The organism is Asaia astilbis JCM 15831, from assembly GCF_000613845.1.
GTDB classification, from domain to species: Bacteria; Pseudomonadota; Alphaproteobacteria; order Acetobacterales; family Acetobacteraceae; genus Asaia; species Asaia astilbis.
On record NZ_BAJT01000020.1, the window covers coordinates 1 to 57,671 of the forward strand.

At 59.3% G+C, this 57,671-nt stretch carries 43 protein-coding genes, 4 tRNA genes, 13 pseudogenes and 1 riboswitch (1 of these 61 running past the window's edge); of the genes and pseudogenes, 16 read left to right on the forward strand and 44 right to left on the reverse strand.

The annotated features are described in order from the left end of the window. Positions 1 to 114: 114 nt before the first annotated feature. The 7 genes and pseudogenes from JCM15831_RS23040 to JCM15831_RS23710 form a co-directional block, all read right to left on the reverse strand. Positions 115 to 762, reverse strand: coding sequence for a PD-(D/E)XK nuclease family protein (locus JCM15831_RS23040; protein ID WP_232228216.1), 648 nt, complete (start codon positions 760 to 762; stop codon positions 115 to 117). A gap of 252 nt (positions 763 to 1,014) precedes the next feature. Further along, a pseudogene (locus tag JCM15831_RS23045) lies at positions 1,015 to 1,800 on the reverse strand (3'-5' exonuclease); the annotation flags it as partial. Beyond that, positions 1,689 to 3,629, reverse strand: a complete 1,941-nt coding sequence (locus JCM15831_RS23050; protein ID WP_232228207.1) for a UvrD-helicase domain-containing protein — start codon at positions 3,627 to 3,629, stop codon at positions 1,689 to 1,691. The gene JCM15831_RS23050 and the pseudogene JCM15831_RS23045, both read right to left, overlap by 112 nt. After that, positions 3,626 to 6,606 (reverse strand): annotated as a pseudogene (gene addB, locus JCM15831_RS19190) (double-strand break repair protein AddB). The gene JCM15831_RS23050 and the pseudogene addB overlap by 4 nt, the downstream one beginning before the upstream one ends. Next, complete coding sequence (tsaE, locus tag JCM15831_RS13440) at positions 6,603 to 7,037, reverse strand: tRNA (adenosine(37)-N6)-threonylcarbamoyltransferase complex ATPase subunit type 1 TsaE (RefSeq protein ID WP_025824660.1); 435 nt, start codon at positions 7,035 to 7,037, stop codon at positions 6,603 to 6,605. Before tsaE ends, addB begins: the two are co-directional and overlap by 4 nt. Further along, positions 6,958 to 7,749: a trimeric intracellular cation channel family protein gene (locus tag JCM15831_RS19195; protein ID WP_232228208.1), complete on the reverse strand. Its 792-nt coding sequence runs from the start codon at positions 7,747 to 7,749 to the stop codon at positions 6,958 to 6,960. The genes tsaE and JCM15831_RS19195 overlap by 80 nt, the downstream gene beginning before the upstream one ends. Then, positions 7,746 to 8,710: pseudogene (locus JCM15831_RS23710) on the reverse strand (threonine aldolase family protein). The gene JCM15831_RS19195 and the pseudogene JCM15831_RS23710 overlap by 4 nt, the downstream one beginning before the upstream one ends. A 110-nt stretch (positions 8,711 to 8,820) precedes the next feature. Beyond that, positions 8,821 to 8,932: riboswitch (SAM-I-IV-variant riboswitch) on the reverse strand. A gap of 154 nt (positions 8,933 to 9,086) precedes the next feature. Between JCM15831_RS23710 and JCM15831_RS19205 the strand changes: the two are divergent. From JCM15831_RS19205 to JCM15831_RS13470, 4 genes and pseudogenes are all read left to right on the forward strand, one after another. Continuing rightward, positions 9,087 to 10,108: pseudogene (locus tag JCM15831_RS19205) on the forward strand (NAD(P)/FAD-dependent oxidoreductase). A 58-nt stretch (positions 10,109 to 10,166) separates the two neighbouring features. Further along, positions 10,167 to 10,292: a hypothetical protein gene (locus tag JCM15831_RS23450; protein WP_269530467.1), complete on the forward strand. Its 126-nt coding sequence runs from the start codon at positions 10,167 to 10,169 to the stop codon at positions 10,290 to 10,292. Then, positions 10,289 to 11,314: an alanine racemase gene (gene alr / locus JCM15831_RS19210; RefSeq protein ID WP_232228209.1), complete on the forward strand. Its 1,026-nt coding sequence runs from the start codon at positions 10,289 to 10,291 to the stop codon at positions 11,312 to 11,314. Before JCM15831_RS23450 ends, alr begins: the two co-directional genes overlap by 4 nt. Then, positions 11,311 to 12,570: a D-amino acid dehydrogenase gene (locus JCM15831_RS13470; RefSeq protein ID WP_025824662.1), complete on the forward strand. Its 1,260-nt coding sequence runs from the start codon at positions 11,311 to 11,313 to the stop codon at positions 12,568 to 12,570. The genes alr and JCM15831_RS13470 overlap by 4 nt, the downstream gene beginning before the upstream one ends. 213 nt (positions 12,571 to 12,783) lie before the next feature. Here the strand turns inward: JCM15831_RS13470 and JCM15831_RS19220 are convergent, their stop codons facing one another. The 3 genes from JCM15831_RS19220 to JCM15831_RS13490 form a co-directional block, all read right to left on the reverse strand. Beyond that, the gene (locus JCM15831_RS19220) at positions 12,784 to 13,068 is read right to left on the reverse strand and encodes a hypothetical protein (RefSeq protein ID WP_035774573.1); all 285 of its coding nucleotides are present in this window, start codon (positions 13,066 to 13,068) and stop codon (positions 12,784 to 12,786) included. Positions 13,069 to 13,364: 296 nt separating this feature from the next. Beyond that, complete coding sequence (gene typA, locus JCM15831_RS13485) at positions 13,365 to 15,188, reverse strand: translational GTPase TypA (protein WP_025824663.1); 1,824 nt, start codon at positions 15,186 to 15,188, stop codon at positions 13,365 to 13,367. Positions 15,189 to 15,519: 331 nt separating this feature from the next. After that, positions 15,520 to 16,497, reverse strand: coding sequence for an adenosine kinase (locus JCM15831_RS13490; RefSeq protein ID WP_025824664.1), 978 nt, complete (start codon positions 16,495 to 16,497; stop codon positions 15,520 to 15,522). A 481-nt stretch (positions 16,498 to 16,978) separates the two neighbouring features. Here JCM15831_RS13490 and JCM15831_RS13500 point away from each other — a divergent pair, with 481 nt between their 5' ends. Further along, complete coding sequence (locus tag JCM15831_RS13500; protein WP_025824666.1) at positions 16,979 to 17,488, forward strand: bactofilin family protein; 510 nt, start codon at positions 16,979 to 16,981, stop codon at positions 17,486 to 17,488. Between the two features lie 75 nt (positions 17,489 to 17,563). On the opposite strand, the gene JCM15831_RS13505 is transcribed toward JCM15831_RS13500, so the two are convergent. Next, on the reverse strand, positions 17,564 to 18,244 hold the full coding sequence (locus tag JCM15831_RS13505; RefSeq protein WP_025824667.1) for a GcrA family cell cycle regulator: 681 nt from the start codon (positions 18,242 to 18,244) through the stop codon (positions 17,564 to 17,566). 223 nt (positions 18,245 to 18,467) lie between these two features. Beyond that, a complete protein-coding gene (rnd, locus tag JCM15831_RS13510; RefSeq protein WP_025824668.1) occupies positions 18,468 to 19,655 on the reverse strand; it encodes a ribonuclease D in 1,188 nt (395 codons plus the stop codon). Positions 19,656 to 19,684: 29 nt separating this feature from the next. On the opposite strand from rnd, the gene queF reads away from it, so the two are divergent. Beyond that, positions 19,685 to 20,155, forward strand: a complete 471-nt coding sequence (gene queF, locus JCM15831_RS13515; RefSeq protein WP_025824669.1) for a preQ(1) synthase — start codon at positions 19,685 to 19,687, stop codon at positions 20,153 to 20,155. Positions 20,156 to 20,230: 75 nt separating this feature from the next. On the opposite strand, the gene atpC is transcribed toward queF, so the two are convergent. From atpC to atpH, 5 genes and pseudogenes are all read right to left on the reverse strand, one after another. Beyond that, positions 20,231 to 20,650: an ATP synthase F1 subunit epsilon gene (gene atpC / locus JCM15831_RS13520; RefSeq protein WP_025824670.1), complete on the reverse strand. Its 420-nt coding sequence runs from the start codon at positions 20,648 to 20,650 to the stop codon at positions 20,231 to 20,233. A gap of 4 nt (positions 20,651 to 20,654) precedes the next feature. After that, on the reverse strand, positions 20,655 to 22,109 hold the full coding sequence (gene atpD / locus JCM15831_RS13525; RefSeq protein WP_025824671.1) for a F0F1 ATP synthase subunit beta: 1,455 nt from the start codon (positions 22,107 to 22,109) through the stop codon (positions 20,655 to 20,657). Between the two features lie 26 nt (positions 22,110 to 22,135). Continuing rightward, on the reverse strand, positions 22,136 to 23,011 hold the full coding sequence (locus JCM15831_RS13530) for a F0F1 ATP synthase subunit gamma (RefSeq protein WP_025824672.1): 876 nt from the start codon (positions 23,009 to 23,011) through the stop codon (positions 22,136 to 22,138). Between the two features lie 9 nt (positions 23,012 to 23,020). Beyond that, positions 23,021 to 24,554 (reverse strand): annotated as a pseudogene (gene atpA / locus JCM15831_RS19225) (F0F1 ATP synthase subunit alpha). Next, complete coding sequence (gene atpH / locus JCM15831_RS13540) at positions 24,554 to 25,141, reverse strand: ATP synthase F1 subunit delta (RefSeq protein WP_232228211.1); 588 nt, start codon at positions 25,139 to 25,141, stop codon at positions 24,554 to 24,556. Before atpH ends, atpA begins: the two are co-directional and overlap by 1 nt. Positions 25,142 to 25,784: 643 nt before the next feature. Here atpH and JCM15831_RS20565 point away from each other — a divergent pair. Continuing rightward, positions 25,785 to 26,009: a cupin domain-containing protein gene (locus JCM15831_RS20565; protein WP_051528539.1), complete on the forward strand. Its 225-nt coding sequence runs from the start codon at positions 25,785 to 25,787 to the stop codon at positions 26,007 to 26,009. Positions 26,010 to 26,087: 78 nt separating this feature from the next. Here the strand turns inward: JCM15831_RS20565 and JCM15831_RS13550 are convergent. Further along, positions 26,088 to 26,161, reverse strand: a tRNA-Gly gene (locus JCM15831_RS13550). Positions 26,162 to 26,345: 184 nt separating this feature from the next. Here JCM15831_RS13550 and JCM15831_RS13555 point away from each other — a divergent pair. From JCM15831_RS13555 to nusG, 3 genes and pseudogenes are all read left to right on the forward strand, one after another. Further along, positions 26,346 to 26,422: transfer RNA gene (locus JCM15831_RS13555), tRNA-Trp, on the forward strand. Positions 26,423 to 26,508: 86 nt separating this feature from the next. Then, positions 26,509 to 26,805 (forward strand): preprotein translocase subunit SecE, encoded by a 297-nt coding sequence (gene secE / locus JCM15831_RS21150; protein WP_025824674.1) that lies wholly within the window; start codon positions 26,509 to 26,511, stop codon positions 26,803 to 26,805. An 11-nt stretch (positions 26,806 to 26,816) separates the two neighbouring features. After that, a pseudogene (nusG, locus tag JCM15831_RS19240) lies at positions 26,817 to 27,346 on the forward strand (transcription termination/antitermination protein NusG). Between the two features lie 139 nt (positions 27,347 to 27,485). Here the strand turns inward: nusG and JCM15831_RS13570 are convergent. Genes JCM15831_RS13570 through JCM15831_RS13580 form a run of 3 tightly spaced genes read right to left on the reverse strand, consistent with a single transcriptional unit; the run spans position 27,486 to position 31,268 of the window. Then, the gene (locus JCM15831_RS13570) at positions 27,486 to 28,121 is read right to left on the reverse strand and encodes a PqiC family protein (RefSeq protein WP_035774574.1); all 636 of its coding nucleotides are present in this window, start codon (positions 28,119 to 28,121) and stop codon (positions 27,486 to 27,488) included. Between the two features lies 1 nt (position 28,122). Continuing rightward, complete coding sequence (locus JCM15831_RS13575; RefSeq protein ID WP_025824676.1) at positions 28,123 to 29,796, reverse strand: PqiB family protein; 1,674 nt, start codon at positions 29,794 to 29,796, stop codon at positions 28,123 to 28,125. Beyond that, a complete protein-coding gene (locus JCM15831_RS13580) occupies positions 29,793 to 31,268 on the reverse strand; it encodes a paraquat-inducible protein A (protein ID WP_025824677.1) in 1,476 nt (491 codons plus the stop codon). Before JCM15831_RS13580 ends, JCM15831_RS13575 begins: the two co-directional genes overlap by 4 nt. Before the next feature lie 92 nt (positions 31,269 to 31,360). On the opposite strand from JCM15831_RS13580, the gene JCM15831_RS13585 reads away from it, so the two are divergent. Next, positions 31,361 to 31,435 (forward strand) — tRNA-Thr (locus JCM15831_RS13585). Between the two features lie 13 nt (positions 31,436 to 31,448). Here the strand turns inward: JCM15831_RS13585 and JCM15831_RS13590 are convergent. From JCM15831_RS13590 to JCM15831_RS13605, 3 genes are all read right to left on the reverse strand, one after another. After that, complete coding sequence (locus JCM15831_RS13590) at positions 31,449 to 32,897, reverse strand: APC family permease (protein WP_025824678.1); 1,449 nt, start codon at positions 32,895 to 32,897, stop codon at positions 31,449 to 31,451. A gap of 97 nt (positions 32,898 to 32,994) precedes the next feature. Beyond that, positions 32,995 to 33,750 (reverse strand): hypothetical protein, encoded by a 756-nt coding sequence (locus JCM15831_RS13595; protein ID WP_232228212.1) that lies wholly within the window; start codon positions 33,748 to 33,750, stop codon positions 32,995 to 32,997. Between the two features lie 498 nt (positions 33,751 to 34,248). Continuing rightward, positions 34,249 to 34,323: transfer RNA gene (locus JCM15831_RS13605), tRNA-Gly, on the reverse strand. Between the two features lie 195 nt (positions 34,324 to 34,518). Here JCM15831_RS13605 and JCM15831_RS19245 point away from each other — a divergent pair. Beyond that, positions 34,519 to 35,470, forward strand: a pseudogene (locus JCM15831_RS19245) (tetratricopeptide repeat protein). 127 nt (positions 35,471 to 35,597) lie between these two features. Continuing rightward, entirely contained in the window at positions 35,598 to 35,744 is a 147-nt protein-coding gene (locus JCM15831_RS21155; RefSeq protein ID WP_084490710.1) for a Trm112 family protein, read from the forward strand. 276 nt (positions 35,745 to 36,020) lie between these two features. Here JCM15831_RS21155 and JCM15831_RS13620 read toward each other — a convergent pair whose 3' ends face one another. Beyond that, positions 36,021 to 36,326 (reverse strand): hypothetical protein, encoded by a 306-nt coding sequence (locus JCM15831_RS13620; RefSeq protein WP_025824681.1) that lies wholly within the window; start codon positions 36,324 to 36,326, stop codon positions 36,021 to 36,023. A gap of 92 nt (positions 36,327 to 36,418) precedes the next feature. Between JCM15831_RS13620 and JCM15831_RS19250 the strand changes: the two are divergent. Further along, a pseudogene (locus tag JCM15831_RS19250) lies at positions 36,419 to 37,080 on the forward strand (tyrosine-protein phosphatase). 33 nt (positions 37,081 to 37,113) lie between these two features. On the opposite strand, the gene JCM15831_RS13630 reads toward JCM15831_RS19250, so the two are convergent. From JCM15831_RS13630 to JCM15831_RS13650, 5 genes are all read right to left on the reverse strand, one after another. After that, positions 37,114 to 37,599: a helix-turn-helix domain-containing protein gene (locus JCM15831_RS13630; protein ID WP_025824682.1), complete on the reverse strand. Its 486-nt coding sequence runs from the start codon at positions 37,597 to 37,599 to the stop codon at positions 37,114 to 37,116. 64 nt (positions 37,600 to 37,663) lie between these two features. Continuing rightward, positions 37,664 to 39,190: an apolipoprotein N-acyltransferase gene (gene lnt, locus JCM15831_RS13635; protein WP_232228213.1), complete on the reverse strand. Its 1,527-nt coding sequence runs from the start codon at positions 39,188 to 39,190 to the stop codon at positions 37,664 to 37,666. Positions 39,191 to 39,204: 14 nt separating this feature from the next. Beyond that, entirely contained in the window at positions 39,205 to 40,104 is a 900-nt protein-coding gene (locus JCM15831_RS13640; RefSeq protein ID WP_025824684.1) for a GNAT family N-acetyltransferase, read from the reverse strand. After that, positions 40,101 to 40,595, reverse strand: coding sequence for a Fur family transcriptional regulator (locus JCM15831_RS13645; RefSeq protein ID WP_025824685.1), 495 nt, complete (start codon positions 40,593 to 40,595; stop codon positions 40,101 to 40,103). The genes JCM15831_RS13640 and JCM15831_RS13645 overlap by 4 nt, the downstream gene beginning before the upstream one ends. 66 nt (positions 40,596 to 40,661) lie before the next feature. Next, complete coding sequence (locus JCM15831_RS13650) at positions 40,662 to 41,060, reverse strand: MucR family transcriptional regulator (RefSeq protein ID WP_025824686.1); 399 nt, start codon at positions 41,058 to 41,060, stop codon at positions 40,662 to 40,664. A 95-nt stretch (positions 41,061 to 41,155) separates the two neighbouring features. Here JCM15831_RS13650 and JCM15831_RS21160 point away from each other — a divergent pair, with 95 nt between their 5' ends. Beyond that, entirely contained in the window at positions 41,156 to 41,389 is a 234-nt protein-coding gene (locus JCM15831_RS21160) for a sulfurtransferase TusA family protein (RefSeq protein ID WP_084490711.1), read from the forward strand. On the opposite strand, the gene JCM15831_RS13660 is transcribed toward JCM15831_RS21160, so the two are convergent. The 14 genes and pseudogenes from JCM15831_RS13660 to JCM15831_RS13725 form a co-directional block, all read right to left on the reverse strand. Further along, complete coding sequence (locus JCM15831_RS13660; protein WP_025824687.1) at positions 41,362 to 41,823, reverse strand: GNAT family N-acetyltransferase; 462 nt, start codon at positions 41,821 to 41,823, stop codon at positions 41,362 to 41,364. The genes JCM15831_RS21160 and JCM15831_RS13660 overlap by 28 nt on opposite strands. A 2-nt stretch (positions 41,824 to 41,825) precedes the next feature. Continuing rightward, complete coding sequence (locus JCM15831_RS13665; protein WP_025824688.1) at positions 41,826 to 42,467, reverse strand: tRNA threonylcarbamoyladenosine biosynthesis protein TsaB; 642 nt, start codon at positions 42,465 to 42,467, stop codon at positions 41,826 to 41,828. After that, a pseudogene (locus tag JCM15831_RS19255) lies at positions 42,467 to 43,044 on the reverse strand (malonic semialdehyde reductase). The gene JCM15831_RS13665 and the pseudogene JCM15831_RS19255 overlap by 1 nt, the downstream one beginning before the upstream one ends. Before the next feature lie 43 nt (positions 43,045 to 43,087). Further along, complete coding sequence (locus tag JCM15831_RS13675) at positions 43,088 to 43,651, reverse strand: NifU family protein (protein ID WP_025824689.1); 564 nt, start codon at positions 43,649 to 43,651, stop codon at positions 43,088 to 43,090. 74 nt (positions 43,652 to 43,725) lie between these two features. Beyond that, positions 43,726 to 45,090, reverse strand: a complete 1,365-nt coding sequence (locus JCM15831_RS13680) for an ATP-binding protein (protein ID WP_025824690.1) — start codon at positions 45,088 to 45,090, stop codon at positions 43,726 to 43,728. 6 nt (positions 45,091 to 45,096) lie between these two features. Further along, complete coding sequence (locus JCM15831_RS13685) at positions 45,097 to 45,861, reverse strand: response regulator (RefSeq protein WP_025824691.1); 765 nt, start codon at positions 45,859 to 45,861, stop codon at positions 45,097 to 45,099. A gap of 216 nt (positions 45,862 to 46,077) precedes the next feature. Further along, entirely contained in the window at positions 46,078 to 47,130 is a 1,053-nt protein-coding gene (locus tag JCM15831_RS19260; RefSeq protein WP_198024346.1) for a hypothetical protein, read from the reverse strand. An 86-nt stretch (positions 47,131 to 47,216) separates the two neighbouring features. Further along, on the reverse strand, positions 47,217 to 47,651 hold the full coding sequence (locus JCM15831_RS13695) for an ExbD/TolR family protein (protein ID WP_025824692.1): 435 nt from the start codon (positions 47,649 to 47,651) through the stop codon (positions 47,217 to 47,219). A 113-nt stretch (positions 47,652 to 47,764) separates the two neighbouring features. Next, positions 47,765 to 48,187 carry an ExbD/TolR family protein gene (locus JCM15831_RS13700; protein ID WP_025824693.1) on the reverse strand — a complete coding sequence of 141 codons (423 nt, stop codon included), beginning with the start codon at positions 48,185 to 48,187 and terminating at the stop codon, positions 47,765 to 47,767. Positions 48,188 to 48,189: 2 nt separating this feature from the next. Then, positions 48,190 to 49,232: pseudogene (locus JCM15831_RS23455) on the reverse strand (MotA/TolQ/ExbB proton channel family protein). Positions 49,233 to 49,437: 205 nt separating this feature from the next. Further along, positions 49,438 to 50,100 (reverse strand): energy transducer TonB, encoded by a 663-nt coding sequence (locus JCM15831_RS13710; protein WP_025824694.1) that lies wholly within the window; start codon positions 50,098 to 50,100, stop codon positions 49,438 to 49,440. Positions 50,101 to 50,489: 389 nt separating this feature from the next. Further along, positions 50,490 to 51,620, reverse strand: a pseudogene (gene prfB / locus JCM15831_RS19275) (peptide chain release factor 2). A 29-nt stretch (positions 51,621 to 51,649) separates the two neighbouring features. Next, a pseudogene (locus JCM15831_RS19280) lies at positions 51,650 to 54,285 on the reverse strand (penicillin-binding protein 1A). A gap of 383 nt (positions 54,286 to 54,668) precedes the next feature. Beyond that, positions 54,669 to 55,856 (reverse strand): SMP-30/gluconolactonase/LRE family protein, encoded by a 1,188-nt coding sequence (locus tag JCM15831_RS13725; RefSeq protein ID WP_025824695.1) that lies wholly within the window; start codon positions 55,854 to 55,856, stop codon positions 54,669 to 54,671. A 224-nt stretch (positions 55,857 to 56,080) separates the two neighbouring features. On the opposite strand from JCM15831_RS13725, the pseudogene pgm reads away from it, so the two are divergent. Further along, a pseudogene (gene pgm / locus JCM15831_RS19285) lies at positions 56,081 to 57,671 on the forward strand (phosphoglucomutase (alpha-D-glucose-1,6-bisphosphate-dependent)) (it continues 55 nt past the right edge of the window).

Consider the following 57,671-nt stretch of genomic DNA (forward strand, 5'->3'; position numbering starts at 1 on the left):
GGCCCGCGCTGGACGCCCGGCCGCCGGGATGGATACCGCTATCGTCGCTGAGCAGACTGCAAAGAGTGCCCGTCACACGAGCCTTTCAGAATAGCTATGTGAAATACAGCTATCCTAGGGCTCCAGAGGGACAAAGCTGATCGTCGGGCCTTCCGTCCAGACCAGCGCCATGACGAGCTCACGGCCCGGGTAGAGCTGTGTCAGGACAGCCCCATATGCCGCCATCTGACGCCGATAGGCTGCAGGAACGGCTTGACCCGGTCGTGGCGGGTTCTGGTTTGTCTTGAAATCGCACAGCATGACGCAGTCTTCCGTCACTCGGAGACGATCCACCTGCCCCAGGACGACCTGCCCGAAAGCCAGTCCTGTAATCGGCTGCTCGGCGAGGCTGCCGGGGGCAAAAAGCGGGGCCAGCGTCTCATGTGTGAGGATCGAGAGAATCTGACCGACCAGACGGGTGCTCTCTTCCGGCGATAACCCGTGTGCCGGTTGGGCGAGGAAGCGCTCTGCAAGAATGCCCCACTCCTCTCTGGGACGATCAGGCAGCCATTGTAAAAGGCGATGCACCAGCGTTCCGCGCTCAAGGGCGCGCCTGCGACCACTCTCCCGTCCGGCGGCGAGATGAAGCGGAGACAAGGCGGGCGGCGCCACACCATAGGAGGCATTATCCGGTCGACTCGGTGCCAGTGGTCGGGTCAGAGGCGCCTCCTGCGGCGCTGGAAGCGCATGCCAAGCGGGTGCCTGCCCGAATAAACCGGGCATGGGTTCAGGCGCATGGGGGGCAAGGGCTCTGGATGCGGGGGCACTCAGTTCGGGCTGTGCCTCACTCAGGAGACGCTCGCCTTCCCATCCTCCGTCGAAAACCGTGCTGACCGCATCGAGATGCTCGAAACCCGAGCGGCACAAGCTGTACCACGAGCTCTCGCTCTGCTTGCGTCGCGGCTCCCAACCGCAGACGACCAGCCAGTCACTGGCACGAGTCAGAGCGACGTAAAGCAGGCGGTTACGCTCAGCCTGCGCGGCTTCCTGCTCCTGCTGCTTGAGTCGATCGCCCAGATCGGACGGCAATTCCCTCCCCGGCATCCAGACCGGGAGATCGAGACCGTTTTTGCACGTCCAGAGCAGTTTCGTCTCGCCCTGCACCTCACCCGTCATGTCTGGCAGGATCACCAATCGCGCCTGCAGCCCTTTCGAGCCATGCACGGTCATGATCCGCACGGCGTCGATTTCTGATTCGGCCTCACGCTTGACCGTCAGATTGCTCGACTCGAGCCAGTGCAGGAAGCCCTGCATCGAAGGGGCGTGGAGCGCTTCAAAACGCAGGGCGGCCGAAAGCAGATCATCGAGCGGTTCCGCCGCTTCCGGTCCGAGGCGTGCCAGCGCACGGGCGCGTCCTTCATGGCGGCCCAAGGCATCGGCAAGGATCTGATAGGGTGTCGCAAAATCGATACGGGTCTGAAGAGCCGAGAGACGCTCCCAGGCGCTCTGCCATTCTGGCCTTTCCTGATGACGCTCCCGCAGAACAGTCCAGAGCGGACGCTCGCCGCGCTCCATGGCGAGATCCATGAGGGACGCATCACTGACCCCGCCAAACGGCGAGGTCAGAACCGCTGCCAGCGTCAGATTATCCTGAGGCAGCAGCAGAGCATGGCACAGCGCCGTCAAATCCTGCACCGCCAGAGAATCGGTCAACCCGACACCGACAAGCGTAGCAACTTCGACCCCCTGCCCCTTAAGCGCGCGGATGAGCGCGCGCAGAAAAGCAGATCGTCGGGGCACCAGAACCAGCACCTCACCCGCACGAAGCGGCGCCTGACCCGGCTGCGGCGGTTTGCCGATCTGACGGGCAATCCAGTGCGCCAGCGTGTCGGCCAGCTTCTGAGGTGCACGACTTTGCCCGGCATTGCCCGTTGGCGCCGCCCAGGGGTCGTCAATGGCGTCTTTTTCGTCCTTCGGCACCAGCGGCCAAAGCTCGACACGCCCGCCCTGACCGGGGCGGGCAGAGCGATGCGTGGCAGCTCATCGCGTCCCGGCTCAAGCAGCCCGTCTGCCGCAAGCGGATTTGAAAACACCGCATCGACAAGGTTGAGCACGGGTTCGACAGATCGGAACGACACACCGATTTCCGGTGTCCGCCATTCCTGTTCCGCACCAAGAACCATCTCGCGGAACCGGTCGCGGGCACGAAACAGCCCTTCAGGGTCGGCACCCTGAAAAGCATAGATCGATTGCTTGAAATCCCCCACGGCAAAAACCGTTCGCGGACGCCCGTCCATCTCACGCGCACTTTCGCCGACGAAGAACTCTTCGATCAGCGCCGTCGCGATCTCCCATTGCGCAGCAGACGTGTCCTGCACCTCGTCAAGCAGCAGATGATCGAGACCGCCATCGAGCTTGTAGAGCACCCAGGCAGCCCCCGGATCGCGCAAGAGATCGCGCGTGCTGGCAATCAGATCGTCGTAATCGACCAGACCACGCAGGGTCTTGTCCTGCGCATAACGATCGAGCGTCGGGGCTGCGAGGGCGAAAAGCGCCAGATTGAGCGCAATCAGACGTTGCACGGCAATTGCACGGTCGAGCGCAATCAGACGCTCCCCTTCAGCCGTGAAAGCCTCCATCAGGTGAGGACGGTCGCGCGCCATGGCCGCAGGAACGAAAGCCCGTGCCGCGCGCGGTGTCCCTGTGCCCGTCACAAAGAGATCAGACCAGATTACCGGGTCCCGCTCCGATACCGGGCGGGAAAGCGCGTCGAGCATCTTGCCGAGCGTCGCCTGCATCGTCGCTGTCCCCAGCGGCAGGGCTTCCTGGGCACAGCGACGCAGCCGATCTTCCTGCGGAGACGCGCTGCGCTGTGACTCCAGATCGGCCAGATCGGCTTCCTCTGCGCCAAAAGCCTGCCGATAGGCGCGCTCGATCGCGCCTGGCTCGATCTGCCAGCGGGCAAAGCTCTGCCTCAGACGTGACACGCGGCCCTGAAGCGCACGTATCCGGTCGAGATAATCCTCAAGCCCCACCTGACCGGCCAGCAGCGAGAGACGCGCTTCCATCACCGGATCGCCCATGGCGCGAGACAGGGTCTGCTCGATGGCGTTAGCCAGAGCGAGGCTGGAATCCGTCTCTTCCATAAGGGTGAAATGCGGGTTGATGGCAGCTTCAAGCGGGAAGCGCCTCAGAAGCGACTGACAAAACGCGTGGATCGTCCCGATCTTCATCCCACCCGGCAGATCGAGCACGCGCACGAACAGGGCCCGTGCCGCCTGACGCGTTTCAGGCGAGACAGGGACACTCAGCGCCTGCAATTCCCGGTCGAGCGAAGCCTCGGACAATGACACCCAGCGCCCCAGACGGGACTGAAGACGGTTGGCCATTTCTGCCGCCGCCGCACGCGTAAAGGTCAGGCACTGAATCCGTGCCGGGTCGCTGCCCGGCAGCAGGACCGGTGCCCCCGTCTCCGGGTCAGGCACCAGAACCGGCAGCATCAGACGCAAAAGCCGGTCGATCAGTAGTTTTGTCTTGCCGCTACCCGCCGAGGCAGAGACGAAGACGGATGCCAGAGGATCGGAAGCCTGCCTCTGAATATCATTGGCCGATTCAATAATCTGCGCATTGAGCTTTGCAGGATCGGTCATTCTCCGCCCTCCTCGCGCGCAGCGCTCCACTCAGACACACGAGCCAGATGGGCGTAATCGCTATAACGCGGCACATAATCCGGATGGGGATGAGAACGATAAGCCGTGTTCGGATCATCGAAGATCTCGACGCGCCGACGCAGCCGGTCGAGCGCGGAGTCCACCAGCCCGTCCAGATCTCCGGGCTTCTTCGGCACGCTGAGTTCCTCGCCACGATGGCGATCCCCCGTCAGTCGCCAGTAAAGCAAAGAGGCGGTCTCCGCAGCGGGCAGATCGGCGAAGCCGCCGAGGCGCAGCATGGCGGCTTCGAGCACGAGTTGCGAACTCCATCCGGCTTCGACATCACTCACCTTGGGCAAGGTGCCGGTCTTGTAATCGATAATGGTCGCCCGCCCATCCTGAGCGATCTCGATCCTGTCGGCGCGGGCGGTCAGGCGGAAGGGCGCGTAAGGCGGGGTCAGGGTCAACGTGCCTTTCTGCTCGGTCTTGAGCAAAACGGGTCTCTCGCGCTGCGCCTCACGCTCGCAGACCCAATCAGCAATCCGGAGCACACGAGGACGCCACCAGGCGGCGAGAGCCGGACGCAATTCACGGTCTTCAAGCATTTTGAGCAGGCAGCCATGCAAGGCTCTTCCGCCTTTCTGACCCTCCTTCAACCAGAGATCGAGCCCGTCATGCACCACCACACCAATATCCGAGCGGTCGGCGGCTTCTTCGAGCGCCGGCAAGGCCCTCAGCTTCAGCACGTGACGGGCATAAATTGCGTAAGGGTCGCGCAGCCAGGAATCGATCTCGGTCACCGAGAGACGGCGCGGACGCAGGGCGACAGGCGGCCGGGGCTCGGGTGGGGACACAGGCCGCGCCGGACCCGCAGGCTGATCCATCGCTGCCTGCCAGTGCAGGGCAGGATGCACAGGCAGGGTCTGGCCTCTCCCCTCCAGCAGGGCGTCAAGTCGCACCAGCCAGCGAGCCGGAACGGCAGGCGCCCCATCACTCTGGCTGCGCTCGACAACACGATCTCTTTGCCCGAGAGAAAAGCTGTCGTGAAATCATGGGCGGCGGTGCCGATCTGCCGTTCGGGAGACGGCAACCCTGCCCGCGTTCTCATGGGCCGACTCAGCCAAGGGCCGGGATCGGTCGCAGGAGGCCAGATGCCTTCATTCAACCCACCCAGAATCACCAGATCGGCAAATTGCAGTCGCGCTTCAAGCACACCCAGAATGGAAACACGAGGATGCAGGGCTTCACCATCACGCCCTTGAAGGACGCGCTGGCCGAACACCATTTTTCCAGCCATTGAGGCGAGAAGAAAAGCGGGCAGCCCTGCCAGACTCTGCGGCGGCAGAACCTCGCCATAGGTCATCAACCCGGCGAGATGACGCGACAGGGCATGACCCTCCGCGCCCATCCAGAGCCGTTCTTCACCTGGCTGCTCCTGCGTGCCGGTCAGTGCCTCGGCAGCCTGGATGAGCCGTGTCAGCAGATCGGGCAGAGGCAGGGCACCGCATCGCAGCAAAGGCGATACGGCCTCTGACAGACGGTCGAGAAACAGATCGAGCGGTTCGGCCTGATCGGGTCGATCGGCACTCTCGGCCTCAGTCTGATCCTGTCGTTCGAGCGCCTGTTGCAATCCTTTCATACCCGGTGGCGGCGCGGGGCCACGCAGTACGAGGCGCTCAAGACGGCGCGCTGTGGCACGGCAATTCCCCGGCGTGCTGCCGAGCGCGACAAGCGGATGTTTCAACAGCGCCAGAAGAGCCACGGGAGAGAGATCATCTGCAGCCGCTTCTGCCAGAAGGCGCAGCAGAATGGCCGCAGGACTCAGAGCCAGGGCCTCACCGGCACTGTCATCGGCTACGATGCCGTAACGCAGCAATTCGGTCGAGACGCGTCGGGCCAGTGCCCGGTCCGGCGTCACCAGAGACGCGGTCTTGCCGGGACGTTCCACAGCCTCACGCAGAATCATGGCAATGCTGATGGCTTCCTGCTGCTGATCGGCAGCATCGAGACGCGTGAGGCCTGTCAACGGAAGGGGGGCATTGCTTTCTGCCCATGCAGAAAGTCCCTCCATCGGGCGCATCATCAGACTGGCCAGCGCAATCCGGCTTTGCAGGGCCTCACGAGAAGCAACATCGCGATGCGCCGCAGCGTCATCCCAGACTGTGATGGTTTCACGGGAAACACCCAGATCGTTGAGAAGGCGTCGAAATCCCGATTGCGGGTGGCTTTCAGGCAGCGTCTCCCAAAGGCCCTCCGACAGATCGAGATCGACACCGGGCAGCACCACGCAGCCTTGAGGCGCATCGAGCACGGCCCGCAGGATCGCGCAGACGGCAAACATGCCATCGGTAAACCCGACTGCCCAAAGCCGCCCCTCAGGCGGGGCCTGCGTCCAGCGTTCGGCCTGCGCCTTGAGGACCGAGACCTGACGCGCCACCGGGTTCATCAGGCCCGTCTCCTCGAGCCAGGCGGGCCAGGCCTCGGTAACGATATGCAGAAACTGAAGCGTCTTGTGCCAGTGATCGGCGAAACGGGGTTCTGCCGCATCAGGAAGACGCTCGCGCAAATCGACCCCGACGCGCTCGGCATCGTCCATCAATTCAGCCAGAGCCGAGGCAAGAGGCCAGGCCTGTTCGAGCGTCAGCTCCGCACTGAACACGCCTTTTGCCTGCAGAACGAGCGCTGCCAGAACAGACAGACGCCTCAGCGGATCGACCGCCGGAGGAAAGGAAAACGCCTCGACGCCCGACAGCGCCAGATCGTCTTCACTCAGATCTCCGACCGGGAGAATACGCGGCAACAGAGCCGCCTTGCCATCGAGACACCGCAAGAAGGCTTCTGTCAGATTGCGTGCGGCGCGACGTCCCGGCACGAGAATGAGCGCATGAGCCTGATCCTGTTCGGCCGTCTCCCTGAGCCACCGCCGCGCCACATCATCGAGAAAGGAGCGGTCCGCCGGGATCGTCGCCAGAATCACAGCCGGTCACTCCATCCGTTGATGGTGGCAATTCGGGCCTCTTCCTCCACGCCCGGGCTCAGGGTGAGATGCAGGGCATGGTCGGGCAAGTCATCTTCGGCGCGCTCGGGCCACTCGACGAGCATGATCCCGTCCTGAAGCTCGTCCCAGCCCAGCTCGAACAATGAGTCAGGACCATCGAGACGCCACAGATCGAAATGAGCCACAGCGCCCTTGCTCGTGTCGTAAGTCTGGACCAGAGAAAAGGTCGGGCTCGGCACTTCAAGCGCTGGATCCTGCGCCAGAGCCCGCAGGAAAGCCCGGGCAAAAACGCTCTTGCCCATGCCCATCTCGCCGTGAAGCGCCAGCACGTCACCTGCCTGCGCAAGCTCTGCCAGACGAACAGCAAGAGCTTCGGTCGCGGACTGGTCGGGCAGATCGAATGTCGTCATCCAGCCAGTTTAAAGCCGGGTCGGGATGAAGGGTAGTGGAAAGCTGGGAGTGCCCCTTGCTTCCGGGAGGCTTCCTATCGACGGTAAGCCGGTAGATCGACCCTGTAGAGAATGGCATAGCTCGAAGACCAAAGCCGAGGGTGACCGCAACAAGCCCGGCGAGAATTGGCCACACACCGAGGGCATTGAGACCGACATAAAGACCCGCAGCCAGGGCAGCAGCGGTGACGTAAAGCTCGGGACGGATCACGATGGAGGGTAGGCCGGCCAACACATCGCGAATGATTCCGCCCATACAGGCCGTGACCACCCCCATGATGGCAGCAGGCAGCCAGGGAATGCCGTAGGCGACGGCCTTGGCCGCGCCGTAAACAGCGTAGGATGCCAGACCCAGCCCATCGAACCAGTCGATCGCGCGCTCATGCCAGACTCGGTGGGGGGTGAACCACACCAGCAGGGCAATACTCAGACAGACGGCAAGCGGCGCTGTGGCATGCATCCAGAAAACTGGTGCGCCGATCAGCAGATCACGCAGCGTGCCCCCGCCGACGCCTGTCATGGCGGCGAAAAACGCGAAGGTCACCATGTTCTGCTTCTCTTTGGCAGCCACCAGCGCCCCCGAGATCGCAAAGACGGCTGTGCCTGCCATGTCGAGATCCGAAAGGGCCGAGGCTGACAGGGCGTGAATGTCTGTGAGGGTGGCAGGGCTCACGCAGCCAGTGCCTCAATATCGGCGGCAAGCTGTGCGACACGGTCGGGCTCGGCATCCCAGGCGAACATGAAGCGGGCACCACCCCCAATGAACGTGTAAAAGCGCCAGCCTTTCTCGCGAAGCCCCTCGAGCACCTTGTCTGGCGCCTTGAGGAAGACAGCGTTGGCCTGCGCCGGGAACATCAGGGAAAGACCGGGCACCGCCTCGATCCGCGCGGCCAGCGCATGCGCACTGTCATTACCGTGCTGCCCGTTCCGGAGCCATGCGCCGGTTTCAAGCAATCCGACCCATGGGGCCGAGATGAAGCGCATTTTCGAGGCCAGCTGCCCCGCCTGCTTGCAACGGTAATCGAAGCCTTCAGCCAGAGCCGGATCGAAAAACAGAATGGCCTCTCCGACAGCCATACCGTTCTTGGTGCCCCCGAAACACAAGACATCCACCCCGGCCTGCCATGTCATTTCGGCAGGGGAACACCCCAGCGCAGCGCAGGCATTGGCAAAGCGCGCGCCATCCATATGCAGGCGCAATCCGAGGTCCCGGCAGGTGTCGGCGATGGCCCGGATCTCAGCCAGAGAATAGACTCACCGGTTTCGGTAGGCTGGGTAATCGTCACGACTTTTGGCTTGGGATAATGGATGTCGCTCCGGCAGGTCGCCAGCGCCCTGATATCTTCCGGGAAAAGCTTGGCACGGTCGGTACGGGCCACGAGAAGCTTCGACCCGTTGGAGAAGAACTCCGGCGCACCGCATTCATCGGTCTCGACATGGGCGAACGAAGAACAGATCACACTGTTATAGGACTGACAGAGCGAGGCGAGGGCGAGAGAGTTGGCCGCCGTACCGTTAAAGGCAAAGAACACCTCGCATGATGTGCCAAAAAGGGTGCGAAAGCTGTCAGCGGCGCGATTGGTCCACGCATCATCACCATAGGCAGGCACCGAGCCCGCATTGGCCTGCTGCATCACATCCCAGACTTCGGGACAGATACCGGCATAATTGTCACTGGCGAATTGCTGGGCCACGACGATGGTCCTTTCTGGACGAGGAGACGCTCCGCGCGAAAGGAGGGTGTGGCGTGTCCCGAGATTGCCGGAGCGGCCACATCTCTTCGACGAAAGCCGAAGATACCACCTTGCCCGGGAGCAGGTTGGCGCGACATAAGCTGTCGGCTCTTGATGCTGACGGCTTTCGTATCAAAGCCGGAAAAGACACGCAATGCGCTTCTTGCTCGCGCCGCCGGACAAAGAAACACCGATCGCCTCTGGCTCTGGGCGTCGCTGACGGTTTCTGTTAGCTGCTAAGGGACACAGGACATAACTGACAGGAATGAACGCGCTTATGGGCCAGACTCCTCTCGACATCGATGTTGCCATTATCGGTGCAGGGCCGACCGCCCTTTTTGCCGCGTTCGAATGCGGGATGCTTAAACTTTCCTGCGTGCTGATCGACGCGCTGGGAGAGATCGGCGGGCAATGCGCCGCGCTGTATCCCGAGAAGCCGATCTACGATATTCCGGGCCATCCTTCGATCGAGGGCGGCGCCCTGATCGCAGCGCTCGATGCGCAGATCGCCCCTTTCGACGTCCCGCGCCTGCTCGGTCAACGCGTCGAAAAACTCTCCGGCACGCGCGGCGCTTTCACGCTTGAGACCGATAAGGCAACGTCGTGACTGCCCGCGCCGTCATCATCGCCGCCGGTGCCGGCGCCTTCGGGCCGAACCGCCCCCCGCTGGAGGGGCTCGAAGCCTATGAAGCAAGCGGTGCTGTCCAATATTATGTCCGCAAGCGTGCCGATTTCGCCGGCAAGCGCATCGTCGTCGCAGGGGGCGGCGACTCCGCTCTCGACTGGGCCCTCTCCCTCTCGGACATCGCCGAAAAGATCTATCTCCTGCACCGTCGCGACCGGTTCCGCGGTGCCCCGGAAACACTTGCTCAGATCGAAGCGCGTGTGGCCGAAGGCCGCATCGAGAAAGTCGTGCCCTATCAGCTTCATGCGCTTGAAGGCGAGAATGGGGTGCTCTCAGCCGTCGATGTCATCGACCTTGAAGGACAGGTGCGACGCATCGACGCCGATACGCTTCTGCCCTTCTATGGATTGTCGACCGATCTCGGCCCGATTGCCACCTGGAACATCGACACGATCCGCAGCACCCTGCCCGTCACACCGTCGACGATGGAAACGAGTCTTCCCGGTGTGTTTGCCATCGGCGACGTCGCCACCTATCCCGGCAAGCTAAAGCTGATCCTGCAGGGTTTCAGCGAAGGGGCAATGGCTGCCCACGCCATTCACCCGATCGTTCATCCCGATCAGGCGCTGCATTTCGAATACTCGACCAGCAAGGGTGTCCCGGCAGGCTCTTGAGCTGGAACGGGGTGTCGGTTTAGAATGATACCGAAATGATTATGAGATCCGGACGCGAATGAGTGTGCAAGAGAGAGAGCGGGAAACAGGCGCAAGAGAGCGCTCTGGCGGATGGCTCCGGATCGATCTCGATGCCCTCAAGCAGAACTATACCTTCCTGACGCAGCAGGTCGCAGCACCGTGACCGTCGGCGCTGCCGTCAAGGCTGATGCTTATGGACTCGGTGTGGCGCGTATCGCCCCTGCCCTTTATCGCGCCGGATGCCGCCGCTTCTTTGTCGCGACCGTCGATGAAGGACTGACCTTACGTCCTCTTTTGCCGGATGACGCCACGATCTGCATTCTGAACGGCCCGCCTGCAGGCTCCGAGCCCCTGCTTGCGGCCCGAAATCTGACGCCCGTTCTGAACAGTCTCTCTCAGGCACGTCGGTGGGCGGCTTTCGGGCGGGAAACCGGAACAAAATTGCCCTGTCTGCTCCAGCTCGATAGCGGCATGTCGCGCTTCGGTCTGTCGGAGGACGACATTGAGGCGCTCTGCTCTGAAGAGCTGCCTACCGCGCTCGATATCACCCATGTCATGAGCCATCTCGCCTGTGCGGATGACGCCGCCTCACCCCGCAACGAAGGCCAGCGTCAGCGCTTTGACGCGCTGAGACAAAAGCTGCCTTCCCCTCTCTCTCCGAGCCTTGCGGCATCGAGCGGTATCTTTCTGGGCGAGTCGTTTCACTACGATATGGTGCGCCCCGGCTATGCGCTCTATGGCGGCAATCCGACGCCTGCTCTCCCCAACCCAATGCGCCCTGTTGTCACTCTGCTCGGGGGACTCGTACAGGATCGCTGGATCGAACCCGATACAGCGGTTGGCTATAGCGCTCGTTTTGTGGCAACGCAGAAAACACGCATTGCCACTCTGTCCGTCGGCTATGCAGACGGTTTTCACAGACGCGCCGGTGGCTTCACCAGCGCGGTCCTGCCAGACAGACCCGACATCTCTCTCCCGGTTGTGGGGCGGATCTCGATGGACTGCATGGCTCTGGACATCACCGCGCTGGGGGACATGGATATGGCCTCCGGCACAGGTTTCGAGCTGATTGGCCCCCACCGTCCGCTGGACGAACTGGCCTCGGCATTGGATACGATCGGATATGAGCTGCTGACCAGCCTCGGGAAGCGCTTTTATCGTGACTACATTGAGAGTTCACAATGAAGATCATTGTCATGGGCGCCGGTGTGATCGGCGTCACTACTGCCTGGTATCTCGCTGAACAGGGCCACGAGGTCGAAGTTATCGATCGCCAGCCCGGTGTCGGCCTTGAAACCTCTTTTGCCAACGCCGGTCAGGTTTCTCCGGGATATTCAACGCCTTGGGCAATGCCCGGCCTGCCGCTCAAGGCAGCACGCTGGATGTTCCAGAAGCATGCGCCTCTGGTTGTCCGCGCAGCTGCCGTCAACGCGCCGATGCTACGTTTCATGACGCAGCTCCTGAGCAATTGCACGCATCATGCCTATGACATCAACAAAAGCCGTATGCTGCGTATCGCAGAATATAGCCGCGACTGTCAGGCCGAGCTGCGTCGCGCGACCGGCATCACCTATGATGACGGCCAGAGAGGTCTGATCCAGCTTTTCCGGACCGACAAACAGGTCGAACACGCTCATGAAGACATGCGTCTACTGGCCGAAAGCGGTGTAACGCATGAGCTGCTGAATACGGACGATGTTCTCAAGCACGAACCGGGTCTGGCCGGAGCGCGTCACCTGCTCAAGGGCGGTCTGCGTCTGCCGGGCGATGAATCGGGCGACGCCTTCCTGTTCACTCAACGTCTGGCAGCTCTGGCTGCGGAAAAAGGCGTCAGTTTCCGCTTCCGCACCGAGATCCACGCCATCGAAGCCGCGAGCGATGCCATTTATGGCATTCGCACCAGCGCAGGCCGTCTGACAGCCGATGCCTATGTGCTGGCTCTCGGCAGCTATTCGCCGCGCCTGCTCAAGCCGATCGAACTCGATCTGCCGGTCTATCCGATCAAGGGCTATTCGCTGACGGCGCCGATCACCGATGAAAGCCGCGTCCCGACCTCGACGGTCAATGACGAGACCTACAAGGTGGCCATGACCCGTCTGGGCGACCGTATCCGCATTGGCGGTACGGCTGAGCTGACCGGCTGGCGTCTCAAGCTCAGCCAGGATCGTCGCGAGACACTTGAGCTCTCGTTCAACGAAATGTACGGCGGCGCCGATCTCAGCCGTGCCCGCTACTGGACCGGACTGCGCCCCTGCACCCCTGACGGCACCCCCGTCATTGGCCCATCAGGACGCTACAGCAATCTCTGGCTCAATACGGGTCATGGAACACTGGGCTGGACCATGGCCTGCGGCTCAGGCCGCGTTCTGGCCGATCGCATCAGCGGCAGGCGCACGGATATTCCAGCGCTCGATCTTTCACTGGACCGTTATCAAAGCTGATAACGGGCAAGTCTCTTGGGCAGGAAACGGAAACAAGATCCGTCTCCTGTCCGCAGATCGACATCTCGAAACGCAGCATCTCTCGCTGGTGAGCTCTTGCAAAGCGGACTCATCCAGGCGCCCCTCTTCGGCTGAGAGCGCTCTTCTTTTCCCGTTTCCCAAATAAAAAAGGGACCGTTTCCGGTCCCTTTCTCAGTCAGCTCTGTAAGCCGATCAGTTGCCCGAAGCATCCTTCTGAGCGGCAACTTCTGCACCCTTCTTGTGGTGCTTGTGCTTATGCTTGTGCTTGCCCTTGTGCTTGGCAGGCTCAGCAGCGGCAGCCGCCTCAGAGGAAGGAGCTGCAGGAGCAGCTGCTGGCGCTGTCGCAGCAGGTGCAGCAACGGCAGGAGCCGGCGCTGACGGCGTAGCAGGAGCGGCTTCCTGCGCGAAAGCAGGCGCGCTCAGCGTCATGGCAAGAGCGGCAACACCGGTAAGAAGACGACGATTGAAAACGAGCATGAAACAAGCTCCTGAATACAAGATTTGCAGTGTCACAGACTTGGGAAAGACCGAAGAACCGGCCCCCTGAACTTGTGACTTCAGGAACGCTAACAGTATTTTCGTTACCCGTCTCGAAGGAAATTTAATAAAATGATGGTAATCGCACTGTAAAGACGCATGTCTGCCTTAATCACGACATGATCACAAAAAAAGCCACCGAAACCGGTGGCTTTTTCCAGAAAATCAGTCCGGTCGCACGAGACCGATCCTTAACCTGACCGGATGAGACCATCCGGTCAGGAGATGCTTTCGCATCAGGCGTCAGACTTGACCTTCGACATACGCTTGCGCTCGTTCGGGTCGAGATAACGCTTGCGGATACGAACGGCAGACGGCGTCACTTCAACCAGCTCGTCGTCCTCGATATAGGCGATTGCCTGCTCAAGGCTCATACGACGGGGCGGGATCAGCAGCAGAGCGTCATCCTTGCCAGCGGCGCGGATATTGGTCAGCTTCTTTTCACGCACGGCGTTCACGTCGAGATCGTTCTCGCGGGAATGCTCACCCAAGATCATGCCTGCGTAAATCTTCTCACCGGCTTCGACGAACAGCGTGCCGCGATCCTGCAGGGAGAACAGCGCATACTGCGTGGTCGCACCGTCTTCTGCCGAGATCAGCGAACCGTTGCGACGACCCTCGATCGTGCCTGCATAAGGCTTATAGCCTGCGAACAGACGGTTCATGATGCCCGTACCGCGCGTGTCGGTCAGGAACTCACCATGATAGCCAATGAGGCCGCGTGACGGGATGAGGAAGGTCAGACGCACCTTGTCGCCACCCGACGGACGCATGTCCTGCATCACGCCCTTACGGATCGACATCTTTTCGACGACAACGCCCGAATAGGGCTCGTCGACGTCGACCAGAACCTCTTCGTATGGCTCTTCACGATCGCCCGTCTCTTCGTTGTTCCGGAAGAGCACGCGCGGACGACCGATGGTCAGCTCGAAACCTTCACGACGCATGGTTTCGATCAGAACGCCCAGCTGAAGCTCGCCACGACCGGCGACTTCGAAGGCTTCGCTCTCGGCGCTCTCGGTCACCTTGATGGCGACGTTGCCTTCGGTTTCCTTGAACAGACGATCACGGATCTGACGCGACGTGACCTTCTTGCCTTCACGACCGCCCAGAGGGCCGTCATTGATGCGGAAGGTCATCGACAGGGTCGGCGGATCGACCGGGGTCGACGGCAGAGGCGCATCGAGCGACGGATCGGCAATGGTGTCAGGAATGGTCGCGTCGGACAGACCGGCCACCGCGACGATGTCACCGGCTTCAGCTTCTTCAACCGGCACGCGATCGAGACCACGGAACGACAGGAGCTTGGTCAGACGGCCCGTTTCGACAATCGTACCATCCGGACGCAGCACGCGCACCGGCATGTTCAGACGCGCACGGCCCTGCTCGATACGACCCGTAAGGATACGACCCAGGAAGTTGTCGCTCTCGAGAATGGTCGAGACCATGCCGAAAGGAGCGTCCTTGTCGAGACCCGGTGTGGGAACGTGACGGAGCACGAGATCGAAGAGCGGGGACAGATCCTTGCGCGGCCCGTCCATCTCCAGATCGGCCCAACCCTGACGGCCCGAAGCGTAGAGCATCGGGAAGTCAAGCTGATGCTCATCGGCACCGAGGGCAGCGAACAGATCGAAGATCTCTTCATGCACTTCATCGGGACGTGCATCGCCACGGTCGATCTTGTTCACAACCACGATCGGACGCAGGCCGCGAGCCAGAGCCTTGCCAAGAACGAACTTCGTCTGCGGCAGGGCGCCTTCGGCGGAGTCAACGAGGATGATCGCGCCATCCACCATGCTCAGGATACGCTCGACTTCACCACCGAAATCGGCGTGGCCCGGGGTATCGATGATGTTGATGCGCGTTTCGTTCCAGACGACCGACGTGCACTTGGCGAGAATGGTGATACCGCGCTCGCGCTCGAGGTCGTTGCTGTCCATTGCACGCTCGGCGACGTGCTGGTTCTCGCGGAATGAACCGGACTGCTTGAGGAGCTGATCGACGAGGGTGGTCTTGCCATGATCGACGTGCGCGATAATGGCGATGTTACGGATTTCCATGAAGCGGTCCTGATCGGGCTTGCAGGGTCACGCCCTGCCGGATCGCTCCCCGGGGAACGACACAAAGCCGGGACTGACAGATTGGCCGTGTTCTGCACAATTTCCCGTCCGAGTGCAATGAAAGGTTCGGAAAAGACGGGTTTTTAAGGTTAATAGAGGCGTCAGAAGACTGTTTTTCTGAGCGAACTGCGATCGAGGCAGGTCGTCAAAGCACTGCCTCTTCCTCTCGAAAGGGGCAGCGCCCCTTTCCTGCCCCTTCGAAACAAGCGGAGTCACGAAGGGCTGCGGCCCTTCGCCCGAAGATGGGGCAAAGCCCCATCCTTTCGATTACTCAGGCCTTGAGCGCGAAATCAGCAGCCGGACGGGCGCCCATGCGAGTGATGATGGCGGCGGCAGACTGGTTGCCAAGCGTTGCGCAGTCTTCGAGGCGACGCCCTCTGGCAAGACCGGCAAGGAAGCCCGCAGCAAAGGCATCGCCAGCCCCTGTCGTATCGACGACGGTGACCTTCTCCGTCGGCACAACGATTTTTTGCCCGTCTGAGAGGATGACCGCGCCTTTTTCAGCACGCGTGAGCACAACAAGAGTGGCGTCGGCGCCTGCCTGAGAAGCCGCCGTATCGAAATCCTCTGTCCCGTAGAGAGCGCAGATTTCTGCTTCGTTGGCGAAAAGAATGTCGATATGGCCAGCAACCAGCGCGCGAAACGCGCTTTGATGACGTGCAACACAGAACGTATCCGAGAGCGTCAGCGCGACGCGGCGCCCCGCCTTATGGGCTGTCTCGGCCGCAAGGACGAAAGCCGCCTGAGCACGGTCCTTGTCGAAAAGATAGCCTTCCATATAGGTCACGGCAGCACTGGCGACTGCGCTCTGATCGACATCTTCCGGTCCGAACTCGGTGCAGATGCCGAGATAGGTATGCATTGTGCGCTGACCATCAGGGGTGACGAGAATGATGCATCGCGCCGTGGGACGATCTGCCGCTTCAACCGGAGCGGAAGGATAGACCAGACTTTGCGCTGTCAGATCCTGCGCATAGCCGAGACCGGCCTCATCAGCCGCGACCTTGCCGAGATAGCCCACGCGAGCACCGAGGCGCGCTGCAACAACGGCTGTATTCGCCGCAGAGCCCCCGCCCATGACCTGCTCAGGAGAGATTTTGGCCTCGATTTCTGCTGCCTGATCGGCATCGATCAGCGTCATGCTGCCCAAAGGCGAGCCGAGTGCCGTGAGGGTCTCGTGTGACACTGGGGCGAGAATATCGACAATCGCATTACCGATACAAAGCAGATCGAGAGCAGGCGCAGTCATGACGTCTCCAATGAGATGGAATTCAACAAAATTAGCCCCTCTTCACGCCATGAAATCAACATGATCAGTTGCAAGTTTTAGGAAGGGTGAAAAACGGGCCAGGCATTCTTGAAGACAGGCCATGACACAAGACAGAGTTATGGTCAAAAACCTTGAAAACCTGACGTTTAACGGCTTGTCGCTTGCGTAACTTCAAGTGTAAGCCAGATGAGGGGTCGGCGCACTTTTTCGAGAGTGCACCGTCTTTCAAAAGCCGCCAGCGGCACCCGAACCGCCACCTTCAAAAACGAGCAGCGGGGTTCTCTTGTTCAAACGACGCAAACCAGAAGAGAAAGCCTCTTCCCCTCCTTCACCAGGTGCTTCGGCCAGTCCTGGCCAAAAAGCGACAACTGCCGGCACAGGCAGCCCCTCGCTCTTCCCCGAACGTCCCGCACCTGCGGCAGACGCTTCACAAGCCTCCCACACAAAGGATACAGCCTCGATGGGTCGTTCGCCATTCCCCAATCCGCCTTCACCTGCCACTCCGGCAGCAGCACCCGCACGTCCTGCGGCAGCTGCCGCAACCGTGCCGGGCGGACGTCGTGAAGCCTCCGATCGTCGCACCCTCGTCGTCGGGCGTGGTATCTCGGTTCAAGGCTCGATTCAGGATGCCGAACGTCTTGTCGTCGAAGGAACCGTCGAAGCCTCTCTGCTGCAGGCAACAGAACTCGCCGTCGCTCCGGGCGGAGTCTTCCGCGGTGAAATCGAAGTGGAAGACGCGGATCTGGCTGGAACAATCGACGGCAACCTGACCGTCCGGGGCAATCTGACCGTGCGCTCGACAGGCAAGCTGATCGGCAAAACACGCTGCCGTCGCCTGCAGGTCGAAGATGGCGGTCAGATCACTGGTAATCTGGAGATGATGACAGGAGACGTACCCGGTCGTACGTCTTCGAGCGAAGCATCTGTCTCCGGCTTTGAAAAGAAGGAAGAGACCGCTCCTTCGGTCTGAACCCTCAGAGATCACAAACAGAAAAAGCCCGGCCTTGAGCCGGGCTTTTTTGCGTCTGATGCGGCTCTGGGGTGACTAGCCTGCGTTCTCACGCCGATCGCGCAGCTTGACATAAGCAATCGCACAATGCTCGGCGCAGTAGGGCTTGCCCGCCACCGGCTTGGCGCCGCAGAAATGGAAGCCTGGCGTGCCAGGGTCACCGTTCGGCCAGCAGCAGGACGGCCCACGACGGGGGGACGTGTCTGCCGTGAGCGGACGCAGCAAGGGTCGAAGCATCAAGTCTGGCGACATGGTTTTGGCCTCGGCTGATTTGCGGATCGGGCTTGGCTTGCTGGCCAGGGGTGCCCCTTCTTCAGAAGAAGAAAGCGATGCACTCGCAGAAGGTTTCTGAACCGTTTCCGATTTCGGCACAGATGCCGCAACTGTCTCGACAACCGAAGGTTTGGCTGGTGATGCCACGGTGCTTTCGCTGGCGACCGAAGCTTTCGGCTCAGCCGGCTTGACAGGCGCCTGAGACACAGAAGCCGTCGTTACAGGAGCTTCAGCGCCTGAAGAGACGGATACCTCAGCCACGGGCTCTTTGCGTGGCTTCGCCGTGGCGCGGATCGGCGAAGGCCGGGGGGGCAACCCTAGACGATGCGCCTTACCAACAACGGCATTTTTGGTGATCGACAATTGCCTGCCGATTTCGGCAGTGGATAGTCCTTCCTGCCAAAGCGTCTGAAGACGGGAGATTATGTCGTCAGTCCATTCCATCGCCCGCGCTCCTTACTCAGTCCTAGGACGTAAAACCAGGGTGTCGATACGACTTGCTCAATCCGTAAGTCGGCATTTTCAGTGGTTAGACTGGCCGATAAACACAGAGCTCTTCCACAAGTCAATCTGAACCAACACGAATTACCAAAGAATAAAGCATAAATGGCCTCTCAAAAACTGCTCAGGCACATCTCTCCGGCCCCCTTCGGCAAGTCGTTGCCTGTCAGTCGATTTGACCGCTTCGGATGAGACGGACCGAGCGGCCAGAGACGACAAGCTGGATCTCTCCCTTGAGCAAAGCAAGAGCATCCTCGCCAAAAACAGCGCGACGCCATCCCTGCAGAACAGGGCTATCGGTCTCACCCAAAGCGAGGCTATCGAGATCTTCACCAGTTGCCACGAGCTTGGGAGCAACCCGGTTGGCCTCGCAACTCGCTGCCAGCACGACCTTGAGCAAGGCAACCAGGGCAGCCGACGGCTTGGCTCCGTCAGATTTGCGCGGGGGGCGAGGCAGATCCTTCTCAGGCACTGCAAGGCCCGCTTCGACAGCCGCTAGCAGGCCGGGTGCTGCCTTGCCCTCTGCAAACCCGCGTGACACGCCTCGTACACGAGACAGAGCGTCCGTATCCTGCGGACGCACTGCAGCAATCTCCAGCAGGCTCTCATCGCGGATCAGACGTTGGCGCGGAATATTGAGCGCCTGCGCTTCAATCTCGCGCCAGGCCGCCACTTCGCGAAGCACGGCCAGCATGCGCCGGTTATTGGTACGCGCCTTCAGGCGTTCCCACTGGCGACGTGGATCAGGGCGGAATGTCGCCGGGTCGTTCAGAACGGCCAGTTCGGCATCAGCCCAGTGAAGGCGTTCCTGTTTTTCAAGCTCGCGATGAAGCGCGAGATAGACGTCGCGCAGATGGGTCACGTCCGCTGCAGCGTAGGATATCTGCGCCTTCGAGAGCGGACGAGCGGACCAGTCGCTGAAACGATGTGTCTTGTCGATGCTCGCCCCGGTAATGGCGCCGACCAGCGTGTCGTAGCCGACCTGGTCGCCATAGCCACCAACCATCGCCGCCACTTGGGTATCGAAGATCGAGCGGGGCAAGGCATCGAAAAGATGCAGGAAGATTTCCAGATCCTGGCGCGCCGCGTGAAACACCTTCACACAGCTTTCTGTCGCCAGAAGATCTGCCAAAGGTGCCAGATCAAGACCCGGTGCCAGCGTATCGATGACAGCGACATCCGACACGCCGCCGAGCTGGACGACGCAGAGCTGTGGCCAGTAAGTATGCTCGCGTACGAACTCCGTATCGATCGTGACGAACGGCTCCTGCTTGAGTCGGGCACAAAGTTGCGCCAAATCGTCTGTAGAAGACACGATGACTGGGGCTGGGAAACCGGCTTGAGACACTTGCATTCCCCTTCTTTACATCAGGGCAGACCAACATGACCACATCAGAGAACGATCTCGCCGCGCTCAGCCAACTCGGTCGTCAGACCGTGCAGCCTGAAAGCCCGGAAACGGCAACGCTCGAACGGGTCCCGAGCCCTCATCGAGGACGCGATTATGTCGTGCGCTTCACGGCGCCAGAATTCACCTCGCTCTGCCCGGTGACCGGTCAGCCGGATTTTGCGCATATCGTCATCGACTACATCCCCGATGAGTGGATTGTCGAAAGCAAGTCCCTGAAGCTTTACCTGACCAGCTTTCGCAATCATGGCGCTTTTCACGAAGATTGCTCCGTGAGCATCGCAACCAAGCTCGTCGAGGTATTGAACCCGAAATGGCTGCGCATCGGCGCCTACTGGTATCCACGCGGCGGTATCCCGATCGATGTCTTCTGGCAGACCGGTGAGGCGCCAAAAGGCGTGTGGGTTCCCGCTCAGGACGTGCCCGGTTATCGCGGTCGCGGCTGATCCTTCAGAGGCGGAAAAAGCCGGAGACCCTCGCGGGTTTCCGGCTTCTTCTGATCCTTTTGAGGACCGTAAAAATCAGTGAAGCGGATGTGCGGCTTCAGCAGCTTCAATCGCAGCACGCGCCGCCTGAATCTTGCGAGACAGACGATCCTGATCCGCAATATCGTCCGCAGCGACATTCGTCAGCTCGACTTCCAGCGTCTCAAGACGGGTCTGCGCCTCACTGACGACGATTTCGTCGATCGTGAGGGCTTCGTCCGCAAGGATAGTGCAGCGATCAGCCGTGATGTCGGCGAAACCACCGGAGACGAAGAAACGCTCTGTGACGACACCGTTCTCATAAAGAGACACGATGCCACCACGCAGCAGAAGCATGATCGGCGCATGATCCGGCATGGCCGCGATATCGCCTTCCTCGCCCGGGAGGACAGCCATCTCTACTTCCTTCTGGAAGAGAAGCTTCTCCGGGCTGATGATTTCGACCTGAACCGGCATGGGCTTACGCCGACTCCTTCATCTTTTCGGCCTTGGCGATCGCTTCTTCGATCGATCCGACCATGTAGAAGGCGCTTTCCGGCATGTGATCGTACTCGCCGGCGACAATCGCCTTGAAGCTGCGAACTGTGTCGTCGAGCGAGACCAGCTTGCCAGGGGCGCCCGTGAAGACTTCGGCCACGTGGAAAGGCTGGGACAGGAAGCGCTGGATACGACGCGCACGCGCCACAACCTGCTTGTCCTCTTCCGACAGCTCATCCATGCCGAGAATGGCGATGATGTCCTGCAGGCCCTTATAGGTCTGAAGGATACGCTGCACGTCGCGCGCTACCTGGTAATGCTCTTCACCGACGATCTTCGGGTCAAGCGAGCGCGAGGTGGAGTCCAGCGGATCGACGGCCGGGTAGATGCCCATTTCTGCGATCGAGCGGTTCAGCACGGTCGTGGCATCAAGATGGGCGAAGGTCGCGGCAGGTGCCGGATCGGTCAGATCGTCGGCAGGCACGTAAACGGCCTGAACCGAGGTGATCGAGCCCTTCTTTGTGGAGGTGATACGCTCCTGAAGAGCGCCCATCTCGGTGGCCAGCGTCGGCTGATAACCCACGGCCGAAGGAATACGACCCAGCAGAGCCGAAACTTCCGAGCCAGCCTGTGTGAAGCGGAAGATGTTATCCACGAAGAACAGAACGTCCTGGCCTTCCTCATCACGAAAATATTCCGCGAGAGACAGAGCCGAGAGCGCAACGCGAGCACGGGCGCCCGGCGGCTCGTTCATCTGGCCATAGACCAGCGCCACCTTGGAGCCAGCTGTCGAGCCATCTTCACCGATCTTGATCACGCCGGCGTCCTGCATTTCGAAATACAGGTCATTGCCTTCACGCGTACGCTCGCCGACACCGGCGAAGACGGAAACGCCGCCATGGGCCTTGGCGATGTTGTTGATCAGTTCCTGAATGATGACGGTCTTGCCGACGCCTGCACCACCGAAGAGACCGATCTTGCCACCCTTGAGGTAAGGGCAGAGCAGATCGACAACCTTGATGCCGGTCACGAGAATCTCGGAAGCGGCAGCCTGATCTTCGAAGGAAGGGGCCTTGCGGTGGATCGGATAATGCTTGTCGGACACGACAGGACCGCGCTCGTCAACGGGCTCGCCGATGACGTTCAGGATACGGCCGAGCGTCGCCGGGCCCACGGGCACGGTGATCTGCGCGCCGGTATCCTTGACTTCGCTCCCACGGACGAGACCGTCCGTGCTGTCCATGGCGATGCAGCGCACTTCGCGCTCACCGATTTCCTGTGCCACTTCGAGCACAAGGGTCTGGTCACCGTTCTGGACGTGCAGCGCATTGAGGATATGCGGCAGCGTGCCTTCGAACTGGACATCGACCACGGGACCGCGGACCTGCGTCACGCGACCCACGACGTTGCTGCTGGCAGACGACAGAGTTTCGGACATCGTATTTCGGCTCCTGCGTAAAAGTCTCAGACGGCTTCAGCGCCGGAGATGATCTCGATAAGTTCTTTGGTGATGTTGCTCTGGCGGGTACGGTTATAGCGCTGCGACAGAGAGTCGATCGCCTTGCCTGCATTCCGCGTCGCGTTATCCATCGCAGTCATGCGGGCACCCTGCTCGCCAGCAGCACTTTCGAGAAGCGCTGCATAGAACTGCACCTGAAGATTACGCGGCAGGAGCTGAGCGAGCAGCTCCCCTTCATTCGGCTCAAATTCGTATTGAGCACTATAATCTGTCTTGTTGTCGTTCTCCGGCACGGTCAGAGGCACGAGAGCCTCTTCCGTCGGGGTCTGCGTCATCGCATTCACAAAGCGGTTGAACACAACCGTCACGCGATCGACCTGACCGGAGATCAACATTTCCGTCACGCGCGCACCGAGATCGGCGGCCGTCTGGAACTGCACCTCACGACCAGCCGTGCCAGTGACGCGATCGACAACCTTCGTCGGGAAGATTCGCATCATGGCTTCGCCGCCCTTGCGACCGACAGGCAGGATACGCACCGTTTCGCCCTGCGCTTCGAGACGCGCAACGAGCTGACGGGTAGCGCGGACCACATTGGCATTGAAGCCGCCTGCAAGACCGAAATCGCTCGTCAGCAGAACGATGAGATGCGTGGATCCCTTGCCGCCCTCGAGCAGAACCGGAAGCTCGCCCTGACCGGCAGTGGCAGCAGCCAGCTCGGCCAGCATGCGACGCATGGCGACAGCATAAGGGCGCGAGGCCTCGGCGTGCTTCTGAAAACGGCGCAGCTTGGAGGCTGCGACCATTTTCATTGCGCTCGTGATCTTGCGCTGTGATTTCACGCCCCCGATGCGGGCGCGCAGTTCCTTCAGCGAGGGCATGGTTCGTCCTTAGGCTGCAAAGCGCTTGTTGAACGCCGTCAGCAGTTCGGTCAGCTTGGCCTCGGTCTCCGGCTTGATCTGGCGATCATTGCGGATGGAATCGAGGATGTCCTTGCCCGAGCTGCGCATTTCAGACAGCAATGTCGCTTCGTAACGAACGACCTGATCGACCTTCACAGCGTCGACGAAGCACGCGTACCGGCAAACAGAACCACAACCTGCTCTTCAACCGGCAGAGGTGACGTCTGGGGCTGCTTCAGCAGTTCCGTCAGACGGGCACCACGCTCAAGCTGCTTGCGCGTTGCCGGGTCGAGATCGGAGGCGAACTGGGCGAACGCGGCCATCTCACGATACTGGGCGAGGTCGAGCTTAATCTTGCCTGCGACCTGCTTCATCGCCTTGATCTGGGCGGCTGAACCAACGCGCGACACCGAGCCACCGACGTTCACGGCAGGGCGGATGCCCTTGTAGAACAGGTCGGTCTCAAGGAAGATCTGACCGTCTGTGATCGAGATCACGTTGGTCGGAATGTAAGCTGCAACGTCGCCAGCCTGGGTCTCGATGACCGGCAGAGCCGTCAGCGAGCCGCCACCGAAGGCGTCAGACAGCTTGGCAGCGCGTTCCAGCAGACGCGAATGCAGATAGAACACGTCACCCGGGAACGCTTCACGGCCCGGCGGACGACGCAGCAGAAGCGACATCTGACGATAAGCCACGGCCTGCTTGGACAGATCGTCATAGCAGATCAGGCGTGCATGCCGTTATCGCGGAAGAACTCACCCATCGAGCAAGCCGAGTAAGGCGCGAGATACTGCATCGGTGCCGGATCGGACGCCGTTGCGGCGACGACGATGGAGTATTCCATCGAGCCTTCTTCCGTCAGCGTGCGTACGAGATTGGCAACAGTGGAGCGCTTCTGGCCGATTGCAACATAGATGCAATACAGCTTCTGCTTCTCATCGCCAGTGGCGTTGACGGGCTTCTGGGCGACGATGGTGTCGATCAGGATCGCGGTCTTGCCGGTCTGACGGTCACCGATCACAAGCTCACGCTGGCCACGTCCGACGGGCACAAGAGCGTCGATCGCCTTGATGCCTGTCTGCATGGGCTCGCAGACGGACTGACGCGGCATGATGCCCGGCGCCTTCACCTCTGCACGCTTCATGACGACGTCGGTCAGCGGACCCTTGCCGTCGATCGGGTTACCGAGTGCGTCAACGACGCGACCCAGAAGCCCCTTGCCGACCGGCACTTCAACCACTGCACCCGTGCGCGTGACGGTGTCGCCTTCGCGAATGCCGTCGCCATCACCGAACACAACGATACCGACGCTGCTTTCTTCGAGGTTCAGCACCATGCCGCGATCGCCAGTGGTCTGGAAATCGACCATTTCGCCGGCCATAGCATTGGACAGACCATAGACGCGCGCAATGCCGTCACCGATCGACAGGACTGTGCCCGTCTCGGAGACCTGCGCTTCGTCATTGAAGGACGCGATCTGCTGCTTGAGGATGTCCGAAATCTCAGCGGGACGGATATCCATCACGCGGCTCCCTTCATGGCATTCTGGATGCGGGTCAGACGCCCGCGAATGGAGGTATCAAAAAGCTTTGCGCCAATCTGCACGACAAGACCACCGATCAATTCGGGTTCGACGCGCTCGATCATGGAAACGCGAGCGTAGCCTGCTTCGGCAAGGCGCGCCTGCAGGGCGCTGCGCTGGGCAGCACTCAGCGGCTGGGCACTGCGCACTTCGGCAACAGTCTCACCGCGACGTCTGGCGTCGAGGGCGATGACCGCGCCAAGAATTTCATTGAGGCGTGCCGCGCGACGGTTATGGGCCACGACGCCCGCGAAGCGCTGAAGCGTCTCGCTGAAGCCCTGTGCCTTGAGCACAGCATCGAGGCCTTGGCCAGCCTGGCGGGAATCGAGACTTTGATCAGCGAGAAACTCGCGCAGCGATGCGCTTTCTGCAAGCAGCTTGCGCAGTGCGCGCACCTGATCGAGCACCTCTGGAAGTGCCGATTTCTCATCGGCATAGTCATAGAGCGCCAGAGCATAGCGTTGCGCCAGTCCCCCTGACGCATCCAAGCTGACCTGCGGTGCTTCGGCTGTTTCGACCACTGTCACGTCCGGCGTTCCCACCCCAATTACACAAACATCCTGATGACCCTGGCCGCTGGAGCATCGGGCAATCGCCCAAGACACCCCGATTTGCAGCCGCTTGATCGTAACTCAGGTAACGAGACTGTTCGTCCCGATTCCGCAATAACGGATCGGGCCTCGCGGGGCGTCTAGCACGCGTGCCGCGCCCTGCGCAACTGACACTCTGGTTCGAAACGCCTCAGAATCCTGCCTTTATCGACCCGCAACGCATCCTTACGGGACCGCTTTGTTCCAGATTTGCACACTTCGAGTGGTTTTTGGCACTATGCAGCCTTACCTCCCCTAAACAGAAAGCGGTCCCGAGCCATGATACGCGCCTTGCGCCATACCCTGCTTCTTGCCTCCGCGGCGGCGATTCTGTCCCCTGTCGCGCAGCTGCGCCACCTCCCGCCCAACCCGCAGGCGTCCCTTACTGGGACAACTGGACGGATTCCAAGGGCGTGAGCCATCTGACAAAGTGCAAGCTCAAGAACTTCTCGCTGAGCAAGCTCTCAGCCCATGCCGACCCGCAATGGCTCAATCACGCTCAGCAAGGTCAGGCTCGAATGGTCACAAGCATTCAGCCCGCTCATTGGAAAGGTGATTGGCACGCGCCTGAAAACGTCCAGTGGATCATCCGATTCAGGGTGTGCTGTTCATCCAGAGCATGGACGGCTCCCGTGTCGAACTGAACCCGGGCGACGCGTTGCTAAGCGAGGATGTCGGCACCAAAGCCGATAGCAAAGGCCATATCGGCCATCTGTCAGGTAACGTGGGTGATGGCCCGGTCGCATATATGATCACGCAATTCGCTTCTGCGCAGCCTCATCATGAAGCCTGCCAGACGGAGTAAGCCTACAAGGCACGTCACGAGCGCCCCGGTCAGATGAGGGGCGTTCTACTAACGACTTTGAATTTTCCGGGGAAAAGCTGGAGCGGGCGAAGGGAATCGAACCCTCCTCAGAAGCTTGGAAGGCTACTGCATTACCACTATGCTACGCCCGCGCTTCAGCTTGATCCCTCCCTAACGCCGATCCTGACGCGACGCAAGAGCCAGTTTTCACAGCGAATTTCGAAATGATCTCTTGACTTAGGCCTCTGCTCGCCGCATTACGCCGCAAGTGGTCACGTCTTGATCCGGCCGGAGGCAGGTCTTATCCTTCTCCCGATCAACAAGGCGAATGACGCTAGGGGTGTAGCTCAATTGGCTAGAGCGCCGGTCTCCAAAACCGGAGGTTGCGGGTTCGAGACCCTCCGCCCCTGCCACCACGCCGCAGCCGCGGGCTGATCAAGCCAGCGAGCGGAGTCGGGCGCGGTATTCCGCCACGCGCGGCTTTCACATGAATATGAGGATGACGGTGTCGGTCACTACCCCCAAACACGGGTCGCAGCAGTCTTCGCCCTCGACGGGCGGATCTTCGAAGAACGCTCCGAAACCCTCTTCCAAGCCAGCAACCCGCTTTAATCTGGTGCAGTACTTCAAAGATGTACGCTCAGAAGCAACCCGGGTTACCTGGCCGACCCGCCGCAACACGCTGGTCACCACAGGCGCCGTGCTGGCCATGGCTGCCCTCACCTCTGTTTTCTTTTTCGTTGTCGACCAGGTCATCGGACTTGGCGTTCGCGAACTCTTTGGCGTTGGAGGCTAAGACGAACAACCATGGCTAAGCGTTGGTACGTCGTGCATGTCTATTCCGGGTTCGAGAAGAAGATTGCCACCCATATCAAGGAACAGGCAGCCCAGAAGGGTCTGAGCGACCAGTTCGAGGAAGTGCTCGTTCCTTCAGAGGACGTGACCGAAGTTCGTCGTGGCCGCAAGGTCAATGCCGAACGCAAGTTCTTCCCCGGCTATGTGCTGGTCAAAATGGAACTGACCGATGATGCATGGCATCTGGTCAAGGACACACCCAAAGTCACCGGCTTTCTGGGCACCCGCAATCGCCCTTCCCCGATCACCGAGCGGAAGCCGAGCGTATGCTCAAGCAGGCGGTCGAAGGCGCAGAGCGTCCCCGTTCTGCGGTCACTTTCGAGATCGGCGAACAGATTCGTGTAGCCGACGGTCCGTTTACATCGTTCAACGGTGTGATCGAAGAAGTCGACGAGGAACGCGCCCGCCTCAAGGTGAGCGTCTCGATCTTCGGTCGTTCGACACCGGTCGAACTCGACTATACTCAGGTCGAAAAGCTCTGATGCTCCGCGATAAGACAAAAAAACCCGCCCCTGATGGAGGCGGGTTTTTTATGCCCTGCTCACGCTGGCAAGCCAAAAGCGAGACGCCTCAGCCGCCAGGCGGGATCGATCCCAGGGCAATGCCCTGGAAGCCTCCCCTTCAGGGCGTGATCGGCAAAACCGGTAGCGCACGGATCTTCTGCGCTGCCTGATCGGCGAGCTGACCCGTGAGCGTGCTGAGCCCCGCGACAAGCGTACTGGCTTGCACGTTATCAAGAGGTGCCTGAAGCTGCACCGGTACCGTCAGATTCGGACCGATCCCCGGCTTATCTCCATGAATGGAGAGAGAACCAACCAGAGAGGCGTTACCTTTTTGATCAGCGTTGAAAGCCGTCACGGTCAGCTCGACAAAAGCGAGCGGCTTGGTCGAGACAGCATCGTTCTGGGCAAAAACAGTGGTCCCGGGCAGGCGTTGCGCCAGGTCCTGCGTCAGAACGCGCCCGATCATGTCACCGATGGCCTCACTCCACGCATTCCCCTTCGCCATGCCGAGTTTGTAATCCTTGTCCTGACGGACAATCTCGTCCCGATCGAGGCTCGCAGCCACGACCGGAGTGCGAACTTCCACCACGACCGGGCCGCCCGACTGGGCGACCCCAGGAACAGGGGCGATCGAATAGAGCGTGGGATCACTGCCGCAGGCTGAAAGACCTGTTGCCATCACGAGCGCAAGACCTAGGGAGGCCGCGTGACGGCGCATGGTGCGGCGCGAGCCGGAGAGAGAGAGCTTCTTCACGTCAGTGGCGTCCCGTTATCAGAGCCGAAGGATGATGGTTCAGGTAATCCGTCAGGAAGCGGATCGAGCGAGCGGCCTGACCGAGCTGCGTCATCATGGCCTGCAGATCCCGGTGGAAATCGGTGTCACCCCCATAGCTCGCCAGAACAACCTGGGCATTCTTGAGCGTGCCCTGAAGGGCGTCGCTCATCGCCGGCAGTTTCTTGAGCAGTGGCTTCATGCCCTGATCGGCATTCTGAGTCAGCTCGGAGATGTGACGCAGAGAGTCACGCAGGGCGACGATCGACTGTTTGACCTCCGGGCTTGCAAGGCGCTGATCGGTATGGGCCAGAAGGTCGTTCAGATGCTCACCGATCTGGGTCAGCGGCATGGCCGCGACCTTGTCCATGGTCGTGGCCGCAGACGCCATGATGCCATCGATACCACCAGCCTGGCTCGGAATGATGGCGACATCATCCTCATAAGTCAGCGCAGCAGGCTTGGCATTTTTGACAAACTGCAGACCGATCATGGATTCGCCGGTCAGGAAGCTGGCGCTCTCCACCGAAGCCCGCATGCCCTTGCCCACAAAAGCCGTGAGCAGCTTGTGCTGCGAGTCACGAGAACTCTCTTCGCTGTTCAGGACGCGTTCCGGCTCGAGTTCCATCTCGACGCGGACACGAGCCGTTCCATCCTGCTCGTTCACCTTGAGCGAGACATCCGTCACGCTGCCTACCTGAATACCAAACATGCTGACCGACGCACCCGAAGTCAGTCCCTTGACGGAGCTGTCGATATAGGTGGCGGCCTTCAGGCGCTGATGATACCGCGCGTTATCGGCCTCTGCCTGACTTCCATAGAGACGAAAGACAGAATTGGCGGGTGCCTGAGGGGCATCGACCTTGAGACGACGTGTCGGCAGTCCGAAGGCAACACCCCCCGAGAGAAGCGCCTGAAGCGAGGTGAGCTGGACCTTGAGCCCGCCGGCACCCAGCCCGACCTGAACACCCGATACGTTCCAGAACCGTGTGTCTGTCCGCAGATACTGATCGTAAGGCGATTTGACGAAAACCTGGACCATAATCGGTCCGTCGCCACCCGGCGGCATAGTGTAACCGAGCACCTCACCGACAGACATATCTCTAAAGAAGACGGGAGCCCCTTCACCAATCGAGCCAAGCGTGGGTGAAACGAGCATGAAAGTCGACCCAGGCTGGTCAGACCTCACACCCGGCGCTGCTTCGAGACCGGTGAAGTTGCTTTCATAGCGACCACCTTTCTCACCCGGATCGATGGCGATGTACGCCCCGGAGAGAAGGGTTTCGAGCCCGGTGATGCTGGCGCCGTTGATGCGCGGACGCACAACCCAAAAGCGCGTGTGATCCGTCAGGATGTCTTCCGTATCACCGTTCATGCGAATATGGACGATGACCCGACGCATATCGGGCGTCAGGCTGATATCCTGCACCGTTCCCAGCGTGACGGCCTTGTTCTTGACCTGCGTCTGGCCAGCCGTCAGCCCCGAGGCCGTGTCGAAGGTGATCGTGATATCCGGCCCGCGATTGGCGAAGCCGCGCCAGGCCAGCCAGCCCGCGATCACGATGGCAATAATCGGGATCAGCCAGATGACCGAAAAGCGTGTCTTTCTGATCCCGGCCTTTTTAGGGGCGGGGGATTGATCGTTTTGGTCGCTCACGCGCGCTCGGGCTCCATATCGTGAGGAGAAAATGAAGAATCTCCGTTGGAGATCCCTCCCGGGTCGGAATTTTGTTTCGCCTCGTCGGGGATCGTCACGGGGCCGTTTTCCCCAGCGGCGTCCCACATGCTGCGAGGATCGAAACTATGTACTGCAAAAATTGTCACGATGACGACGATGGTGAAGAAGACCACGCCCGGGTCTGCCACAACATTGGCGAGAAAGTTGAAATGAACGATCGCAACCAGAATCGAGATCATGAACACGTCGATCATTGACCAGCGACCTATCAAATCGACAAGACGGTAAAGCTTGGTCATCAACTTTAGTCCCCGCTTCTGTTTCCGCCATGTGCTGAAAACCATGAAGGCCAGAGAGACGATTTTGAGAACCGGCACCGTGATCGACGCGAAAAGAACAAGCAGGGCAAGAGGTATCAGATCTGAATTCCAGAGCTCGATAACGCCGTGGATGATCGTGCTCGTATTCGCTTGCCCCATCTTCGTATAGGTCATGATGGGGAACAGGTTGGCCGGAATATAGCAGACCACCCCAGCCAGAAGCAGAGCAGACGCATTGATCAGGCTGTTCGATTTGCGCCGTTTCAGAATCTGGTGACAGCGCGGGCAGTCTCCCATGTCCTCTTCACGCGGCACTTCTTGATCGAACGCCATCACCAGCCCACAAGCGTGACAGGACAGCATATGCTGAATGGGCGGCATCGACTCGTCTGTCGCCGTAATATGTTCGACTGGCAGGATGCGTCCCTGATTATCTTCAATCTCGTCACGGATGTCGCGATTGAGCCAGATCCGTTCGACGTCCAGCGTGGAATCAGTCGCAGCCTGTGTGATCATCAACGCAGCGATCAGGAAGATCCCGGCACGAAGATCGACAATCGCGAGATCCACGAGCTTGGTATAGGCAACGAAAACACCAAGAATATAGACTTCGATCATCGACCATTCGCGCAGCCGGTCGTACCAGGACATCAGTCTCGGAGCCCAATCGGGCATCTGCCTTCGGCTGGCGCCGATCAGAATGGCGCCCATCAACGCAATGGCGATGCCGGGCATGATCAACGTGGTCAGTCCGACGATCAGGCCAATCTCACCAAAGCCCTCTCGCCCGAGTTCGATCGGCCCCGTCAGGATCGTGACCGTATTGACCCTGCCATGCACATTGATTGTCAGAAGCTCGGTGAAGAACAGAGCAAGATACAGCGCGAGAGAAGCAAGACAGAAAGCTGCCGGAGCGGCAATCGGAGGGGTGTTGCTCCGCCGCGCGAGCTGAGCGTCGCACCGCCTGCAATAGGCAACCTGCCCACGCTGTAATCGGGGAAGCGTCTGAAAAAGCCCGCAGCACGGACACTCCCGCAATCCCTCCACGACTCTCAGGGTCGGGCTGGGTACGTTTGCGGTGGTCATCGTGACGGCGTTACGCCACAGGCGCTTGTGGAAGCGATCAGACATAAAACATATTCTAGCGAACGATTCCGTCCAGAGATAGGTGTTTGCCCTGTTGCAGTAACAGGCGGTCTCGGCTATAGCACCGCGCCATGGACGCCGACATAGCTCAGGGGTAGAGCAACTGATTCGTAATCAGTAGGTCCTCGGTTCAATTCCGAGTGTCGGCACCATTGAATTTCCCCCTCATTCCGTTCCGCTCAAAACAGCCGCGCTTCTGCGCCCGATGATCCATCCGGCGAAGCAGTAGAACGCGAGAAAACCAAGCGGGATCCAGTCGCCTCTCAGAGTTTGAGCGACCAGATCAGTCAGGACAGTGCCCAGATTGACCAGACAGGTCATGATCGCCAGGACAGGCACGATTCCAATCCAGTATAATCCGAGCTGAATACCGGGGAGAGGCACTCGAAACCGCGACCGATCTCTCCCTTTTTCGCCACGCAGTTTCATCACCGCAATCGCAATCACGACAAAACCGATCATGGTGCCTATGCTGACCAGATCCGCCAGAAGCGTGATAGGCAGTAAAGCCGCTGTCAGTGCTGTGAGAACCGTCGTCAGCGCGATCGCCAGGACCGGTGCTCCGCTTTTCGGGTCGACCAGGCTCAGTGCCGGGCTCATCAACCGATCATGCGCAAGAATATGGCAGAGACGCGACTGTCCATAGAGGCTGACGAAAAGCACCGATCCCAGACCGATAACCGAGCCGAATTGCAGAATCAGCCCCAGCACCGGCATGGCAAGCGCCTGTACCGCAAGGGAGACAGGACTTGCGACGTCGAGATCACGAAACGGCACAAGCCCTGTCATGACGAGAGAGACCATGACGTAGAGCAGCGCACTGATGGCAAGCGCTCCAATCAACCCGAAGGGCACATCTCGCCCAGGATTTCGCGCCTCGGAGGCTGCGATAGAGATGGAGTCAAACCCGAGATACGCGAAAGACACGACAGCAACAGCACGCAGCAAGCCTGCCAGACCGAAATGAAAGCCTCCTTCTGACGGAGGCAAAAACGGATGCCAGAGTGCTGGCTTTACATGAGTCGAGCCAACCCAGACGAACACGATCAGAACGGCCAGCTTGAGAAGGACGAACGCCCCATTCGCCCGGCTTGCCTGACGAATACCCCTTGAGAGAATCAACCCGAGGCTCATGACCAGAACCAGCGCTACCGCGTTAATCTGAGCGGCAACATGAAAGCCGCCTGCCTGCCAGGTGACGGTCGACGCTGCGATGGCCTGCGGCAAAACGACGCCACAGGATTTGAGGAACCCGGCAAGGTAGCCAGTCAGGCCAACAGAGACAGCCGAACCGGCCAGGGCATATTCAAGCACCAACATCCACGCGACCCACCAGGCCGGGCCGACCCCAAGGATCGCTCTGGCATAGCCATAGGCTCCGCCCATCGCATCGGGCAGAGCCGAAGCCAGTTCCGCGTAGCAAAGCCCGATAAAACCGCAACTGACTGCGGCGAGCACGAAGCTGAGAGAGACCGCAGGACCGGCATAATGCGCTGCCGCTATTCCGGGCAGAACATAGATTCCTGCCCCCACCACACTCCCGATACCCATCATCAGCAGGCTGAACGGACCGAGATGGCGATGCAGGGTACGAGACTGGCCTTCAGCCGCCATGACGGTAACTTTCCTCAGGATATGACTTGGAAGAAGCGTGACGCCCTCCCTTTCGCAAAGCAAGCCCTGAGGGACAACTGCGATCGCAAGATCGCGGTCAGAAAATCATATTGACCGCAACCTGAGGCGAAACGGTCAGATTGGTGTTATGTCCGGCAAAAAAGGTGGATGCCCCCGCGACAACGCCGAAACGCGGCGACCAGCTATATTCGAGCGCAGGGGCCACCATCCAGTCACCTGAAGCCGCACTGATGCGATCGATCCGTCTTCCCCCGCGATAAGAGCCCCAGACCCTTGCCCCGTTGGCCCAGTCACGCGCCACATCCAGCGCCAGAACCAGACGTTGATTGAATCCGAATTCCAGAGAGAAACCCGTCTGGCCGCTCATCCCGGGACGTCCACGACCGACAAAACCTTTGGTCGTACCGTAACTCGTCATGTCCTGAAGGCGCGCCGAGCTGACGGCCCGGCGGAACATCCCCCACATACGAAGACGCAGCGTATGATCGTCGGGCAGTTCATAAGTAGATTGCTCGACCAGCGCGGTCCGAAAAACATAGGCACCGTTCCCGGCTCCATCCTGACTTCGGCCAAGCTGGGTATAGTCCCCCGTTGGCATCAGCATGCCAGCAAACAGACTCAGGGAGGGAATGTACCGTTTGGGGTCCGGGTCGAGAAAACGCCACAACACGTCAACGGGGAGATCGCCGAATTTCAGCCCGCTTGTATTCCCCTCATGCTTTTTCCAGCGATAGCTGATTGCCGGAAAAATCTGGATACTGATGTGGTCGGTCAGGCCGTATTTGACCATCGTCGAGTTTGCGACCGTCCTCTGACCAGAGGCCATCGGCATGCTTGAGCCATTCGCCCCTAAATAGTCCACGGCCTGATTATAGGTGAAGTAGGGCTCAATCCCGAGAACACCTGCCTTGAATTGCGGGCCAGATGGCGAAATGAGCGACCCAGTATACCATTGCTCATGCTTGGGTTGAGGCGCATCCTCAGAAGCATGGACTTTACTTATCGAAAGAAAGATCACACACATCACAAGTAAGTGAATATATGCAGAAAATACTGGATTTCTATTTTCTAACGAAGATGAAGAAAAATGTCTCAAATTTCCGCCGCGCTATCTTTTTGTTATCGCAGGACGGTTTAATTTCTTATTTTATAAGCGCAACCTTTAGCGCTCGAGCAATTCTTACCTGCAAGGTAGAATTCCTTAAGGAATAAGGCTTTTGCCTCAATGAGCTCACACAGAAGTGAGAAACAATAGATCTGTATTCGGAACCAGATCATGTTTTTTTATTTTGATTTCGGAAGCGACGCTCCAGACAAGAAAAGCTTTGTCTGGAGCGGGCGATGGGATTCGAACCCACGACCCCAACCTTGGCAAGGTTGTGCTCTACCCCTGAGCTACGCCCGCGTTCCGTTGGACGGGTTAATATTGCTTACAGCGCTGTGGCGCAAGAGGGTTTTTTCAGGAAAATCGCTTTTTTTCACTTTATGCAGGCACGTCGTTGTCGGGCTTGCTTCCAAAGGGGTTCAGAACAATCTTGTAGCCAAGCTTGGTAAACGGCACCGCTTTCTATACCGCGTGGCCTTAGAACAGAGAGACGTCATGGACTACATCATTGGGCAAAATCCTCCGCAGCCTCAGGCGACGCCTGGCGCGCCGGTCTCTGGCGCCATGATCGTCGATGCCGATCAGCGCAGCTTCATGCCTGAGGTTCTGGACGCCAGTCGCCAGATGCCCGTTCTTGTCGATTTCTGGGCGCTGGTGCGGCCCTTGCAAACAGCTCACACCCATCCTGGAACGGGCCGTTACCGCTGCTGGTGGGCGGGTCAAGCTGGTCAAGGTCGATGTCGAGGCCAATGCGGCTCTTGCAGCTCAGCTCGGTCAGATTGGCCTTCCGATCCAGTCCATTCCTCTGGTTGCTGCCTTCTATAAAGGCCAGATCCTGGACATCATGCAGGGCGCCCAACCGGAAAGCGAAGTACGTCGCTTCATCGAGCAGGTCCTGAAATCAACCGGAGCTTCCCTGCCAAGCGCCGATATTCTTGCTGCGGCAACAGCCGCCCTGCAAGACGGACAAGCAGCAGAGGCAGCGAGCCTTTATGCCTCTTTGCTTGAGATCGAGCCAGAGAACCCCGAAGGATGGGGCGGCATGATCCGGGCCCTCATCGCACTGGATGACGCAGAAGGTGCCGACGAGGCTCTGAGCCAGGTGCCTCCCAAGCTGAGCGATCATCCCGCCATTTCCGGTGCACGCTCAGCGCTTGCTCTTCATAAAGAAAGCCGTCAGGCAGCCTCTGCTCTCGATGGTCTTCGTGCAGAATGCGCCGCCGCCCCAGACGATCTGGCGCTTCGGTTCCGACTGGCAGGTGCGCTTAATGGCGCAGGAGACAAGAGCGAAGCCGCCGAGACGCTTCTGGAAATTATCCGGAAGGACCGCGAGTGGAACGAAGGGGCAGCCCGCACTGAACTCCTCCGCTTCTTTGAGGCCTGGGGCAATAGCGACCCGGCAACCCTTCCCGCCCGCCGCAAGCTTTCGGCTCTTCTCTTTTCCTGACCATCGCACAGACGTATCAAGAGTGAGCGGAAAAACAGCCTCGTGCGACGCTCGGCTTCGCTCACTCCAGCCTCATCAAGCAACAGGATTTCTCCATGGCCCAAGATCTCGATCCACGCTCCTCTCCATGCTCGTCTGCCCAGTCACCAAGGAAGCGCTCGTCTATGACCGCGAAGCCCAGGAGCTCGTGAGCAAGGGGGCAGGACTTGCCTATCCGGTTCGGGACGGCATTCCGGTCATGCTCCCGGAAGAAGCTCGGCGCATCAGCGCCTGACCAGCAGGCTGGCACGCTCGCATCCGCAGTGCGAGAGGTCAGCGCACAACGAAATGAACTGTGGTCGTCATAAGACGACCCTCTTCATCGGCCTTCAGACATCGAGACATTTATTGCGCGCGTCAAAGACGGGCCCAATTCCTGAAGTCATTCTGAGGAACGTCCGTACTCCCTTTCGGTACGGTGGTCAGCCAGACCGGGCAGTGCGCGACGGTCTTTTCGTCGCTCCACACATTCTCAAAATCGCCACACCCGACTTGACGATCCGTGACAGAGTTACGGGTGCCCGGCATCCTTTGCCCCATACGAAACCTCCGCATCCGGTACAGCGAATTCCGGTTTGACTTCGCGCGTCACTGTCTCTGTCGCCAAGCCTGGCAACATGGGGGGACCTCCATCCATACCCGGGACTGCTATGGGTAATGACGCATAGGCACGCGCCATACGGTCGCGATGAGGAGGGCGCCCCGGTGGATGACCAGGCGGTCCATTGACGGCAAGATCGGGCTTGGGAGGGCTGAAGGCGTCTCCCGCGCAGCCGGTAAGAACCGTCATCAAGATGAGAAGCGGGGTGGAGCGCATAAGACAGGTTCTATCAACCTCCCCCAGCCGCGGCAATTGACGGATGGATCTGGCTGCGGCAGGCAAGGCGGATTGTCTCAAGGAGTGCTTACGTGTTCGATGGATCGCCTGCTACACCACGCGGCCGCCGAAAGGCTGGATCGACAGTCTGTTTGTCGACCATGCAATCTTTCGCCTGCCCTGGACCAATCTCGCTGAGGTCGTTTCCGGCAAGGTCTATCGTTGTAATCACCCAACCCCGGCCCGCCTCGCACGACTGAAAAAGCGTCTGGGCCTGCGCACGCTGGTCAATTTGCGCGGACATCGCCGCTGCGGTTCGGATGCATTATCGCGTGAGGCAGCCAAAAAGCTCCAGCTCGACCATGTCGATATGGCCTTCGAGAGCCGTGGCGCGCCCCATCGGGACCGCATCTTGCGCTTTGCCAATCTCTATAAGAACATCCAGATGCCAATGCTGATGCATTGCAAATCCGGCGCGGACCGGGCCGGTCTGGCATCAGCGCTTGTGATCCTGTTCGAAGGTGGCAGCGCTGCCACGGCGCTCAGACAACTCCACTGGCGGTTCGGCCATTTCAACCGCTCGCGGACCGGCATACTGGACGCCTTCATCCTGCGTTATCAAAGCCAGGCAGAAGGGCGCATTCCCTTTCTACACTGGGTCGAACATGAATACGATGAAGGGCTGCTCAAACAGGATTTCGTCGCGGGAAGGCTCGCTTCCTTCCTGACAGACCAGGTATTGCGACGCGAATAGGCCCGAACGGCGAGCGTCTTTGAGCGACGCTTTTTATTTCGGTGAGGCCATGCTTTTGACGAGGTTAACCAGCTGGCGCCTCACCTTATCGTCTGCGATGCGCTGGAATGCTCGCAAAAGCTCGACTGACGCCTCGTCCAGGTCGAGGTTATCTCTTTCTCCTGTCCAACGTGAAGGTGAGCGCTCTGCTGCCTCACCTCCACGACGAAAGCTTGGAGGCACCTCCGCAAACCCGGATGAGAGCGCCTCAAACGCGCTGGGTTGCCGAGGACCTGCTCCGACATCATCGAAAAAAAAACCGATCGGCACATCGAGCACCCGAGACATCTCATAGAGCCGACTGGCACCGACCTTGTTCGCCCCTCTTTCGTATTTCTGCACCTGCTGGAAAGTCAGGCCGAGCGCTGCACCCAGTTTTTCCTGAGACATTCCCAATAATGTCCTGCGCAAGCGAATACGCGCTCCCACAAGGGCGTCTATCGGGCCAGCAGCCGAAGCGCTTTTCGTGGTATTACTCATACACAAGGACTCATATATCAGGTTAAACACAAGCGCCAATCGCGGTGCATTAACCTTTTATTTTTTAATCCTGAACAAACCCAAGGAAAACAGCCAGAACAAGACTTAATACACAGAGAATTATTGGCACACTCCTTCCATAATGAGAAAAAATGGTCGGTTCTTGTGGCGAGGGCAAGGCAACAACAAGGCTATCCGGGCGGCCCCAGGGAAGACGACCCAGTTCATGACCCGATCCATCGAAAGCCGCAGTGACACCCATATTCGCTGCCTGAGCGACCGGGAGCCCTTCCTCAACCGCACGCATTCTGGCTGTCGCCAGATGCTGTCTGGGTCCGGCACTATTGCCGAACCAGGCGTCATTGGTCACGTTGGCAAGCCAGTGAGGCCGCTTGGGACCAATGACATGTCCGGAAAAAATGACCTCGTAGCAGACCATAGGACCGACAACACCCAAAGCCGGAAGCGACCAGGTGACGAGACCTTTTCCGGGCGTGAGCTGGTCCGGCAAAAGATTGAACGGAATAAAGCGCGGCTGGTACTCGCCGAATGGAACGAGGGTGGCCTTGTCGTAAGTCGCCTGCAAATGACCGCTCTCGTCGAGAACCATCATACTGTTATAGAAATGGTTCTCGGCATCCCGCCGATCCGAGCCGATCATGCCCCAGGCACCATCGCCAGCCTGAGCAATGAGGCGTCGCGCGGCCTCGTCTTCATCCAGTAAGCCGGGAAACCCTGTCTCCGGCCAGAGATAGACGATACTACGATCGGCAGCGACGCCGCGCGCTTTGGTCACGCCTTCATTTGTAAGACGCAAATAGAGCTCAAATGCACCCATCGCCCCGGATCGGGAGAGAATGTCGCGCTCCTGCACGTTGCCCTGCATCAGGGCCACGACAGGGTTCGTCACAGACATCAGGCGCGGATGAGACAGCCGGTAACCACTCGCAGCCATCCACACCACGAGGCCGCCAAGCAGGCCAAATCGCGCTGCCCGACTGTGCCAGACCAGAAGACCTACCAGCACCGCAACAAAAGTCAGACCGTCGACACCGATGATCGCCGCAGGCTGGATGAGAAGATCACCGAAAACGCCCGGAAACTCGAGCACGCTCCCGGTCGGATTCCAGGGAAATCCCGTGAAGATGAAGACCCTGCCCATATCGGCAAGTGTCCAGAACGCCGAGAGCGCCAGAATCCTCGGCAGACCTGAAGGGAAAAGGCAGCAAAGAAGGACTGGCACCATGATGAAAGGCGCAAGAACCAGTGCGCATCCTGGCGCCGCAATCGGGACCGCCCACCAGAACTCGTGAGCCCGGGTCAGAATGGCATTAGTGAGCCAGGAAAGTGCGACCGTGTGAAACCCGAGCCCGAAGAAAAACGCGTGAATCGCAACCCGGCGCAGGCTCTGAGCATCCTGCGTGCACCGATAAAGATAGAGAAGCCCCAGAGCCAAAGCAGGCACAAAATACAGAGGCGGAAGAGCCAGAGCAGCAACTGCACCGACGAAAAGATCGGCCAGAATCATTTTCCCGGTGGAAAATGGAAGCCGGCTCGGCGGGGAGGGAGAGTTCCAGAGCCGGAAAATCACTGTTTGCTCCTGAATTACTCGAGCGCGTCCCTCAGACGGCGCTCATAATGACGGTAGTACTTGTCAGCCAAGAGCTCGCTTTTCACAAGAACGGCCACATCCGTCGTATTGAACTGCTCATCGACTACCGCACCATCTCCAATGAACCCCCCGAGACGGAGATAACCCTTGATCAGAGGAGGCAGCCCGGAGAGGCATTTGCGATGATCCAGTGTGTGAGGATCACGAAGCTGCATATCGACGTAGCGGTTCGGCAGCGCACGAATACGCAGGGCCGGTGGCGCCAGATGATTATGGTAGAGATAGGTCAGCTCATCAGCCATTGTTTCCGGATCGGTTCCGGGCAGGCTGGCGCAGCCGAAAAGAACATCGATCCGATGCAGGAAGATATAAGAGGCTATTCCGCGCCAAAGCAGCTGCATTGCGGAACGGCCACGATAACGCTGATCGACACAGGAGCGCCCAACTTCGAGAAGACGCCCCGGAAATTCCGTCAGAGGGGAGATATCGTATTCACTCGCCGTATAAAAACGCCCGAGGAGAGCGGCTCTATCGCTGCTGAGAAGACGATATGTGCCAACGACGCCTTCCGCCCCGGAGGACACAGCATGGTCGATGACAAGCAGATGATCGGCGACCTCGTCAAACTCGTCGATATCACGCTTGAGCCGCGCCGTGCGCTCGTCCGGACGGGCGCCCATTTCCTCAAAAAACACACGGTAACGGAGCGCCTGAGCCGCATCGCGCTCGGCATCGGTCGTTGCGAGTCTCAGACCCAGCTGCCCCCCACGAAGCTCCGGAAAAGAATCTCTGGCCAGTTCGAGGGTCGAGAGCGACTGACCTGACTGTGTCGTGCTCTCTCCATCCGTCACGAGGAGGCGAAGGATCTCATCGTGTGAAGGCTTGTCGGTCATCCGTCCTGGCCCGTCGGTTCACTCTTGTTCTGCGGCAGTCGACGGCCAAAAAGCTCAAGGCGGTGAGAGACCAGGTCGAAGCCCAGACGACGGGCCAGCGTCTCCATCATCGCAGCATGATCCTCGTCCTCAAACTCGACGACATGACCGCTATCGACATCGATCAGGTGATAATGATGTTGATGTCCGGGTTCGCTCGCCTCATAGCGGGCACGTCCACCACCAAAGTCGCGGCGCTCAAGGATCCCTTTTTCCTCGAGCAGCCTTACCGTGCGGTAGACGGTTGCAATCGAAATGCGAGAATCGAGCTGTGCCGCACGACGGTACAACTCCTCGACATCGGGGTGATCCTCAGCCTCGGACAGGACGCGCGCGATCACGCGACGCTGCCCTGTCATCTTCAGGCCACGTTCGATGCATAATTGACCGATGCGCGACTCATCCTGAGCCCGCCCGCTTCGCTTTGCGTCAGCTTTCGCTTCAGATACCATGAGATAGGGCGTAGCCGAAAAAGAAGCTCTTTGCCAACGTTAAGTAGCGGAGATCGGGCCGCTTTTTCACCGCCTATGGCCAAGCCCGATCTTGCGCGCCAGATTCGAGCGATGACTGGCGTAATTGGGCGCAACCATCGGATATTCCGGTGGCAGATCCCAACGCTCGCGATATTGTTGGGGCGTCATATCGTACACCGTCTGAAGATGACGACGCAGGAGCTTGAGCTTTTTACCGTCTTCCAGGCAGATGATGTAATCGGGAAATACTGATTTTTTGGGCGAGACTGCCGGGGTCGGTTTGACAGTCTCAGGCTTCGCATGAGCCACATTCGACAGTGTTTGATGAACTGTGCGGATGAGATTGGGTAGATCCTGACCGGATATCTCATTATGAGTGACATAGGCAGAAATAATCTGCGTTGTGAGCTTTTGAAGGGTTAAGTTATCCGGTTGTTCGGACATGCGAATTCTCCCTAAAGAACATTCTTTAGAAAGGTATACTGACTGATCAACCAAAGACAAGAAAATATAATAACTATTCGTAGGTTTTAATTATTATGAGCGCTAAAATCGTTGATATTCGAGACAAGATCTGTCCAATGACGACCGTACATGTCCGACTTGCTTTGGATAAAACCCCCACAGGAAGTCGTCTGGATATTCTCCTGCATGGGGAGGAAACCCTGAAAAATGTTGAGATTCTTCTCAAAACACTGGGGCAGAGTGGAGAACGTCTACAAACCGGCGCTCGCACTGAGCATGATTACACGATTTCATTAAACAAACAGTAAGAGAGGACAGCCGCGTCGCTTCCATCTTGGTAGTAAGCTTTCCTGAGGCCGCACTCTGTAAAACCCCAATTTTTGTAGAGAGCGACCGCGCCGTGATTATGCGTGCTGACCTCAAGGAACAGCGTTTCGACGCCCTGCTCGCGGAGATTTCGACAACCCTGCCTCAGAAGAGCCGATGCCACATTTTTTCTGCGATGTTCGGGAAGAACGCATAGCGTCAGAATCTCAGCTTCATCGCCAACATGTCGCAGCATCAAGAGGCCAGCAGGTTTGTCCTGCTGTACGGAAATCCAGGTAAGCATTCCGGGAGACGAAAAGAGGCTTTCGAAGGCCTCAGTGGACCAGCGATCTTTCCCGGTGAAACACTGCTCATGCAAAGCCGCGCATAGTGCAGAATACTCTGCTCCGACAGACAGAAAAACCGGCGTCGCCATTTCTAGACGGGAAAGGGACGCAAGCCCTGCGCCGGCACTTTTGCTTCGGGCGCATCGACATAAAGCGGCTGCAAGGAATCGCTCGAGGCAACATTCAGGCCTGCCTCGAAAATTAAGGCAAGATCAGGCTGCATCACTGGTATCTTCCGCACATTCTGATGGTGCAGCATCTCGACGCCATTACCGATAACGAGCGCGCTCTCTGGTAGGACAAAGGTCTCAGGTGAGCCCGCCCAGAAGGTTCCGTCGCTATGCTCCGCAAAAATCCGGTTGCGCCGCGCCTGAGTCACGCAGACGGCTTCAGCCCATTCCGGGTTAGATCGAAAGCACTGACCCGTCGTCACCCCATGAAGGGTTGCCCCGCACCCAAATGCAAGACCGTCGGCCAAGGCGAGACTTGCCCGCAGCCCGGTAAACGATCCGGGTCCCGTAACAGCCACAAGCCGCTCTGGTCCATCCTGCCAATCGAGCGCGCGTAGCATTTCCTGACAGATCAATGCGAGAGACGCTGTCGCACTCAGTCCTTCGAGCCGTCGATAGGCGACGCGCTCCCGTCCGAGAAACGCTGCAACATCTCCACTCGATCCTGCACCGAGAGACGCACCGTTGAGAACGAGGGAACGCGTCGACCCTGAGATGGACATCAGAGAATAAGACAGGCTTCGTCAAAGCCGAGACGCATCGCTCGCTCGGGCAAAATCTGGGCGTCGGGGTAGCCAAGGCCAGCTACAAAATTGATCCGCCACCCCGTATCGCCAAGAAATATTTCTTCAACGGCGTATGCATCAAAGCCCGAGAAGGCGCAACAGAGAGACCCAGAGCACGTGCTGCAAGGATCAGATAGGCGCCCTGCAGCGAGCCATTGCGAAAGGCCGTTTCTTCAGACAGGCCAACATCGGCGGCAAACCAGTTGCGCAACGACTCGTCCCGACTCAGGCGGGGGAGATGTTCGAAAAAGAGTGGATCATGACAAACCAGAACGACTACAGGGGAAGCGAGACAAAGCTCGACATTTCCCGCGGAAAGAGCCGGACGCAGACGCTCTTTCATGTCGTCAGAGGTCAGAAAAACAAAGCGCGCCGGGCAGGTATTGCCTGACGTAGGGCCGAGCTTGAGAAGCTCGTACAACGAAACCAGCGCTTCACGGTCTACCGGCAGATTGTCCCACCCACGGGGAGAACGCGCCTGCCGGAAGAGTTGATCGAGCGACGCATCATCCAGTGACTCCGTCGGAAGGGACGCTGGATGATTTTCACTCACGTTTTCAATCCTCAACCTGTTCGACCGCAATCACTTCAGGCACGTAGTGACGCAGCATATTCTCAACCCCGTGTTTCAGCGTGGCACGCGAAGACGGGCAGCCCGCACAGGCACCCTGCATCGTCAAACGCACAACACCGTCGCGGTAGCCTCTGAATACGATATCACCCCCATCTCCTGCAACGGCTGGCCTGACCCTTGTGTCGAGCAACTCTCGGATCTGAGCCACGACAGCCTCGTCTTCAGGGGCGATCGTCTCTTCCTGCGCCTCAGCAACAGACTCCAGACTTGCAGCACCAGACTCAAAATGACCCGTGATCGCAGCCAGAAGAAGAGGCTTGAGCGTTGTCCAGCTGAACTCTTCCGTCTTGGTCACCGAAATGAAGTCACTGCCAAGAAACACGCCAGAAACGCCCTCGACGCCAAACAGCGTCTTAGCGAGGGGCGACCGGCCTTCAGCTGCCTGAGGGTCAGCGAAATCGGCCGAGCCTCGATGGCCGGTCACAGCGCGACCAGGCAGGAACTTCAGGGTGGCGGGATTGGGCGTATCTTCGGTCTCGATGAACATCACAGCTCTCGGTTCTCAGTTATAGCTGTGAGATGTGGCATCAATCGCGACTACGCAAGTCCTTTATCCCAATTTCAGACCTGAGCCACGACGAGCGGAAGCGTGATCTCGACGCATAATCCGCGCCCGGTGACATTACGCAGGTTTACCTTTCCCCGTGCACGACCGATTTCACGCGTGACGATTGCGAGACCGAGTCCCATGCCGCCCGTCGCGCGAGAGCGAGACCCTTCGACACGATAGAACGCGGAGAGTACTTTTTCGAGCTCCTCTTCCGGAATACCGGGACCATCATCGATCACTGAGATGAGGGCCGTTTTTCCATCCGATTCAAGAGTGACATGAGCGTCACCACCGTAATTGCAGGCGTTATCGATCAGATTGGCAAACACACGCTTGATGGCCAGAGGCCGGACCCAGGCCTGACAACGATCCGGGCCCGCGTAACTGGTCTCTCTGCCCCTATCACTATGGGAGTCGAGCAAAGTGTTCAGTATTGCGACCAAATCGACCGGCTTGATCGGCTCGGGATCCAGATCACCGGCAAGATAAGCCAGCACACCGGTCACCATGGCTTCCATCTCATCGATATCGGCTTCGATCGCCATTTGTGTCTCTTCATCATCCATAAAACCCGCCCGCAGGCGCAGGCGCGCGAGTGGCGTTCTCAGATCATGAGAAACAGCGGCAAGAATTTCGGTTCGGTCGCTGATGAGACGACGAATGCGGTGCTGCATCTTATTGATCGCATGGGCGAGCCCTCGCACCTCGCGCGGCCCTCGCTCATCGACCATGGTCCATTCCATGTCGTCGGATTTCGCGATGCTGTCAGCCACCCGGGCCAGCGCTCTGAGAGGCGTACTAAGAGATCGAACGATCATTGACGCAGCAAGGGCTACCGCACCCGCGGTAATCGCCGCCGATGCAAGCCCTCCGGTCATGTGTCGATGCTTGAGGATTCCCGGGACGTTGAAAGTCAGGCGACTTCCATCTGCAAGCTGCAGGCTGCCATGAATGCTGGAGGAATCCGCCCGGTCTGCCCAGACCCGGAGATCGGCCTTCGCCAGATCACGATCTGTCGCAATCAGATTATCTTCTACCCGACGCAGTCGATGCGGCTGCTCAGGCTCGAAAGGCTGGTTGGCCGAGCGCCAGGCAACGCTGATCCCATTATCTGAAAGCAGCGCTCCAAGCAGGCCACGCTGACTGATCGGCGTCGTGCGCAGTACCCGAAGGTCGGTGCTCAATTCCTCGGCGAGCTGAGTGATCCTGCTGTCGTCATCGATATAAGTCTCGGCTTCTTCATAGAAAAAAGCACTGGCGACAAAAACAAGTACGACAGCAACGAGAAGAACAAGGCTAACCCGCCCCACAAGTCCCAAAGGCCAGAGATGTACGGCGCGGGGCGCTTTGCCCCTCGCTCCCGAGGAAAGAGGCATTAGCGCTTAAACGCGCTCGACTTCGGCCACGAAAATATAACCAAGTCCGCGAACAGTGCGAATAAGGGCGTCGGCATCGTCGCCCAGCTTGCGGCGCAAGCGGCTCACCAGAACGTCGATGCTGCGATCGGACACATCACCAAGACGCGTGCGTGACAACTCGAGCAAGCGGTCTCTGGCGATCACACGCTGGGGGTTATCGAGAAAACTCGTGAGCAAGTCGTGCTCGGCGCCGGAGATCTCGACCACGGCACCGGACGGATCCGTCAGCTCACGGCGACGCAGATCGAGCTTCCAGCCAGCAAACAGGATCGTCTCTTTTCGCGCAACTTCTGTCGGCGCAATGCCTTGTCCGCGACGAAGCACGGCACGCACACGAGCCAACAGCTCACGCTGACCGAACGGCTTGGCGACATAATCGTCAGCACCGATCTCGAGACCGAGCACGCGATCGCGTTCTTCTCCACGTGCTGAGACCATGATGATGGGAGTTTGTGCGAGAGGGGCTTCGCCGGGATGGTTCGTGCCTTGCCCTCCCCGGATTGCCCGACAGAGCTCGACGCCGCTGGTTTTGGGCAACATCACGTCCATGACGAAAAGATCGACTGGCCCCACGGCGAGGGCGTCCCACATTTCATCACCCGAGGCCACACTGCGAACCCGAAATCCGTCACCTTGCAGCGCGCGCTGTATCAGAGTCCGCATACCCGGATCATCTTCAACGATAAGGATACGAGCCGGCAGGTCAGTTACTGGAGTTACTGTCGTCATCATCCCATCGATCATGCTGTGGTAAACGAGATTTGATACAATCTATGTCTACCACAACGCAAGAACAACAAGTTGGAAGCGCGCTTACACGCGCCTCACTTCACTTTGAAGGTTTTGTAATCAGTAGGGTCCAGAGCTGCGCGAGATCTGCAGTGCCATGGTCACCGCCCACCTCAGCAAACGCCTTGACAGCATCCTGAGTACGACCTGCGTCCATCAGGCCATGCCGTACTGGAGCTTGGCTCCTTCCGGTGCGGCCGGCTTTTTAGCAAGACCTTCACGCATCAGCGCGAGACCCGCGTCAACCTGGCCATTGAGGACAAGATTATAGCCGGTCGTCAAAGACGGGGCAGCGTTAGGCATTTTGCGAGCCGCGTCGGCATCGGCGGCAAGACTTGCCTTCGTCTCTGCAGCGCGTTTGACAACCATGGCCTTCAGGCGTGCCTCGCGTGCCGCAGCAGCGTCTTTGCCCAGCGCACCGGATGCATAGGCCTTATCCATCAGATTCAGGCCGAGCTGAGGCAGGCCTCCCTGAACAGCGCGCTCGACCATATCCATGTAGTCTGAAGGATCCTTGAGCACGCCTGTCGCCATACGCAGGCGTTCCAGGTTGAACTGGAGCGTATCCGGCAGCTTGGGGTCAGCCGCGAGATTATGGATCAGCATCGCCCAGTAATCGGGCTTTGAATAGTACTTGGCCAGAAGCACATAGGCGTGCGTCTCGTTATCAGTGTCTTTCATCTGATGATAGCACGTTGCCAGGAACTGAAGCTGGTTCTCGCTGGGGATATGCTTCGACTTGATTTCGGCGTTGATCTGGTCCTGCTGCACACGGGCAGCATTCTTGTAATCCTGCTGCAGATAGTAGGACTGCACCAAAAGCGCCTGCATCTGCGCGTTGGGGCCGGCGGCCTTCAGATAGCGCTCGATCGCAGGAACCGCGTGCGCGTAATCCTTGGCACCATAGGCCATTGTCGCATTGGCCATCATCATCTGCTGCTTGGCTGCGGCAGGCGTGCGTGACGACGCAATCAGCACGTCATACGCCTTGGACGCAGCCGCCACGTCACCCGAAGAGGCTGCAACAGCAGCGCGCATCTGGGCGACGGTATATTTTTCGTAATCGGTTTTCCCCGGCAGGGCGTCAGCCGCATCAACAGCACTCATCGCCTTGGTGTAGTTTTTCGCACCCAGAGCCGTCTGTGCCTCCTGAAGGGGCTTGCCAACCTTGGCGCTCAGTTGATCCTGAGCGTAGGCAGCAGGCGCCACGAGGCTCCGACGACAGGCAAAGAAGAAGAAACGGCCAGAAAGGAACTGGCTGCTAGGAGGGCGCGAGAATACCGGGGAAAACGCACTTACTGTCCTTCCATGAACTGGTCTTGACCGACAATGCCAAGCTTCGTGACGCCGAGACGTTGAGCATCGGCGAGTACGTGGGCAACTGTCTTGTAATCGGCGAGGCGATTAGGGTGAATATGCATTTCGGGCTGATCCGGCTGGTTGGCCGCGTCCATGAAATGCGCCTGAAGATCGGCCTCGGACGACATGGGGGTGCCATTCCAGCTGATCGAGTTATCGAAATCGATCGCAACCGTGACAACCTTGGGCTCTACCGTGCTCGGCGGCGGATTGCCCTGCGGCAGATCGAGCGCGACCGAATGCGTCTGAAGCGGAATGGTGATGATCAGCATGATGAGCAGCACGAGCATGACGTCGATCAGGGGCGTCGTGTTGATATCGACGATGCCCTCGTCTTCATGTGTGCTGTCGGATCCAACGCTCATGGCCATGAGAGAACTCTCCAACAGGCGGAAACCGGCAAGGTGCCGGCAACCAGAAAAAACGGAGCTGGATAGCCCTGCCCCGAGGCAGAGCCATCCTTAAGCTGGGGTCCTGACCGAGATCAGGAGTGAGGCTGCTCGGTGATGAAGTCGATGTGATAAATGCCAGCTTCCTGACATGTCGCAACGAGCTTACCGACAGCCTCATAACGTGCCTTGCCGTCACCCCGGATCTGGATCTGGGGTTGGGGCTTGATGACCGCGATCTTCTCGAGACGATCGAGCAGATCCTGATGACCGCGCAACGGAACTTCATTCCAGAACGCCTGACCATTCGCCGTGACCGCCAGGACGATATTGCCTGGCTTGGTCTGGGTCGGCTGGTTGGCGTCGCGCGGCAGCTGCACCTTCACGGTATGCGTCGCAACCGGGATGGTGATCAGGAAGATGATGAGAAGAACAAGCATGACGTCGACGAGCGGCGTCGTGTTAATCGCCGAGACGACTTCGTCTTCTTCACCACCCCCACCGACGTTCATTGCCATGATCAGGCAACTCGCGCGCTGGTGGTCGTGGTCGTCGGGCTGTGATCGCCACCGGTCGTCGGTGCCACACCGTGACGGAAGCCGCCAAGCAGGACAGACTGAACGTCGGCTGCGAAGTTACGCACGCGGTCCATGGCGCCCTTGTTACGACGGACGAGCAGGTTGTAGCCGAGAACAGCCGGAACAGCGGTTGCAAGACCGATAGCCGTCATGATGAGGGACTCACCAACCGGGCCAGCAACCTTGTCGATCGAAGCCTGACCGGCGATGCCGATAGCTGTCAGAGCATGGTAGATGCCCCAGACCGTGCCGAACAGACCAACGAACGGTGAGGTGGAACCAACCGTACCCAGGAAGGCCAGACCGCCCTGAAGACGCGTGTTGATGGTGTCGACCGAACGCTGAACGGACATGGCAGTCCAGCTATGCAGGTCGATGGCGTCGCGCATCGAACCTTCGTGATGCTCTGCAGCAACGATACCCGTCTCAGCAATATAACGGAACGGCGAAGCCGGGGTCAGGGCAGCAGCGCCTTCCTGAACGGTCGGCTTAGTCCAGAATTCACGAGCGGCTTCCTTCGAAGCTGAGAAGACTTTCGCCTGCTCGAAGAACTTCGTGACCATGATGATCCAGGTACCAGCGGACATGATGACCATGATGATCAGAACGCCACGGGCAATCGCATCACCGTTCGACCAGAGCGCGCTCAGACCGTAAGGATTTTCCTGCGACTTCGGAGCAGCCGTCTCAGCAGAGGCATCCGGAGCCGGGGCAGCAGGTGCAGCCGCGTCAGGAGCCGGAGCAGCAGGAGCCGCTGCATCGGGAGCCGGGGCAGCAGGCGCAGCCGCATCAGGGCCGGAGCAGCAGGCGCCGGTGCTGCGGCGTCAGGAGCTGCCTGGGGAGCTGCAGGAGCTGCCTGGTCAGGCTGAGCAGCCGGCGTTTCCTGAGCAAGAGCTACGGTCGGCACGATCACACCCTGCGCCACGGCAAGCGTGACTGCCAGGGCCGGGGCGGCGAGAGCGGGAAGGCGGAACAGTCTCGTCATTAACTCCAAATCCTCTGAAAAAGAGCCCCTTCAAGAAGGACTCTGGCAGTGCCACCCCCACCGGAAGGCGGGGTTGGCTCGGTTTGTCATTTTGTCGGATTACGAAGGCACGAACCCTCGCAATCCGTCCGGAAGCGCCAGATCTGAAGGCGGCTTCCGAGCTTTTCGTTGATGCGGTCAGGAGCCAGTCCCAACCGCACTGCACTCAATCGTCACCAAGGGCGAAGTTGATGTGCAAGGTGTGGTGATGCTCAACCACGGCCTGGCCATTCGTGACCGCAGGCTGGTAACGGGCCTTGCGGAGGAACTCCATGGCGGCTTCGACGAAGGCATGACCGCCTGTCGAGTTGCTCACCTCACAGTTGGACGTGCGACCGTCAGTGCCGATATCGCAGGCAACCGTTACGCTACCTTCACGGTTTTCCTCCAGCATCTCCTCTGGGAAGACCGGACGCGCTCCGTTGATCGGCGATGCACCGGCAGAATGATCCGGAACCGGCGGTCCGACTGGCGCTGAAGGCGTCGGCGGAGCCGATACAGTGGCAGGCGGCATCGGAGCCGGGGGCTTCTCATGCGTTACCTGCTTGATCACGTGCTTCTGCGGCGGCGGCTGAATCTGGATCTTCGGCGGTGGTATGTACGGTGGCGGCGGCGTCGTCATCTGCGGCGGCGGTGGCGGCGGTGGCGGTGGCGGTGGCTTCTTCGGTTCCGTGATGATCTTCGTCTTGATCGGCGGATGGAACTGTTCGACGATTTTCGAACCCAGTCCGTTCATCAAGGCGTAGATCACAACGATGTGGAAGAGCACAGCGATTACGATGCCGACGATGTACTTCGTCGGGCGTCGCTCCTGCTCGGCGTAGTTCATCGGTTGTGTCACTCCAAACCCTCTGTCCTGTGCCCCGCCATTCCCGGGACGAGAAGGGCGGACCGACTTGTTATTATCGCAACCGCCCCATGCGACTTGCGTTTCGGTCTAGCGTCAGTTTGGCCGACACATCCCGAAATGTTTACCATGCTCTCAGCGCATGGCTCCTGTGCAAATTGGGCAAAGGTATGGCACTGCTGTCAAGTCGGTTTTATTTCGTTCATGTCGTTTTACCGCCGCGCCCAATCCGGCGCCTCGGCTGTCCAACACTTTGCGACACAGTGAAACGGAACATAAATTCACTGCAAGAGTAATATTTGTTAAAGCCGCGAAAAACGGCTGAAACTCCCGCTATTCGGGAGCTTCAGCCTCAAAATTCAACGTCGAGCCTATTGGGCCGAGGCACTTGCCTCTGAGCGCGTTGCGCCCACGCGTTGAGCCAGAGCAGCAGACATGAAAATGTCCAGCGCCCCATCCAGAACGGCATCCGGATTACCTGTTTCAACCCCAGTCCGCAGATCCTTGACGAGCTGGTAGGGAGCCAGCACGTAGGAGCGAATCTGGTGCCCCCAGCCAATATCAGTCTTGGCGGCTTCCGTCTGAGCGGCAGCAGCTTCGCGCTTTTGCAGCTCGGCTTCGTACATGCGCGCCTTCAACATCTGCATCGCCGTAGCCTGTTACGATGCTGGGAACGATCGGTCTGACAGGCCACCACGATTCCCGTCGGGATATGCGTGATGCGAATCGCAGAATCGGTCTTGTTGACGTGCTGGCCACCGGCCCCTGAAGCTCGGAACGTGTCGACCTTCAGATCGCTGTCATTGATCTCGATTTCGATCGTGTCATCCACGACAGGATAGACCCAGACAGACGCAAAGGAGGTCTGGCGGCGTGCGGCTGCGTCAAAAGGCGAGATACGCACCAGACGATGCACTCCGGCCTCGGTCTTGAGCCAACCGTAGGCATTGGTGCCACTCACCTGAAGCGTCGCGGATTTGATCCCGGCCTGTTCGCCTTCACTGGTCTCCATCACGGTGACCTTGTAGCCGCGCTGTTCGGCCCAGCGAGTATACATACGCAGCATCATCTCGGCCCAATCCTGAGCTTCGGTTCCGCCTGCGCCTGCATTGACTTCAAGATAACAGTCGTTGCTGTCCGCCTCGCCAGAGAGCAGGCTCTCGATTCGACGGGCGTCGGCCTGTTCCGCCAGCTTACGAAGGGTCGCTATAATCTCGGCAACCGTAGCGTGATCCTGTTCTTCTTCCGCCAGCTCGACGAGTTCGATCATATCGGCAGTATCCTGCTCGATTTTCTCGACACCTTCGATCTGCGTCGCCAGAAGCGTCCGTTCGCGCATCAGCTTCTGCGCGGCGTCAGCATCATTCCAGAGATCGGGGTCTTCTACGCGGTGATTGAGCTCAGCGAGGCGTGTCTGTGCAGCATCCCAGTCAAAGATGCCTCCTCAGCAGCGCCACCGACTGCTTGATCTGCTCCGATAGGGCCTCGGTTTCGGCCGACATGATTCATGCTCCCAGAAAATGTACAGGTCTCAATAAAGGCCGCCCATGCCAATGTCACCCTGCAGTTGAGCATTCGGGGCCTGAAGTTTTTTAGCCCCCCCCGATGTCTCGCCGCCCGGATCGGTTGTCCATGCCTGACCAGGTGCCGTCGCCATATCGTTTTCGGTATCGTAAAGATCCGTTCCGGTATCGGCTGCGGTCAGAGCCTCGGTGCCTGCCCCAAAGCCATTCAGAGCGATGCTCATGCCCGGCACCTGATCGGCTTTAAAGGCATCGACCGCCATCAGACGCCCGGTGTCATAGCGGGCCAGGGTGATCCCCTCAGGCACCCGGAATTTAAGCTCGGGCCGTCCTTCGAACGCCACCTTCATGAAGCGGTTCCAGATCGGGCCCGCGATCCGTCCTCCCGTCTCGTTTTTACCCAGAGACTGCGGTGTGTCGAAGCCGAGCCAGACAACCGTCACGATGTCAGGCGTAAAGCCTGCGAACCATGCGTCCCGGAAATCCTGACTGGTGCCTGTCTTGCCTGCGATGTCACGCGTAATGCCCTTACCGGCAATCTGACCCGTACCGCGCGCGATGACATCCTGCATCATGGCCGTAATCTGATACGCGCTGTCGGCGCTGACGACCTGACGACGGTTATCCTGAACCTGGGGCACCTCGACACTGCCAGCGACGGCTCTGTCGCCGTCGGGGTGACGGGCGGAGCAGGCGTAGCGGCCGAAGGCGCAGCCGCGTCAGCTGTGCCCGCAGGCGGCGCGGGCTGTGGAACCGGCGCTGTCTGATCGGGCGCTGCATGGTGGTGCCGAGCCCCAACCCGTCAGGCTTCCAGAGAACGGTACCGTCACGATCCAGGACGGAGTCGATCAGCGTTGGGGTGACCAGCCTCCCCCCCGAAGCAATCGTGGCGTAGCACCCGCCTCCTTCAACACAGTCGTCTCAACCGCACCGAGCGCTGCAGGCAGCACATGGGGCATCTTGTCGACGAGGCCAATCGAGATCGCCATATCAGCGACGGATTTCATGCCAAGATGCGCCGCAAGGCGGATGGTAACGAGATTACGGCTCTCACGCAGCGCATCATGCAGGGTGGTCGGACCCCAATTATCCTTCTCGTAGTTTTTCGGATGCCAGTCCCCATAGGAAACAGGGGCATCGTCGAATTTCTCCGAAGGCGGGATCCCCCTCTCCATCGCATCGAGATAGACGAAAGGCTTGAAAGACGAGCCCGGCTGGCGCTGGGCCTGAGTCGCGCGATTGAACTGAGACTCCTTGAAAGACCAGCCGCCGACCATGGCCAGCACACGCCCGGTGCGGGCGTCGAGACTGACCAGAGCACCCTCCACTTTCGGCACCTGACGCACGGCGACACGCCCTGCTTCTGCCTGGGGCTCGACCATGATCACATCGCCCGTCGACAGAGACCCGCCACTCCGGACCCAGGTCAGGTCCTTAGCCAGAATCTGCCTTCCTGCGCCACACCGTGGGAAAGCCAGCCGACGCGGCCCTGTGCCGGATTGAGCACGACAGCAAGACGCCACTGGTCGATCATGCCCGAGGGCGCGGTCACCTCCTTGAGCGGGGCAACCCAGCCATTGGCAACAATCGGATCATGGAGCTTCGTCACCGCGCCGCGCCAGCGGCTATGGCTGCGATCGTACTCCATGAGACCCTGTCTCAGACTCAGGGTCGCTGCATCCTGCAATTTGCGATCAAGGCTGGTATGAACCTCCAGACCGCCCTGCATGGCGCGGTCCGGGCCATAGCGGTCGATCAACTGACGACGCACTTCGCTCCCGAACCACTCGGCATTCGCCAGCGGCCCGAAACGAACCGCATCATGGGGAATGATCGGCTCCTGATGTCCAGCCTCGGCTGCCTCACGCGTAATCGCATGGATTTCCGCCATACGGTCCAGCACCCAGTTGCGACGCTCGATCGCACGCTCAGGATGGCGGTACGGGTTGTAATTGGCTGGCGATTTGGGCAACGCTCCCAGGAAAGCCGCCTCCGCATCGGTCAACTGATCAAGCGGCTTGTTGAAATAGGTCTGCGCCGCAGCGGCCACGCCATAAGCGCCATTACCGAGATAGATCCCGTTCAAATAAATCTCGAGGATCTTGTTCTTGGTAAGCGTCTGCTCGATCCGCAGAGCGAGCAGTGCCTCTTTCTCCTTACGCTCGAGGGTGCGGGCGCTGCTGTTGAGCAGCATGTTACGCGCCACCTGCTGCGTAATGGTCGACGCGCCCAATGCCCGTTTGCCGCGATGCGTCAGGTTGGTCAGCTCGGCGCGGATGATTGCCAGAGGATCAAGGCCTGCGTGGGTGTAGAAATTCTGATCTTCAGGCGCGATAAACGCGTTCTTCACCCGCTCTGGGATGGCATTGATCGGCATATAGATCCGACGCTCCGCAGCGAGCTCGGCCATAAGGCGATCATCTGAAGTGTAGATCCGGCTGACGGTCGGCGGCTGATAGGTCTTGAGTGTGTCAACACTCGGCAGATCAGAGGCGATCTGCTCGTATTGATGCCAGACAAAAAGGCCCGAACCGACCACACCCACCAGCACGACCCCGGCTGCAATCGCGAGCCCCTGACGCCAGCGGCGATAGCGCGGCCCACGCGGCGGCCCGCTATGCCCCGGTGCTCCACGCCCTCCCATCGGCGCGCGTGGAGGTGCGCTACCGCCGCCACCCGCAATGGCAAGCCACAGGGTTGAAAAGACATCGGAGGAGAGAGCGGTAGAGGCAAGGATCATGATGAATCGTTTAGCAGCCTTGAGAGGACACGTCGCCCCCTGCAAACATGGGATGAAGGCGCCATTATGACGACCCTCACGCTATGAGACGCAGCTTCAAAGCACAGGGCTCATAGCAGGTTCGAAACTGCATCGCTCTGTGGTCTGACACCAGCCCTTGTGAGTAGTCTCCTCTTCCACAAGACGAAGAAATCCTCATCAGATCATCCCGGCAGGCTGCGTAAGCCGCCAACCTCTCTTTTTCTGAGAGGTTGCTGCCGACCACACCACTTTACGCGACGTGCTGATCAGGACGGCGCCGCTCCCTGCACGCCAACCTGCAGCATGAACAACGCGCTACCGGAGCACATAACAATATGGTCCCGCTTGGGCCCGGCAAAGGTCAGGTTCGAACAGCCTTGCGGCAGACGGATCCGCCCGATGAGTTTGCCCTGCGGATTGAAGACGAAAACGCCGCACAGACCGAGGGGGCCTGTCACGCCACACCACAGATTACCGAACACATCTGCGCGGAAACCGTCAGGATTCATCTGGGCGCCATGAAAGCGCATATCGGCAAAGACACGACCGTTCGTCAGGGTGTCGCCTTGCACGTCATACACGTGGATTGCCTGATCACCGCCCTTTTTCTGACCGGGACCAGCAGGGGTCGAGGCGATGTAAAGCTTCTTGAAATCGGGCGAGAAGACCAGACCATTCGGGCAGGCGAGATCTTTTTCGGCAAGAACAGCCTTCAGCGTGCCATCGGGTGCAATGCGGAAAACATGGTCCTGCTGCCGCTTTGTGCCGCCGATCTCGCCGATCAGTTCACGACCGATCTTCCATTTGATCTTCCCATCGGGATTGGTCGGGCCACCCGGCTCATCGGCGTGGCCTTCGCTGATATTCGTGCCGTAGCCAGGGTCTGTAAACCAGATGCTGCCATCGGGATGGGACACGATATCGTTGGGAGAATTCAGCCCTTTTCCTTCGAACTTGTCAGCCAGCACCGAAACGCTGCCATCATGCTCGAACCGGACGACGCGGCGGAAAAAATCCTCGCAGGTGATCAGACGTCCCTGATAATCGAAGCAATTACCATTGGCGGAATAGCCGTCGGGGCGGAATTCGCTCACCTCTCCGGTTTCCCAGATATAACGCAGCGCCTTCGACTGGGCGACGTCACTGAACACCAGATAACGACCTTCGCTGCTCCAGGCAGGGCCTTCGGTCCAGACACTCTTGTTCCAGATCCGTTTGATGGATGCTGCAAAATAAGTCAGATCGTTGAAAGACGGATCGATTGCCAGAACGTCAGGGTCAGGGAAAAATGCTGGCCCTGCCTCATTGCCCCAGCGGCGCGCAGGTTGAGTGATCACGCTCGGCGGGCTGACCGAGTCAGCAGCAGCACGCGCTGGCAAAGCCACACAGGCAGCGCCGCCCAGGGCTGTCGTCAGAAACCCTCTGCGGGCGAGGGGCATTTTCAGATCCATCATATCGTCCTGTGACTCGGTCATGGGCACATGCCTTGGCACCTAACGCCGCATCATGCTCTCAGGATGACTCAGGTTTTGTATCAACTTGTTGATGAGGCTTTTTGACATCGGCAGACAATCGACCCGGCACCACGCAGGTCTTTCCTCCGGCATTGACTTCACGCCTTGAGAAGGTTTCACCTGATTGGGAATAGTAATGACGGCCTGATCAAGGAACTGATTACATGACGACTGTGAGCCCCCGCGCCGGAAAGACACTGGACCCTGCCCATCTGGCCGACATCCCGGCCCTGATCGCAGCTTATTACGATCGCAAGCCTGACCCGGCCATCGCAACGCAACGCGTCTCCTTTGGCACATCGGGTCATCGCGGCTCTTCGCTGCATACGAGCTTCAATGAGAACCATATTCTCGCCATCAGCGAGGCCATTTGTCGTTACCGTAAGGATAAGGGCATTACCGGACCGCTCTTCATCGGCATCGACTCCCACGCGCTTTCGGCTCCGGCACAACGCTCGGCCATCGAAGTCTTTGCTGCTCATGGTGTAGAAGTCCGGATCGACGCCAATGATCGCTTCACTCCGACACCGGTTATTTCGCATGCCATCCTGACCTATAATAAAGGTCGCCAGGAAGATCTGGCCGATGGTGTGGTCATCACGCCGTCGCATAATCCTCCGATCGATGGCGGCTTCAAATATAATCCGCCCCATGGTGGCCCGGCCGACACCGACATCACCAAAGTGATCCAGGATCAGGCCAACGCCTTTCTTTCCGGTGGATTGAGCGAAGTCCACCGCCTCCCCTACGACGAAGCGCGTCAATCGGAACATGTGCGCGGCCACGATTTCATCACACCCTATGTCGATGATCTGGGATCGGTCATCGACATGGAGGCCATCCGCGATGCTCCTATCCGCATCGGCATGGACCCGCTTGGCGGCGCAGCGCTCGATTACTGGCCTGCCATCATCAAAAAATATAACCTCAAGGCTCAGATCGTCAGTGACGAGCTCGACCCCGCTTTCGGTTTCATGACGGCAGACTGGGATGGGCAGATCCGCATGGATTGCTCGTCTCCCTACGCCATGGCGCGCCTGATCGGCATGGGGGCACAGTTTGATGTTGCTTTCGCGACCGACACCGACGCCGACCGTCACGGAATCGTCTCCCGTCCGGACGGGCTGATGAATCCCAATCATTATCTGGCTGTCGCCATCTGGTATCTCTTCACCCAGCGCAAAGGCTGGGATCAGACGGCAAAAATCGGCAAGACACTGGTCAGCTCAGCCTGATCGATCGCGTTGCCAAAAAAATCGGCAAAGAAGTGGTCGAAGTCCCTGTCGGATTTAAATGGTTCGTCGACGGTCTCTTTGAAGGCAATCTTGGTTTCGGCGGAGAGGAAAGCGCGGGCGCCTCTTTCCTGCGTCGTGATGGAACGGTGTGGTCCACCGACAAGGATGGTCTGATCCTCGGTCTGCTGGCCGCCGAAATCACGGCGGTCACCGGCAAGACACCTGCGGAACATTATCACGCGCTGACTGCCGAGCTTGGCGCACCGTTCTATCAGCGTATCGATGCGGCCGCGAACCCGGAGCAGAAGGCGATCCTCTCCAAACTCACCCCGGAGAAGCTCTCTTTGACACATCTGGCAGGCGACGCCGTGACCGCAACGCTCACGCGGGCACCTGGCAATGATGCCCCAATCGGCGGACTGAAAGTAACGACCGAAAATGGCTGGTTTGCTGCCCGCCCTTCAGGGACAGAAGACGTTTATAAAATCTACGCAGAGAGTTTCGTGAGCGAAGCGCACCT

Coding starts and splice junctions, on each gene's coding strand:
- JCM15831_RS23040 (WP_232228216.1), bottom strand. CDS start 762: ATGCCCGGTTTATTCGGGCAGGCACCCGCTTGGCATGCGCTTCCAGCG.
- JCM15831_RS23050 (WP_232228207.1), bottom strand. CDS start 3,629: ATGACCGATCCTGCAAAGCTCAATGCGCAGATTATTGAATCGGCCAAT.
- tsaE (WP_025824660.1), bottom strand. CDS start 7,037: ATGACGACATTCGATCTGCCCGACCAGTCCGCGACCGAAGCTCTTGCT.
- JCM15831_RS23450 (WP_269530467.1), top strand. CDS start 10,167: ATGAGTGTGCAAGAGAGAGAGCGGGAAACAGGCGCAAGAGAGCGCTCT.
- JCM15831_RS13470 (WP_025824662.1), top strand. CDS start 11,311: ATGAAGATCATTGTCATGGGCGCCGGTGTGATCGGCGTCACTACTGCC.
- JCM15831_RS19220 (WP_035774573.1), bottom strand. CDS start 13,068: ATGCTCGTTTTCAATCGTCGTCTTCTTACCGGTGTTGCCGCTCTTGCC.
- typA (WP_025824663.1), bottom strand. CDS start 15,188: ATGGAAATCCGTAACATCGCCATTATCGCGCACGTCGATCATGGCAAG.
- JCM15831_RS13490 (WP_025824664.1), bottom strand. CDS start 16,497: ATGACTGCGCCTGCTCTCGATCTGCTTTGTATCGGTAATGCGATTGTC.
- JCM15831_RS13500 (WP_025824666.1), top strand. CDS start 16,979: ATGGGTCGTTCGCCATTCCCCAATCCGCCTTCACCTGCCACTCCGGCA.
- JCM15831_RS13505 (WP_025824667.1), bottom strand. CDS start 18,244: ATGGAATGGACTGACGACATAATCTCCCGTCTTCAGACGCTTTGGCAG.
- rnd (WP_025824668.1), bottom strand. CDS start 19,655: ATGCAAGTGTCTCAAGCCGGTTTCCCAGCCCCAGTCATCGTGTCTTCT.
- queF (WP_025824669.1), top strand. CDS start 19,685: ATGACCACATCAGAGAACGATCTCGCCGCGCTCAGCCAACTCGGTCGT.
- atpC (WP_025824670.1), bottom strand. CDS start 20,650: ATGCCGGTTCAGGTCGAAATCATCAGCCCGGAGAAGCTTCTCTTCCAG.
- atpD (WP_025824671.1), bottom strand. CDS start 22,109: ATGTCCGAAACTCTGTCGTCTGCCAGCAGCAACGTCGTGGGTCGCGTG.
- JCM15831_RS13530 (WP_025824672.1), bottom strand. CDS start 23,011: ATGCCCTCGCTGAAGGAACTGCGCGCCCGCATCGGGGGCGTGAAATCA.
- secE (WP_025824674.1), top strand. CDS start 26,509: ATGACGGTGTCGGTCACTACCCCCAAACACGGGTCGCAGCAGTCTTCG.
- JCM15831_RS13580 (WP_025824677.1), bottom strand. CDS start 31,268: ATGTCTGATCGCTTCCACAAGCGCCTGTGGCGTAACGCCGTCACGATG.
- JCM15831_RS13590 (WP_025824678.1), bottom strand. CDS start 32,897: ATGGCGGCTGAAGGCCAGTCTCGTACCCTGCATCGCCATCTCGGTCCG.
- JCM15831_RS13595 (WP_232228212.1), bottom strand. CDS start 33,750: ATGCCGATGGCCTCTGGTCAGAGGACGGTCGCAAACTCGACGATGGTC.
- JCM15831_RS21155 (WP_084490710.1), top strand. CDS start 35,598: ATGCTCGTCTGCCCAGTCACCAAGGAAGCGCTCGTCTATGACCGCGAA.
- JCM15831_RS13620 (WP_025824681.1), bottom strand. CDS start 36,326: ATGCGCTCCACCCCGCTTCTCATCTTGATGACGGTTCTTACCGGCTGC.
- JCM15831_RS13630 (WP_025824682.1), bottom strand. CDS start 37,599: ATGAGTAATACCACGAAAAGCGCTTCGGCTGCTGGCCCGATAGACGCC.
- JCM15831_RS13640 (WP_025824684.1), bottom strand. CDS start 40,104: ATGACCGACAAGCCTTCACACGATGAGATCCTTCGCCTCCTCGTGACG.
- JCM15831_RS13645 (WP_025824685.1), bottom strand. CDS start 40,595: ATGGTATCTGAAGCGAAAGCTGACGCAAAGCGAAGCGGGCGGGCTCAG.
- JCM15831_RS13650 (WP_025824686.1), bottom strand. CDS start 41,060: ATGTCCGAACAACCGGATAACTTAACCCTTCAAAAGCTCACAACGCAG.
- JCM15831_RS21160 (WP_084490711.1), top strand. CDS start 41,156: ATGAGCGCTAAAATCGTTGATATTCGAGACAAGATCTGTCCAATGACG.
- JCM15831_RS13660 (WP_025824687.1), bottom strand. CDS start 41,823: ATGGCGACGCCGGTTTTTCTGTCTGTCGGAGCAGAGTATTCTGCACTA.
- JCM15831_RS13665 (WP_025824688.1), bottom strand. CDS start 42,467: ATGTCCATCTCAGGGTCGACGCGTTCCCTCGTTCTCAACGGTGCGTCT.
- JCM15831_RS13675 (WP_025824689.1), bottom strand. CDS start 43,651: ATGTTCATCGAGACCGAAGATACGCCCAATCCCGCCACCCTGAAGTTC.
- JCM15831_RS13680 (WP_025824690.1), bottom strand. CDS start 45,090: ATGCCTCTTTCCTCGGGAGCGAGGGGCAAAGCGCCCCGCGCCGTACAT.
- JCM15831_RS13685 (WP_025824691.1), bottom strand. CDS start 45,861: ATGACGACAGTAACTCCAGTAACTGACCTGCCGGCTCGTATCCTTATC.
- JCM15831_RS13695 (WP_025824692.1), bottom strand. CDS start 47,651: ATGGCCATGAGCGTTGGATCCGACAGCACACATGAAGACGAGGGCATC.
- JCM15831_RS13700 (WP_025824693.1), bottom strand. CDS start 48,187: ATGGCAATGAACGTCGGTGGGGGTGGTGAAGAAGACGAAGTCGTCTCG.
- JCM15831_RS13710 (WP_025824694.1), bottom strand. CDS start 50,100: ATGAACTACGCCGAGCAGGAGCGACGCCCGACGAAGTACATCGTCGGC.
- JCM15831_RS13725 (WP_025824695.1), bottom strand. CDS start 55,856: ATGATGGATCTGAAAATGCCCCTCGCCCGCAGAGGGTTTCTGACGACA.